Genomic DNA, 51,416 nt, shown 5'->3' on the forward strand with positions numbered 1-51,416 from the left:
ACCTTCGCGGGCACCCCGCCGGCGACGACCATCGGCGGCACGTTCGCGGTGACGACTGCCCCCGCCGCGATCACCGACCCGTGGCCGATGGTCACGCCCGGCATGATCACCACGTGAGCGCCGACCCACACATCGTCCTCGATCACCACCGGCGCGGAGAACTGCCGGCCGTCGAGCCGTGCGCCGGGGTGCACCGGGTGGCCGGCGGTCGCGATCGTCACGTGCGGGCCGAACATCACGCGGTCCCCGATGGTCACCGGGCTGTCGTCCACGATCGTGAGGCCGGTGTTCGCGTAGACGAACTCGCCGATCCGCGTGTGGACGCCATAGGCCACGTGCAGCGGCGGCTCCACCCAGACCTGCGGACCGAGCGCACCGAACGTCTCCTCCAGCACCCGGCGACGCCCCGCGGCGTCCCGCACCGGCAGGTCGTTGTACTCGCGGGCGAGCTCCTTGCCGCGGATGCGCTGCTCGGTCAGCACCTCCAGCCCGGGGCCGGTGTCCGTGTACAGCTCCTGGGCGTCCATCCGCCGACGGACCTCGTGCTCACGCTGATCCGTTGCCGCTCCTTCGCTCGCAAAGCCGCCGCCCGGCGGTACGTACGACCGTACATCTCAAAACCTACCGGTTGGTCGCCTTTGATCGATCGGCGCGCCGTGCGCTCCGGGGACATCCTGTCCGCATGACGACCACGCGCGGCAGCGACCGCCCGGCGGCACGGGTCCGGCCGGCCCGACGGCTGCCGTTGGTTCTCCTGGCCGTCCCGGTGACGCTCCTCGGCGCGATCGTGCTCGGGATGCACGTCCCCACGATCCCGGTCCTCGGTCCGGCCGGCTCCGTGCTCGGGATGCGCGCCGCATGGGTCGCCGTCGCCGCGCTGCTCCTGCTGGCCCTCGGCATCGTGCTGCTGGCCCGGCGGCGGACCTGGGGCCGGGTCGTCGTGGCGTCGATCGCCGCCCTGTCGCTGCTCGGCGCGGGGATCGCCACCCTGCACCTGGTGGCCTTCGGCAGCGACCACGGGATCACCGTCTCCCCGTTCGGCGCCGCCCTGCCGGCGTCGGCGCCCGACCGCGAGGAGCGCTACGACCCCGGCAGCGCCCAGGCGTCCGTCGCGATCTGGGAACCCGCCGACGCCGACGACGCACCCGTCGCGGTCTTCGTGCACGGCGGCGGCTGGATCAGCGGATCACCCACGGACAACAGTGCCGAGAAGCGCTGGCTGGCCGACCAGGGCTGGCTGGTGCTCAGCCTCGGCTACCCGCTGTCCGACGCCGACCACCACCTCTGGGACAGCACCGTCGACCGGCTCGCGTGCGGGCTCGCGTGGACGCAGCAGCACCTCGACCCCTGCGGCGGCACCCTGCCGACCGTCGCCGCCGTCGCCACCGTGTACCCCGTGGCGGACCCCGCGTCGTTCTACGAGAACGGTGACCTGCTGCTCGGACGCACCGCCCGGACCATGGCGGGCGCGTACACCGGCGGCTCGCCGCAGGACCTCCCAGGGCGATACCGGGCGATCACCCCCGCCACCGACCTCACCGCGGACGCGCCGCCCACGCTGGTGATCAGCGCCGGCAGCGACCACCTGGTGCCGGGCGCCCCCGCCCGCGCGCTCGCCCACCGGGTCGACGATGTGGCCGGCGACGGGACCGCGGTGACCGTGCCGTACGCGGAGCACGTCTTCGACGCGAGCCCGGTGGGGCAGCAGCTCTACCTCGGGCTGCTCGAGGAGTGGCTGACCGCGCGCGGTCTGTGGCCGTGATCATGCTGACGGCGGCGTCGACCGCCTGCTGAGGAGGTCCCGCGAGGTGCGCCAGGGTCGACGGTCCCGGGTCCACGGTCGTGCGCGCTCTACCGTCGGTCGGACCACACGTTCACCCGTACGGGTGAATGCGACGACGCGGTGGTCAGCACGCCGGATGGCCACCTGATCGAGGGAGCACCGATGCGCCAGAACGCCACGCCGAAGCCCGTCAGCCGGGTCCGCACGGCAGCGCTGCTGCTCGCGACGACTGCGGCGATCACCGGAGGACTCGCCGTACCGCGCTGGTCGGTGGTGTTCTTCGCCCTCGGCGTCGTCCTCGCTGCGGCGGGCGTCGTCTCCGCATGGCACGGGAGTCGCCGCACGGGTCGTGCGACTGTCCTCGTGCTGACCGCCACGCTCGTCGCCGGATCACTCGGAGCCGTGCACTGGGGAAGCAGCTCGGCAAGATTCGAGGCCGCCGTCTCCCAGGCGAAGTCGGCACCGATCGGGCCGCGAGCCGCCCTGAACATCTCGTCCCAGGAACCCCAGGCCGTCGAGTCGGACGCTCTCACGAGCGACGCGAAGCTCGAGTCGGTCGTCGAGAAGGCTTCGACGGTCGGCGAGGTCACCGACGCGACCGAGGACGCGCGGGTCGCACTCGCCCAGCGCTACGGGTACAGCCCGGTCAGCGGCCTCGAGCTCGACTGGGCGAACGCGGTCGCACAGGACGTCGACGCCGCCGAGACCGTGACCGTCCCGCTGCTCGGCACGGATCTCCCGCTCACCTCCAAGGTCGTTTTCATGGCGACCGACGACGGGATGACGGTCATCGAGATGGCCTCGGCGATGATCGATGTCGATCACGCCGGCATGACGATGTGGCAGGACGGGCTCCAGATCAAGGAGGTCGTCGTGTCGAACTCGGACACCGCAGACGGTGACGGCGCGACGATCCGGTCCGCCGGCTGGAGCTTCAGCAAGTTCAAGAACTGCCTCGACAAGGTGGGGATCATGTGGGCCACGCTGTCCCTGCTCAGCGCGGCATGTGCCGTGGCCTGCGCCGTGACCGCCGGGACGGGCTGCCTGGCCTGCGCCGCGGCGGTCCTGGGCGGCAACGCCGGGACGATCGGCACCTGCGCCGCCTTCGCCCGGACCTGAGCGTCGAAAGGCGCGTCGCCGTCTCAGCACCCCGATCGGCAGGCGGGACGAGCGAGTCATCCCCGCGACGACATCGGCAGCGGTGTCGGGCAAGCGATCGACATCGGCCAGGGCCGGGAGCCGCCGCCACGGCTCCCGACCCCGTCGGCTACGGCCGCGCGAGCCGCTCCCGCGCGCGCCGCGAGCGCACCAGCACCAGCCCGACGGCCAGCAGCCCGATCCCGAGCGCGAGCAGCCCGCCCACCTCGGCACCGGTCCGGGCCAGCGACCCCTCCGCCGCGGTCACCGTGATCGGCAGCTCGGCGAGCACCCGCCCGACGGCGTCCCGCGCCTGCAGGTGGTGGGTGCCGGCGGTCAGGTCCCGCGGGATCGTCACCGTCACCTGCGCGGTGCCATCCACCACCGGGACGGTCGCCAGCCGGCGGTACGCCGAGGCCACGCCGATCTCGACCTCCGCGCCGGGCATGCCGGTCAGGGTCACCGTCACGCGGTCCCCGGGGCGCACGGTCGTGGTGGCCGCCCTCATCGTCGGCCCCGGCTCCGTGGGACCTCCTGGCGCCGTGGAGTCGGTCGGCTGCGGTGACGGGGTCCCGCCGCCGCTCGCCGCGACCTGCACCGAGCCGACCGCCGAGACGTTGCCCGCCCCGTCGGTGGCCCGGAACCGCACGGTCACCGCGTCCTCGCCCGGCACGGTGACCGGACCGGCCGTGACCGACCAGGGGCCGTCACCGATCCGGTGCTCGACCGACGCCACCCCGGAGCCGCCCTCGTCGGTGGCGGTGATCGTCACGACCCGGCCCACGACGGTGGCGGAGACCACCGGTGCCACCATGTCCGGCACCGTCGCCTCCACCAGGCCGGCGAGCGCCGCACCCAGCACGGCGACGCTGTCGTCGATCTCCGTCTGGGTCGCCGTGGCGGACCCGAGCCGGGCCTTGGCGGTCTCGAGCGCCGGCAGCACCGGTGCCCAGCTCGCCGGGGTGTACCGCGTGCTGTCCAGCGCCTCGGCGCGGGTCACCAGAGCGGCGAGGTCGTCCGCGCGGACCGCGATGCTCACCCCGCACCACAGCAGCTCGTCACCCTTGGCGTGGGTGAGCAGCACCGCGGTCGTCCCGGAGGTGCCGCCGGCGAGGTCGACCTCGATCCTGCCCTCCGCCCCGAGCCGTGGCGCGGCGGTGACGGTCGCGACCGTGCCGTCCACGGAGGTCGCCGTGATCACGTCGTCCGCCTCGTAGGGGGTGATCGTCGCCGCCAGCACCGCGGTGCCGCCCTGCGCGACCGGCACGCTCGGAGCCTCGCAGGCCAGCTTGTAGCCGCCGTAGACCTCGAGCTCGAAGAGCGACAGACCGTACTTGGTCGCCGGCAGGCCGATCACCCGCAGATGACGCACCTCCGTGTCGACGAAGTCCACCGTGCTGGTGAGCTCGGCCGAGGTCTTCTGCACCCGCGCGAGCGTCTGCCAGGTGGAGCCGTCGACGGAGCCCTCCACCCGGAAGTCGTTCGAGGTGGCCGACTCCCAGGTCAGCACCACCTGGTTCACGGTGCGCGGCGCCTCCAGGTCCACCTGGAGCCAGCGCTCGGTCACGTAGGGCGCGTTCTCGCGCAGCGAGGCCCACCGCGTCGTCGCGTTGCCGTCGGTGGCGTTGCCCGCCGCGAGCGTCGCGTTGTATGCCGAGTCCGCGGTGGTCGGCCGGCCGAGCGCGAGGTTCTCGCGGCCGGCGGGCACGGTCGGCGCGGTCACCAGGGCGTCGTCGGCGAACACCTCGACCTCCCAGAGCGACACCCCGTACTGGGTGGTGCTGCGCTGGACGGTCTGCACCCGCAGGTAGCGGGCCTGCACGTCCACGGCGAGCAGGTCCTGACCGCCGTCGCTGCCCGCCGCCGGGGTGGCGTACGCCTGGCGCCAGGTGCTCCCGTCGTCCGAGACCTGGATCGTGTACTGCCGGGCGTAGGACGCCTCCCACCAGAGCCGGACGGACCGGACCGGCTGCACCGATCCGAGGTCGACCTGCGCCCACGCGGTGTCGGACAGGTTGCCGCTCCACCGGGTGGCCATGTTGCCGTCGGTGATGCTCCCGGCCGCCCCGGAGGACGTGCCCGAGACCGTGACAGGGGCGCCGAGCGCCAGGTTCACGCTGGCGTCCACCGCGAGCTCGCGCACCTCGTAACCCGCGCCGCCCGCGCTCTCGAGCAGCAGCACCCGGACGAAGCCGGCGGACGTCGGCGCGATCCGCAGGGTGGTGCGCGTGCCGTCGCCGTCCTGGACGTACCTCTGGTCGGTCCACGCGCTGCCGTCCGCCGAGGTCTGCACGAGGAACCGGCGGGCATGGGCCCCGCCCCAGGCGATCGTGACGCCGCTGACGACGGAGGCGTGGTCGAGCTGCCGGGTCAGCCACTGGGTGCCGTCGCCGTCGGAGCGCCACCCGGTGGTCTCGTCGCCGTCCCCGGCCAGCGCCGGGCCGTGACCGGTGGCGGAGCTGCTCGCGGTCAGCGCCGAGGCCGGCCCCTGGCCCGCCACCAGCGGTGCGGTGACCGTCTTGCCGAGCGTCGCACCGGACCCGAGGGCGAAGACCCCGCTCGCCGACCCGTCGGGGCCGGACAGGGCCACCCGGACCACCAGGCCCGGGGTGCCGGGGTTCGCCACGCTGGCCACCGGCACCGCGCCGGACTCGTCGATCATCACCAGCGCGGGCCGGCTCGCCTCCAGGGTGCGGCCGTCGCCCAGGTCGAGCGTGCCGGCCTGGTGGAACACCGCCATCGTGCGCTGCAGGCCCGGGTGCCGCACCGCCTGCACGGCGGTGTCGTTGCGCAGCACCTGCACGGCCGGCGCGGCGGCGTAGGCCGCGACCTCGGCCGGGGTGGCGGCCGGAAGCACGACGTACTCGTAGCCCGCGTCGGTCGGCTGCACTCCGTGGTCGACGTACAGCGTGAAGGTGTCGGCGCTCACCGGGTCCTCGCCGATCCAGCTGCCGGTCTGCGCGGTCCGCTGCACCGTGACCGGCCCGCCGGCCGGGAACACGTAGCCGACCTCGTCGTTGTAGGCCCAGGTCGCGTCGGTCACCGGTCGCGCGGCCGTCCCTGCCGTCACCGGGCTGCCGCCGACCGAGGCGTTGTCCTTGGCCACCGCCTGGTTGATCGTCGTGTGCACGGCGGCGGCAGAGGTGGACGTGATGCCGGCGCCGAGGGCCACCATCTCGTCGTCGAAGGAGAAGTAGCTCTTCTTGCCGCTGGTCGCCGCGCGGTCCAGCGTGTAGACGTTCGCGCCGTAGGTGCCGTCGGAGACACCGCCGGTGAAGCTGCCGCCGTTGCCGGTGGACCCACGGGTCTGCTCCTTGACGTACGGAGCGGTGACGCCGGGGTAGTGGAACCAGTCGAAGGCCGGGCCGAGGTCGAGGTACTCACGGTTGTTCACCTGGATCGCCGTGGCACCCGCGGAGTTCCACACGATCTCGTTGCCCACGGAGGGCCGGAACGTCGAGCGGTACTCGCTGCCCACGGTCCGGCTGGAGTTCAGCCGGGTGATGATCCCGTAGTCCTCACGCAGGTGCGACGACAGCTCGGACCGCCAGAAGTACCGGTCGCCGGTGACGCCGTTGGTGCGGGTCTCGCCCCGGATGTTCGCGATCATCGCCTGGTACGCCGTGGCGTAGAGCGGGTCGGTGCGGGCCATCCGGGTCAGCGGCTCCAGGAACTCCGCGGCCTGGCTGGTGACGCCGTCGACCGTCTTGGGCTGCCGGTAGTTCAGGTACATCAGGCCGACGTCGCCACGGATCATCCACCGGGTGCCGCTGACGATGTAGAACGCGATCGTGTCCAGGTGCTGCCGGCTGAACGCCAGGCTGGTGCCGCGGGCGACGTCGGCCCACAGCGCCACGTTGGTGAACAGCGCCATGCCGTAGCCCTCGCTGTAGAGCTGGGCGCCGTGCGCCCAGAAGCTCGCGTCGGGCTGCACCGCCTCCTGCACGGTCCCGGAGTCGTCCACCGCGACGGTCTGCACCATCGTGTCGAAGCCGGTGCGGATCTTGTCCAGGTCGACCGTGGCGATCGCCTCGAACAGGTAGTTGGTGGTCCGCCACGCGCCGTTGGCGCCCGCCGGGTCGAGCTTGCCGGTGTTGTGCTCCAGCGCGATGTCGAGCGCGGCCGGCTCCAGCACGTCGCCGAGGAACACCGAGATCCGGCCCATCGCCATGGACTCGCCGATCTCCGTCTCCCACCAGTTGGTGTTGCCCGGGTCGGCGACGTCCCAGTAGGTCAGCGCGCGCCCGACGGCGGCGACCAGCGCGGGGTCCTGGTAGCCGTCCGCGGCGGGGTCCCGGTACGCCTGGGCCATCGCGAGCATCCGGTACAGCGCCCCGTAGGCGGACCAGACCGAGCCGTTGGCCGAGCTGGTGCGGTCGGCGTAGTCGACGTCGGCCCAGGACCCGTCCGCGCGCAGCGACGTCGCGTACTCGCGCGCCTGCGAGGTGCGGGCCAGGTAGATCCCGTTGGCCAGGATGATCTCGTCCCCCTGGCCCAGGTAGTACTCCTGCAGCCGGGAGACGATCGTGGCCACGTCCTGCTCCGGGGTGGCCGCCTCGGACCGGGGTGCTGCGGACAGCCCGGCACCGCCCAGCACCAGGGCCAGGGCGACCGCGATCCATGCTCTGAGGTGTCTCACGTCGAGCTCCTTTGCTCTCACTGGTCGTGGAACGCACTGCGCGGCACGCCGACGATCACGGCCGTGCCGCTGCCGGTGACGACCAGCGGCCCGTCCGCGTCCGGGACGAGGACCGCCTCGCCCGGCGCGAGCCGCTCGACGTCCCCGGCCTCCGCGCGCACCTCCCCCTCGGTGCACAGGACGACCCGCGGGCCGTCCTCGAGACCCACGAGCCGGTCGCCGGCGCGTGGGGTCACCACCCGCAGCACGAAGTCCGGCACGGGCGGGACCACGTCCACGACGCCGGGCGCCACGCGGACCTGCCGCAGGAACCCGGTGAGCCGCGGCGTGAAGTCCGTGATCGCGAGCACCTGCTCGGCGTCGACGTGCTTGCCGGTCAGACCCGCGCGCAGCACGTTGTCGGAGGCGGCCATCACCTCGACCGCCATCCCGCGCAGGTAGGCGTGCAGCGTGCCGGCGGCGGTGCACAGGGCCTGGCCCGGCTCCAGCCGCTCGTAGTTGAGCAGCAGCGGCGCCACCAGCGCCGGGTCGCCGGGGAACCGCACCGCGAGGTCACGGACCACCTCGAGCTCCGGCCGGGCACCCGTGCCGTCCTGCGCCGCCTCGGCGACCTGCTCGGTCCACGTCGCCCGCCCGCGCCGGGCCAGCAACCACGCGAGTGCCTCGCGGTGCGGAGAGCCGCCGCCACGCAGCAGCGCCGCCAGGGGGTCGAGGGCACGCACGTCCAGCTCGTCCACGAGCTTGGCGGACTGCTCCGGCTCGCGCAGCCCGCTCAGCAGCTCGAACCGGGTCAGCGCGTAGACGACCTCGGGCTTGTGCGAGCGGTCGCGGTAGGTCCGCGCCGGGTCGGTCCGGGCGATCCCGCGTCGCTCTTCGTCGGCGAAGCCCGCCTGCGCCTGGGCGGTGGTGGGGTGCACCTGGATCGACAGGGCGTGGGCGGCGGCCAGCACCTTGGCGAGGTACGGCAGCCGGGGCCCGAACCGCTCCAGCACCCGCCGACCGAGCACCTCCTCCGGGTGGGCGGCCACCAGGAGGTCCAGCGGCACCCGCCGTCCCGGGCCGTCGGTGACCGAGGGGTCGTCCGGGTGGGCCCCGATCCACACCTCCGCCACCGGGCGTCCGTCCACGGGCAGGCCGAGCAGCTGCTGGATCAGCGTGGTCGATCCCCAGTCGTAGCGCCGCACCGGGTTGGCGAGCCGGTGCACCTCAGCGCCCCCGCCCTGCGGCGGCAGCCACCTCAACCATCGTCGCGCACCAGCTCGGCGACGCCGATCCGGGAGTCCGCCATGCCGTACAGCACGAACTGCCGCCCGCCGATCTCGGCCGTCGCGGTCGGGAACACCACGTTGCCGAGCGTCCCTTGCAGCTCCTCCTCGGTCTCCGGCACCATCAGCGGCTCGGCCGTGCGGGCCAGCACCCGGCGCGGGTCCTGCGCGTCCAGCAGCATCGCGCCGGCGGTGTACCGCGAGCCGTAGGACAGCTCGAAGCCGGAGTTCGTCGCGCCGGTGACGCCGTGGTGCAGCACCAGCCACCCCTCGGGCACCCGGAGCGGGGCCGGACCACCGCCGATCTTCGACTCCTCGTAGGGCATCTGCGGGGCGGCGATCATCTCCGAGCGCTCCACGCAGGTCAGCGCCGACAGGTCGCGCCGCACCGCCTCCGGGTCCACGTAGCCGATCCAGATCGACGGCCGGGCGTCCTCGACCCCCGCCGGCGGCACCGCGCCCTCCCCCGGACGCAGCCAGTCCAGGTCCCACATCGGCCGGTGCAGCAGCGCGAGCGCCGGCCGGCCGTCGGGGCCGGGCACGAGCTCGGGGAAGAACACGATGTCCTTGTTCGGGAACAGGTTGAGGTCGGTGCGCAGCTCGGGCTGGTACGCGAACCGCAGCGGACCCAGCCGTCGCCAGGTCACGGTGTCCTGCGAGACCGCGAGCGCAGGCCGGGGCCCCAGCGGCCCGTACGCGACGTACGTCATCACGTGCAGCCCCAGCGGCTCGACGTAGGTGATCCGCGGGTCCTCGACCCCGGCGTTCTGCGCGCCGTGCTCCCAGTTCTCGTCCGGGGCCAGCACCACGCCGAGCCGTTTGACGCCCACCGGCACGCCGTCCTCGACCACCACCCGTGCCCGGCCGATCCGCGACACGTTGCCGGCCGCGACCAGCCGGGGGTACACGTACAGCTCCCCGTCCGGCCCCCAGGCGAGCCCGGGGTTGAGCACCCCCTCGACCTCGAGCGGGTTGCCGGGCTCCGGCGTCATGAGCATGCCGTGGCGGCGCAGCACGTACGGGACGGTCGCCGCGACGGATGCGGTCTGGTGGGTCACGTGGTTCTTCCCCTGCCTGGGTTCGGGCACGCCGAAGGCGCCGGCCTGCCGTGGAGGTGGTGCGGGTGGAGCGGTCAGCCCTTGATGGCCGAGCCGAGGTTGGCGGACGTGAAGTGCCGCTGGAACAGCAGGAACAGCACGACCGCGGGGATCGCGAGCACGCAGGCCCCGGCGAGCACGGCGCCCATCGGGTTGGCCTGGAAGGTCGAGTTCGCCTGCGAGAAGTTCGCCAGGCTCACCGCCAGCGGCTGCATCGATGCGTCCTTGGTGACCAGGAACGGCCAGAGGAACTCGTTCCACGGGCCGATGAACGTCACGAGCATCGCGGTGAGGATCGCCGGGCGGACCAGCGGCACGGCCACCGACCGCAGGATGCGCAGCTCACCGGCCCCGTCGATCCGGGCGGCGTCGAACACGTCCCGGGGGATCTGCGAGAAGTACTGCCGGAAGATCAGCACGGCCACCGAGTTCACCGCGAACGGCAGGATCATCCCGAGGTAGCTGTCGGCCAGGCCGAAGTACCGCACGACCATCACGTACAGCGGCACCATGAGCAGCTGGAACGGGATCGCCTGCACCAGCAGCACCAGGGCGAACACCAGGCCCTGCCCGCGGAACGACAGCACCGACAGCGCGTAGCCGACCAGCAGGCCGAGCACCAGCGTGCAGCCCACCACGCCGGCGGTCATGATCAGCGAGTTCAGCAGGGACCGCGCCAGGTCGATCGAGTCGTTGACCCCGGCGAAGTTGTCCAGCGTCAGGTTGCCCGGCAGCGGCAGCATGCCGACCAGGCTGGTGTCGCGGTCCTTCTGCAGCGCGCCGATCACCATCGAGTAGAACGGCACGAGCGCCAGGAACGCCCCGACGAGCAGCACGGCGAAGCGGGCGACGATCAGGAGCCTGCGGCGGCCGCGGTCCTTCTGGTCGTGCTCGGTGTGCGCGGTGGTGACGGACATCAGCCCTTCCTCTCCGTCAGGCGGCGGGAGGCCAGCGACAGCAGCATCACGGCGATCACCAGGATCATCCCGATCGCCGCCGCGACGTCCGGCTGCCCCTGCTGGATCCCCTTCTGGTACATGAGCAGCGCCGGCGTCATCGACGCGCCGTTCGGGCCGCCGCCGGTCAGCAGGTACGGCTCGGTGAAGATCTGCCCGGTGGTGATGATCGACAGCAGCACCACCAGCGACGTCACCGGGCGCACGCCGGGCAGCGTCACCGTCCGGAACCTGCGCCACGCGCCGGCACCGTCCATCTCCGCCGCCTCGTGCAGCTCGCGCGGGACGTTCTGCAGCCCGGCCAGGTAGAGCAGCACGTAGAAGCCGAGGTTCTTCCAGGTCACGTAGACCGCGATCAGCGGCATGATCAGCCCCTGGTTCGCCAGCCAGGTCGGGTCGGGGGCCAGATCGCCGAGCACCTGGTTCACCACGCCGTTCCCGCTGAACAGGAAGATCCACGCGGCGAGGGTGGCCACCGACGCCGTGACGTAGGGGACGTAGTACGAGACCCGGAAGAAGCCCTTCCACCGCACCACCGCGTCCAGGCCGGTGGACAGCAGCAGACCGAGCACGACGGTGAGCGGCACGTTGATCACCAGGAACACCAGCAGGTTCCCGAACGCCTGGCGCACGGCCGGGTCGGCGAGCACCTGCCGGAAGTTGTCCAGGCCGACGAACGGGTGCGGCACCTGGACGCCCGGGGCGGTGAAGAAGAAGTCGTGCACCGACATCCACACGCCGAACCCGAACGGGATCAGGAACACCACGACGACGAACGCCGTGTACGGGGCGCTGAGCAGGGCCCCGAGGGGGTGCTCGCCGAGCCAGCGCTGCAGGCGCCGACCTCGGGGCGCGGGCCGCCGCCCGCCCCGGCGCGGGTCACGGTCGTCCGTGGCCCGCCCCGGGGCACGCAGGCCCTCGTCGCGGAGGGTGGTCATCTCGTCAGCCGGCCAGTCCGTCGATCGTGGTCGCGGCCGTGCCGAAGGCGCTCGTCAGATCGCCCGAGCCGGACTGGACCGTCTGGCCCCAGGCATCCCGGAACACCTGCATCTTCTCGGCGAGCCCGCCGACGGTCGGCACGTCCACCGCGAGCGGGACCGCTGCGGCGAACTGCTCGAAGAACGGCTTCTCCGCCAGGAAGTCCGCCGCGAGCTCCGGCACGTCGGTCCGGGTCGGGAACTGGCCGGTGGTCTCGAGCAGCGCGAGGTCGTTCTCGTCGTCGGTGGCGAACTTGAGGAACTCCCAGGCCGTCTGCTGGTTCTGGCACGAGGAGTACAGGCCGACGTTCTTGGAGTCCGCGAAGGTCGAGGTCTCGTCGGCGGCGGTGCCGGCGGCGGTCGGGATCGGCACCGTGCCGTACTCGACCTTCCCGTCGAACTGCCCGGCACCCCACGGCCCGGCGATGCCCATGGCCGCGACCCCGTCCGCGAACGGCCCCGCCCACATGTCGCCGCTGTACGCCTCGGCGGAGGCGTAGCCCTCGGCGTAGAGGGTCTGCCACAGCTCGAGCGTCTCGATGCCGGCGTCGCTGGTGAACGCGGCCTCCCCGTCCTCGATCAGCTGCGTGCCGCCCGAGTTGGCCAGGAAGAACGGGTAGAAGTCGAAGTTGACGTTCGTGTAGTCCGCGGTGGCCGGCGGGTAGATCGCGAAGTCCGCGGCCCCGGAGTCCTTGATCGCCTTCGCGGCGGCCAGCAGGTCGTCGTAGGTCGACAGCTGCGGGTTCTCCGGGTCCAGGCCTGCGGCCTCGAACACGGTCTTGTTGTAGTAGAGCATGAACGGGTTGGTCTTCCAGGGCATCTGGTACAGGTCCCCGTCGGCGCTGCGGAACCCGTCCGCGGCCGCGCCCGAGCGCCCGGTGATGTAGTCCTCGGCGTCCTCGAAGGTCGTCGAGAGGTTCACCAGGCCGCCCTGCTTCTGGAACGCCGGCACCGCGGCCGGGGCGGTGTTGAACACCAGGCAGGGGGTGTTGCCGGCCGTGATCGACGCCGAGATCACGTCCTCCGAGGAGCTGCCCGCCGGGATCGCCTGCGCCGTCACCTGCTCGTCGGGGTGGTCGGCGTTCCACGCCTCGACCACCTGCTCGCCCCAGGCGATCTCCTGCTCGTTCGTCGAGTACCAGATCTCGATCGGGCCGGTGCCCGTGGTCGATCCCGTCCCGGCGGCCTCCCCGCCGCCCGACCCGCAGGCCGTCAGCGGGAGCACCACCACCGCCGCGGCCGCCGTCAGCACCGTCATCCGTGCGCCACGCCTCATCGCGCGATCCTCACTTCCCGGGACGCTGCGTCCCACGAGATCCGGGACGCCTCAGAGCGGCCCGGACGCCGGTCCACCATGACCGGACGGCGCTAGTAAACCGGTTTGTGTCGAGTTGGTCAACCACTCCCTGTTCGCGCTCGATCACGGGGAAGTCGAGCGAGCGAGAGCACTAAAATGGTTTAGTGCCTGCGCTACGATGACCGGGTGGATGCCGCACCCGCCCAGGACACCGCCACCGGACCGGCCGCACCCGCCACCCGCGAGCGCAAGCCACGGGCCGCGGGACGGCGCGCCACCATCGGCGACGTCGCCGAGCGGGCGCAGGTCTCCAAGAGCGCCGTCTCCTTCGTCTTCAACGGTCGTTCCGGCGTCAGCGAGGCGGCGCGCGAGCGCATCCTCCAGGCCGCGCAGGACCTCGACTGGCGGCCCGACTCCCGCGCCCGCGCCCTGTCCCGCAGCCGCGCCCAGGCGCTCGGCCTCGTCATCCGCCGCGAGGCCGAGCTGCTCAGCACCGACCCGTTCTTCCCGCAGTTCGTCGCGGGCGTCGAGAGCGGCCTCACCACCCACGGCTACGCCCTCGTGCTCCAGGTCGTCGACGGCGAGCAGACCGAGCACGACGCGTACCACCAGTTCGCCCGGGAGTCGCGCGTCGACGGCGTCTTCCTGACCGACCTGCGCGCCGACGACGAGCGCCCCGGAGAGCTCGACCGCCTCGGCATGCCCTACGTGCTGGTCGGGCCCGCCGCACCCGTCCCCGGCCACCCCGACCCGATCGGCGTGGACGACGAGGCCGGCGTCCGACGCGCCGTGCGGCACCTGTACTCCCTCGGCCACCGGCGCATCGCCCACGTCGCCGGCACCACCGGCTACATCCACTCCGACCTGCGCCGTCGCGCCTGGCACGACGAGATGACCGAGCTCGGCCTCGTCCCGGACCTCGTCGTCGACGCCGACTTCACCGGCGGCGCCGGTGCCCGGGCCACCCACGAGCTGCTCGACCTGCCGCACCCGCCGACCGCCATCGTCTACGGCAACGACCTGATGGCCATCGCCGGCATCTCCGCCGCCACCGACCGCGGGCTGCACGTCCCTCGCGACCTGTCCGTCGTCGGCTTCGACGACGTGCCCCTCGCGACCTACGTCGTCCCGCCGCTGACCACCGTCCGGCAGGAGGTCATCGAGTGGGGGCGGGCGTGCGCGCGCACCCTCGTCGCCGTGGTCGAGGGGCGCGAGCCCGAGGACGTCCGGCTGCCGCCGGTGGAGTTCGTGGTGCGCGGGAGCACCGCGGCGGCGCCGAGGGGCTGAGCGACCCGCTCAGGCCTGCATGTCCACGAACCGCGAGTAGTGCCCCTGGAACGCCACCGTGATCACGTCCGTGGGCCCGTTGCGGTGCTTCGCGACAATCAGGTCCGCCTCGCCGGCGCGGGGCGACTCGCGCTCGTAGGCGTCCTCGCGGTGCAGCAGGATCACCATGTCGGCGTCCTGCTCGATCGACCCGGACTCACGCAGGTCGCTCATGGCGGGCTTCTTGTCGGTGCGCTGCTCGGGGCCACGGTTCAGCTGGCTGAGCGCGATCACGGGGACCTCGAGCTCCTTGGCGAGCAGCTTGAGCGCACGGGAGAACTCGGAGACCTCCTGCTGGCGGGACTCGACGCGCTTGCCGGAGGACATCAGCTGGAGGTAGTCGATGATGACGAGCTTGAGGTCGTGCTTCTGCTTGAGCCGACGGCACTTCGCGCGGATCTCCATCAGCGACATGTTGGGCGAGTCGTCGATGTAGAGCGGCGCCTCGGTGAGCTTGCCCTGGATCTGCGCGAGCTTCTGCCAGTCGTCGTCGCCCATGGAGCCGTTGCGCATCTTCTGCAGCGGCACGCGGGCCTCGGCGGACAGCAGACGCATGGTGATCTCCGAGCGGCTCATCTCGAGCGAGAACACGACGGACGCCTGGTGGTGCTTGATCGACGCGGCGCGGGCGAAGTCGAGGGCGAGTGTCGACTTGCCGATCGCCGGGCGGGCGGCGATGACGATCATCTGCCCGGGGTGCAGGCCGTTGGTGAGCCGGTCGAGGTCGGCGAAGCCGGTGGGGACGCCGACCATGCCCTCGCCGCGGTGCCCGGCGGACTCGATCTCGTCCAGGGTGCCGGCGACGACCTCGCCGAGCCGGTGGTAGTCCTCGGTGGTGCGCCGCTCGGTGACCGCGTAGACCTCGGCCTGGGCGTTGTTGACGATGTCGTCGACGTCGCCGCCGTCGGTGGCGTAGCCGAGCTGGACGATCCGGGTGCCGGCCTCGACCAGGCGGCGCAGCACGGCGCGCTCGCGCACGATCCGGGCGTAGAACCCGGCGTTGGCGGCGGTGGGCACCATGGAGATCAGGGTGTGCAGGTAGGGCACGCCGCCGATCCGGCCGATGTCGCCGCGCTTGGTGAGCTCGTCGGCGACGGTGACGGCGTCGGCGGGCTCGCCGCGGCCGTACAGGTCGATCACGGCGTCGTAGATCGCCTCGTGCGCGGGCTTGTAGAAGTCGCTGCCACGGATCTGCTCGACGACGTCGGCGATGGCGTCCTTCGAGATCATCATGCCGCCGAGCACGCTCTGCTCGGCGTCGAGGTCCTGCGGGGGGCGCCGGTCGAACGCAGGGGACGACCCCTGGTCCTGGGGCATCCCGTACTCGAGGTCCTCGATCGTCACGCCGTCCGCCCGCTCTCTCGTGCTCCCGCTGCCGCTGCCTCACCCGGTTCTACCGCCGGGGTCTGACACTGTGCTGCGGCCACGCCGCAGGCCGATGGACCCGGGCGCCGTCGCGAGGGTAGGTGCCTCCCGGCGAGCCCAGCAAGCGAGACGTGCACAGGGGGTGTTGACGACCCTGTGGAAGGCTGTGGACAACAAGGGGGCGTCTGTCCACAACTCGTGGACAGTCCTGTGGAGGAAACCGTGCAAGCCTCCCACCAGGGTGCTCTCACCCGCAGGAACACCATGCACCGGATGTGGACGGGAAGAAGTTGGCTCGGATTTCACCCTTTGGACGTCCGTCGTCCACCGTCGACCGTCAGATCCTCGCGCTGGCCGTCCCCGCGCTCGGTGCGCTGATCGCCGAACCGCTGTTCGTGCTCGTCGACTCGGTGATCGTCGGACGCCTGGGGACCACCGAGCTGGCCGGCCTGTCGCTGGCCTCGACCCTGCTGGTCACGGTCGTGGGGCTGTGCGTGTTCCTGGCGTACGCGACCACCGCGGTCGTCGCCCGACGGCTCGGCGCCGGGGACCGTGCCGGGGCGCTCCAGGTGGGCGTGGACGGGCTGTGGCTCGGCGCAGGCCTCGGCGTGCTGCTGGCTGCCGTGGCGCTGCTGGTGGCCCCGTGGGCGGTCGCGGCGCTGGGTGCCGACGGGCAGGTCGCCGAGCACGCCACCGCCTACCTGCGCGCCTCGGCCCCCGGGCTGCCCGGCATGCTGCTCGTGCTCGCCGCCACCGGTGCCCTGCGCGGTCTCCAGGACACCCGCACGCCCCTGGTGGTCGCCGGGGCCGGGGCCGTGATGAACGGTGTGCTCAACCTGCTGCTGGTGCACGGCCTGCACCTGGGGATCACCGGCTCCGGGCTGGGGACGGCGATCACCCAGCTCGCCATGGGCGCCGTGCTCGTCGTCGTGGTCGTCCGGGGCGCCCGCGCCGCAGGTGCCTCGCTGCGCCCCGGGCCGGGCGGGATCCTCGCCGGGGTGCGCACCGGTACCCCGCTGCTGGTCCGCACGCTCTCGCTGCGGATCGCGATCCTGGTGACCGTGTGGGTCGCGACCGCGCTGGGGCCGGTGCCGCTGGCCGCGCACCAGGTGGTCAACGCGCTGTGGGGCTTCGCGGCCTTCGCGCTCGACGCGCTCGCCATCGCCGCGCAGGCGCTGATCGGCCACGCCCTCGGCGCCGGTGACCGGCCGCTGGTCCGCGCGCTGCTGCGCCGCACGCTCACCTGGGGCGTCGGCGCGGGGGCGGTGCTCGGTGTGCTCGGTGCCGCGACCGGCTGGTGGCTGTCCACCGCCTTCACCACCGACCCGGACGTGCGGCACGCGATCACGGTCACGCTGGTCGTCGTCGGGATCACCCTGCCGATGGCCGGCTGGGTGTTCGTGCTCGACGGCGTGCTGATCGGGGCCGGGGACGGACGGTTCCTGGCCGGCGCCGGCATGCTGACCCTGGTCGCCTACCTGCCGTTCGCGCTCGCGGTGCACGCGTGGGCGCCGCAGGACTGGCGCGGGCTGGCGTGGCTGTGGGCCGCGTTCGCCGGGGTGTTCATGCTCGCCCGCGCCCTCACCACAGGCCTGCGCGCCCGCACCGACCGCTGGATGGTCACCGGCGCCTGACCGCGCCCGCCCGCGGGTCCGCCGCGGAGGTCAGCCGCGGCCCGGACGGAGCAGGGTGCCGCCGTCGGCGTAGGAGTGCTTGCGCAGCGTCCGCAGGTCGACCTGGGCCGCCAGCAGGAACATCACCCCGACGCCGATCCCGCCGAACACCAGCAGCTCGCTGAACGATCCGAGAACGATGCTGCCCACCGCGACCGCCCAGCACAGGCAGCCCGCCGCCCACAGGCCGAGCACCAGCGCGCGGCTGCTCGGCAGCGGCGGTCGACGGTTGTCAGCCTGCGCGTCGTGGTACGCGGCGTAGGGCTGACCGTTGCGCCGGCCCCACTCCTCCAGCCGACGGTCACGGTGCGGGTACATCTCGGGGTCCGGGCCAACCGCCTCGATCCAGCCGTCGGTGGCCTCGGCCGGCGTGTCGGGTCCGTCGGCGGGGGTGCGCTCGTCCATGCCCTCGACCGTAGAGGGTCGCCGGCCGCTGCACGGTGCCCGCGCACGCCAGGTCACCCACCCGCCGCAGGGACGACGACGCCCCCGCACCGGCGGACCGGGCGGGGGCGTCGTGGACGCGAGGCGTCAGATCAGGCCGCGACGACCTTGACGGTCAGCTTCGCGGAGACCTCGGCGTGCAGGCGGACCTGCACCTCGTACTCGCCGGTCGCCTTGATCGGCTGGGCGACCTCGATCTTGCGGCGGTCCACCGAGGGGCCACCGGCCGCCTTGACGGCGTCGGCGATCTCGGCGGTGGTGATGGCACCGAACAGACGACCGGACTCGCCGGCCTTCGCGGAGACGGTCACCGGGTTGCCCTGGAGCGAGTCACGCACGGCGCGCGCCTCGTCGAGGGTCTCGATCTCGCGCACCTTGCGGGCACGGCGGATCTGGGTGATCTCCTTCTCGGCACCCTTGGTCCACGGGGTCGCGAGGCTCCGCGGGACCAGGTAGTTACGGGCGTACCCGTCCTTGACCTCGACGACGTCGCCAGGAGCGCCGAGACCGGTGACCTCGTGGGTCAGGATCAGCTTGGCCATGATGGTGCTCCTTCTCAGCGCGCCGACGACGAGTACGGCAGCAGCGCCATCTCGCGGGCGTTCTTCACGGCCCGCGCGATCGCGCGCTGCTCCTGGACGGTCACGCCGGTGACGCGACGCGCGCGGATCTTCCCGCGGTCGGAGATGAACTTCCGCAGCAGGGCGGTGTCCTTGTAGTCGACCGTCTCGATCTTGGCGGCCTTGAGCGGGTTCAGCTTCTTCTTGGGCTTGCGGACAACGGCCTTGGCCATCGTGGTGCTCCTTCGTGCAAGTCATGGAGCCCGGGGCGTTGCCGTACCCCGGGATGGGATGTTCTTCGTGCGCGCGACCGGGCGGGCCGGTCAGGCTGCGGCGTGGATCAGGCGTCGATCAGAACGGGGGCTCGTCGGAGTAGCCGCCGGCACCACCCGCGGGCGTCGCCCACGGGTCGTCCTGCTGGCCGCCACCACCGTTGAAGCCGCCGCCCCCACCGCCGCCGTTGAAGCCACCGCCGCCACCGCCGTTGAAGCCGCCGCCACCCTGACGCTGGGTCCGGGTGACCTTGGCCGACGCGTAGCGGAGCGACGGGCCGACCTCGTCGACCTGCAGCTCGTAGACGGTGCGCTTCTCGCCCTCGCGGGTCTCGTAGGACCGCTGGACGAGACGACCCGACACGATCACGCGGGTGCCCTTGGTCAGCGACTCGGCGACGTTCTCCGCCGCCTCCCGCCAGATCGAGCAGCGGAGGAACAGCGTGTCGCCGTCCTTCCACTCGTTGCTCTGGCGGTCGAACGTGCGCGGCGTGGACGCCACGGTGAAGTTCGCGACCGCTGCCCCGGACGGCGTGAACCGCAGCTCCGGGTCGGCGGTCAGGTTCCCGATCACCGTGATGGTGGTGTCACCAGCCATGCCTGCTCCTCGTTCCAGTCGTGAGTTCGGTGGACCCGCACGGTACGCGCGCGGTGCGACACTCAGGCGTCCGTGCGGAGGACCTTCGTGCGCAGGACGGCCTCGTTGAGGCCCAGCTGACGGTCGAGCTCCTTGGCGGTGTCCGACGTCGAGGAGAAGTCGACGACGGCGTAGATGCCCTCGGACTTCTTCTTGATGTCGTAGGCCAGGCGACGACGGCCCCAGATGTCGACCTTGTCGACGGTGCCACCGTCGGTCTTGACGACCGACAGGTACTTGTCGAGCGACGGAGCGACGGTGCGCTCCTCGATGTCGGGGTCGAGGATGATCATCATCTCGTACTGACGCAGGCTCATACCCACCTCCTCTGGTCTCGGCGGCCACGGTCGTTCCGTGGCAGGAGGGTGTTCATGCGTCGCCGTGCCGGCAGTCCCACCGATCGGCGGCGGGCGTCCAGGCACAGCAGCCCCCGAGTCTACCCGGTCACCCGGTCCCCGGAGGACGGTTCGGTCAGCCCCCGGATCCGGCGCCGGTCCCGGGGTCGGAGCCACCCTGCCCCACCCCCGCACCTTCCCCGGTCCCTGGTGCGGGTGTCTGGACCACGGCCGGTCCGGTCGACACGGTGATCGTCACGGACGACCCCGGCGCGACCATCGTGCCGCCGCCCGGACTGACCGAGATCACCGCATCCTTTGCCACCGACGAGTCCGACTTCGTCACGATCGTCGGCACCAGCCCCGCGTTGACCACGGCCGCCTGGGCGTCGCCCTGGAGCTTGCCCTCCAGGCCGGACGGCACCGCCACCTGCGTCGGCTGCTCGGGCTCGACCGGCGCCTGGGTCACCTCGGGCTGCGGCGTGGACGTCGCGGTCGGGGCCGAGGTCGCGCCGACGTTCGCGCGGGGCGGGAAGTCCACGACCTCGGCGTACTGCGGCAGCGCGAACACGTCCTTCATGTACGAGGCCCAGAGCGCCGCCGGCCAGGTGGCGCCGGTGATCTCCGTGATCGCCCGGCCGCGCGCGTTCTCGCCCCAGGGCGTGATCGTCACCTGGTCGGAACCGTTCTCGCCGACGGCGCTGAACGCGACGGCGGTGGCGACCTGCGGGGTGAAGCCCACGAACCAGGCCGACTTGTTGTCGGTCGAGGTGCCGGTCTTGCCGGCGATCGGACGGCCCAGCGGCTTGATCCACTGCTTGCCGGACCCGTCCTGCACCACCTGCTGCATGGCGTAGGTGGCGTCGGCGATCACCGCCGAGTCGAAGCGCTGCTCGCCCGGGGTCTCGCCGGTGTAGGCCACCGAGCCGTCGTCGTAGGTGGCCTGGGCCACGATGAACGGCTTGTGGTAGACGCCCTGCGCGGCGATCGTCGCGTAGGCGCTGGCCATGTCGAGCGGGTGCACCACGTCGCTGCCGAGCACGTTGGCGGGGTTGGTGCCGACGGGCGTGGTGACGCCGGCCTGGGCGGCCACGGCGGCGGTGGTCTCCGGCCCGACCTCCAGGTTGAGCTGGGCGTACACCGTGTTGACCGACTGGGCGGTGGCCTCGACCAGGTTGATCCGGCCGAAGCTCTCCCCGTCGAAGTTGGTCACGGCCTTGCCCGTCGAGTCCCACCCGTCGAGGGTCTGCGGAGACTTGCCGGAGTAGGTCGTGGTGAGCGGGATGCCCTCCTGCAGCGCGGAGATCAGCGTGAACGGCTTGAAGGTCGACCCGGCCTGGATCTTGTCCTGGGTCACCCGGTTGAACTCCTCGGTGAGGAAGTTGGGGCCGCCGTACAGCGAGACGATGCCGCCGGTGGCGGGGTCGATCGACACCAGGCCGACCTTCATGTTGCCGGCGGGCACCGCGCCGTCGGACAGGTTGCCGGCCCAGAGCTCGCCCACCTGGGCGACCGCGGCGTCCTGCGCGCTCTTGTCGATCGAGGTGACGATCTTCATGCCGCCGTACTTGACCATGTCGTCCGTGATCGTGCCGGTGGCGGTGAGCTCGGCGTTGACCATCTGGAGCAGGTAGCCGTTGGTGCCCTCGTAGGTCTGGCCGCGCTCGTAGGCGATGACCGGCGGGAACACCTGCGCGTCGCGGTCGGCCTGGGTGAGGAAGCCGTCGCGGACCATGCCGTCCAGCACGTACTCCCAGCGCTGCTGGGCCTTCTCCGGGCTGACCGCGGGGTCCCAGTTGTTCGGCGAGGGGATGATCCCGGCCAGCAGCGCGGCCTGCGCGACGGTGAGCTGCGCGGAGGGGATGCCGAAGTACGCCATCGAGGCGGCCTCGATGCCGTAGGAGTCGCGCCCGAAGTAGATCGTGTTGAGGTACCGGCCGAGGATCTGCTCCTTGGTCTCGGTCTGCGCGATCTTGATCGCGAGCAGCGCCTCCTTGGCCTTGCCCAGGTAGGAGGTGGTGGTCGTGCCGACGTAGTAGCGCTCGACGTACTGCTGGGTCAGCGTGGAACCGCCCTGGGTCTCGCCGCCGGTGATGTTGTTGAGGAACGCGCGGCCCATGCCGGTGATCGAGATGCCCTGGTTCTCGAAGAACGTGCGGTCCTCCGCGGAGACGACCGCCTGCCCGACGTACTGCGGCAGCGTCTCGTAGTCGACGATCGTGCGCTTGGGCCCGGGGAAGGTGCCGAGCACGGTGGAGCCGTCGGAGAAGTAGACGGTGGAGGTCTGCGACTTCACCTCGGCGTTGGGATCGGGCACCTGGACCAGCGCGTAGGCGGCGACGACGACGCCGAGGCAGAGGAACACGAAGGAGATGAAGGAGCCGACCACGAACCGCCAGGACGGCAGCCACCGGCGCACGCCGGTGTAGCCGCGGCGCGGGTAGTCGATCAGGCGACGACGCCCGCCCGTGGGCGCTGCTGCGCGGGAGCCACCCCGGGACGCCGGTCGCGTCGACCGTCGGTTGGAACCTGCCACCACATCGCCTTCCTGCGGGCTGCCGGTGGCCGTGGGGGCGTTCGCACGCCGCCTCTCGGCCGTCCGGGACCCGGGGCATGCCGCCGCCCGGGCCCGGTTCAGTATGGAGGAGCCACCCGTGAACCCCGTGCACCACAGCGTGCTTTCACGCGATCACCACGGGCCTTCCCCCGTCCCCGCGACATGACCGCACCAGACTGTTGCCGCGGACGTCCGGTTCGTCCTACCCTCCTCGATGTATCAACTCGATACATCAGATGGATCTCTCGGCGTGGCACGACGGGGGACGCAGCCAGCGGGAGGTGACGGTGCGCGGTCGGTCCGACGTGCTGGAGTCCGCCATCCTCGGCCTGCTGCACGACTCCCCCATGCACGGCTACGAGCTCCGCAAGCGGCTCAACCTGCTGCTCGGCTCGTTCCGCGCGCTGTCCTACGGCTCCCTGTACCCGTGCCTCAAGGCGCTGGTCGCCCGGGGCTGGATCACCGGCTCCGACCCGCTGGAGGCGCCGGCGCACGGCCTGTCCGGCAAGCGCGCCCGGATCGTCTACCAGCTCACCGCGGAGGGCAAGGAGCAGTTCCAGCACGTGCTGGCCTCCTCCGGCCCCGCCGCCTGGGAGGACGAGAACTTCGGCTTCCGCTTCGCGTTCTTCGGGCAGACCGACGCCGACACCCGGCTGCGGATCCTCGAGGGTCGCCGCACCCGGATGGCCGAGCGGCTGGAGATCATCACCGAGTCCGTCAACCGCACCCGCGTCCGGATGGACGAGTACACCCTCGAGCTCCAGCGTCACGGGCTCGAGCAGGTCGAGCGCGAGGTCCGCTGGCTCGACGGACTGATCGACCACGAGCGCAGCAACCGCGGCGCTCGCCCCGGCGGGGACGGCCGTCCGGCCGGCGCCCGCAGCCACGCTGTCGAGGATGACCACATCGTCGCGGCACAACCACCTGAGAAGGAGCGAGGATGACCGCCATCCGCGTAGCCATCGCCGGCGTCGGCAACTGCGCCTCGTCGTTGGTCCAGGGCGTGCACTACTACGCCGACGCCGACCCGAGCAGCAAGGTCCCCGGCCTGATGCACGTGCAGTTCGGCGACTACCACGTGAGCGACCTCGAGTTCGTGCTCGCGTTCGACGTGGACGCGAAGAAGGTCGGCTTCGACCTCTCCGAGGCCATCGTCGCCTCCGAGAACAACACCATCAAGATCGCCGACGTCCCGCCGCTCGGCGTGACCGTCCAGCGCGGCCCGACCCTCGACGGCGTGGGCAAGTACTACGCGCAGACGATCGAGGAGTCCGACGCCGAGCCGGTCGACGTCGTGCAGGCCCTCAAGGACGCCAAGGTCGACGTCCTGGTGTCCTACCTGCCGGTGGGCTCCGAGGAGGCCGACAAGTTCTACGCGCAGGCCGCGATCGACGCGGGCGTCGGCTTCGTCAACGCGCTGCCGGTGTTCATCGCCTCCGACCCGGTGTGGGCCAAGAAGTTCGAGGACGCGGGCGTCCCGATCGTCGGCGACGACATCAAGTCGCAGGTCGGCGCCACCATCACGCACCGCGTGCTGGCCCGCCTGTTCGAGGACCGCGGCGTGATCCTGGACCGCACGTACCAGCTGAACGTCGGCGGCAACATGGACTTCAAGAACATGCTCGAGCGCGAGCGCCTGGAGTCCAAGAAGATCTCCAAGACGCAGGCCGTCACCTCGAACCTCGAGGACGGGCCGCTGGCCGGCAAGAAGGACGACCGCAACGTCCACATCGGCCCCTCGGACTACGTCGCCTGGCTCGACGACCGCAAGTGGGCGTACGTGCGCCTCGAGGGTCGCGCCTTCGGCGAGGTGCCGCTGAACCTCGAGTACAAGCTCGAGGTCTGGGACTCCCCGAACTCGGCCGGCATCATCATCGACGCCGTGCGCGCCGCGAAGATCGCCAAGGACCGCGGCATCGGTGGCCCGATCCTGTCGGCCTCGACGTACTTCATGAAGTCCCCGCCGGTCCAGAACGAGGACCGTCTGGGCCGCGAGCTCGTCGAGAAGTTCATCCGCGGCGAGATCGAGCGCTGATCCGCTGATCGCCTGAGCTGCGACCGAGGCCCCGTCCACCCGTGCGGTGGGCGGGGCCTCGTCGTGCCCGCCACCTGCCCGGACGCCGACGGACCGCACAGGTGCTGTGGGACGATCAGCCGCATGCGCACGTCACCGGGGGCCTCGATCGTGGCCGCAGCACTCGTCCTGGCCGGCCTCGCCGGCTGCTCGGCATCGGTGTCGGTCGGCACCGCGCAGGTCGACGCCGAGGAGGTCGCCCAGCAGGTCAGCGACAGCCTGGGCGAGTCCGTCGGCGTCCCGCCGGAGAAGGTCGAGTGCCCCGAGGACCTCGACGCCGAGATCGACGCCCAGATCCGCTGCGTGCTCACCGACGCGGGCGTGGAGTACGGCGTCACCGTCACGGTGACCGCCGTGGACGGCAAGGACGTCGACTTCTCCGTCCTGGTGGACGACGGCCCGCTCTCCGGCGGCGAGCAGTGACCCTCGGCGCGGAGGCGTACGCCCTCCGGCAGGCGGTCGCGGCGCGGGTGGCCGACACCCCGTACGAGATGGTCGAGACCGAGGACGGGTTCGACCTGCGCATCGAGCTCGCGAACGCGCGCTGGTACGGCCTGCTGGGCACGGCGGGCCGCAAGCGCGTGGTCCAGCACCGGGTGACGCTGGACGAGGCCCGCAAGAAGTTCGTGATGACCGACGACCTCTTCGACGTGCGCTGGGAGGCCGGCGTCTCCCCCGGGGCGGGGATGCCGCGCCTCGTCGCCTCCGGCGAGGCACGACGGACCACCGGACGGGTGATCCGCGAGGTCTCGTTCGAGAAGACGTTCGGCGTCGATGCCGAGACGAAGAAGCCGGAGCTGGTGGTCGACTACGTCTTCGACGCCTCCGAGGGCCAGAAGCTGGTCCGTGAGCCCGCGAAGGCCCTGGGCTGGTCGGAGCGGTGGAACACGCCAGCGAAGGTCGGGGTGCTCTTCGCGGTGCTGGCGGGCGTCGGGGCCGTCGTCGTGATCGGGCTGATGATCTGGGGGACGGTCACCGGCAGCATCAGCTGACCGCTCAGGCCTCCTCGGCCATGACCGCGAGGCTCGCGACGAACTGCTGGAACGCCGGGATCAGCGACGGAGCCTGCCGCGTCGTCGCGGTGAACGCGGTCTTGAGCACGATCTGCCCCTCCGGCGCGTCCAGCGGGCCGGCGGCGACGACCACGTGCACCTGGGTCAGTTCGACGGGCTGGTCGGCGAGCGTGACGCTGAACCGCACCTCCTGACCGACACCCGGAGCGGCCGCCGTGCCGAGCGGCGCACGACGCACCTCCTGCAGGTCGGGGTGGCTGCGTCGCAGGTGGGCGACCGTCTGGTCGGCGAGCTGCGCGACATCCGTGCCCGGCGCCACGTGCTGGGCGGCGACCGTGATGTTCGGGGTGAAGCCCTGGTCGGGGATCGCGTAGAGCGCCGCGAAGTCCACGCCGGCCACCGGAGCGGCGGTGCTCGGGCGCGCCTCCCACCCGGCCGGCAGGCGGAACGTGAAGCGGGGTTCGGTGGCCATGATCTCCTCGGTGTGTCGTCCTGGTCTGTCGTGGGCCGCGGGCTAGAACAACGAGCCCAGCCAGTCTCCGGCATCGGAGAGGGCGTCCCCGACGGCGCCCGGGTCGATGGTGACCTCGAAGCCGACGCTGCCCCCGAAGCCGAAGGCCGCCCCGGCCTTCCCGCCGAGGGTCCAGGTGCCGTCGTCCCCCTGGGTCACGCCGAAGTTCGCCTCGACGCCCCAGCCGGCCCAGCCCTCGGCCGTGGCCTTGGCGCCCACCCCGGCGACCTCCGCCTCGACGCTGCCCTCGACCTTGGCACCGGCGAAGGCGCCCGCACGGCCGCTGACACCCTCGGCACCGATCACCACCGAGGCCTCGGCGTAGCCGCCGACGAAGGCCTCCGCCTCGGCGCCGACGTGACCGTACTTGCCGCCCGCCGATGCGCTGGCAGAGCCGCCGACGACGATCGCGGACGCCGAGGCGTCGAGACGGAGCGTGCCGTCCTTGACGCCCGCAGAGGCCTTGCCCTCCAGCGCGCCGGCGACGAACTCGGCGTCGGCCTTGGCGTACCACGAGCCGTACCGGGCCTCGGCCCCCGCACCGGCGGTGAACCACTTGAGCGCCCCGGACGCGGTGACCAGCCCGATCTTGCGCTCGCCGGTCTCCGGGTCGATCTTGAGCAGCGTGCCCGAGACGTCGCCCTCGACGACGCCGACATCGGTCCCCGAGTGCGTGCTGACCACGGCGCGGTCGCTGATGACGATGCTGCCGAGGGAGGACGCCGCCCGGTCACCGGCGTCCCGCACCGAGGCTCGCGCCTGGTCCAGGATCGCGAGCGCCTCCGCGCGGTCGTCCGCGCCGGGGTCGGAGTACGGGGCGGGCGCGGACGGCCGGGGACCGGTGCCGTTCGCCATCCAGGTGCGCAGGGCGGTGTTGTGCACCGCGACCTGCGCGTTGTACGTGGTGATCGCGGCCGTGGTGGCGCGCTCCCCCTCGGCCCACCGGTCGATCGCGTCGGCGGCGCTCGACTGCGCCGCGGACAGCACGTCGGCGTAGCCCTCGAGCTGCGTGGCCGCGTCACCCAGCGCGTCGACGGTCACCCGCCAGGACCGCGGCTGCTCCGACATCACGTCCCAGAACGCGTCGGCGGCGGAGCCCGCCCAGCTCGGCACGCGGACGGCGGCGAGGTCGTCGGCGGCGTCGTCGAGGTCGTCGGCCAACGTGCGGATCAGGTCGGCCTCGGCCCGGACCGCGGACGGGTCGCCCGGGACCAGCGCGGTGGGATCGGTGCTGCTGCCCAGCGCGGCCATCAGTGCGTCCCCGGCGGCGTCGGCGCGGGACCCGGTGACGGGCTGGGCGTCGGGACGAGGCTGGACCCGAGGCCGGTGAACGTGCTGTTCGCCTGCTCGTCGGCGGCGCGGTACGCCTCCGCCTGGGTGGAGAGCTCGACGGCGAGCACGTCCAGGGTGGTGGTGAGCTGGCCGATCGCGAGGACGGTCTGGGTGCCGAAGGTCGCGGCGGCAGCTTTCAACCCGTCATGGCCGAAGTCCGCGGCACCGAGGGCGAGCTCGGTGGGGTCGTGGTCGTCCACGACACCGGACACGGCGTTGCCCGCCTGGTCCAGCTCGTCCGGGTCGACGTCGATCGAACCGCCTGCCACGTGCACCCCCTGCTCGTCGGTCTGCGACAGGCTAGCAAGACGGCCGTGGCGACCGTGCAGGTCAGAGCCCCGCACCACCCGATCGCGTCACCCGACCGCGTCGACGTCCTCGCGCAGCGCCTGCACCAGCGCGGCCACCTCGTCCGCGAGCGCCCCCGCCTGCTCCGCGGTGGCCGTGCAGGTGAACGTGCGCACCAGCGCCGCGCCGGGCCGGGCGGGGTCGGTGGCGGGCAGGAACGCCTGCGTCTGCACCAGCCGCACCGCGACCTCGCCGAGATCGGTGGTCAGCTCGATCTCCTGCACCAGGCCGGCGTCCGGGTCGTCACCGAGGAGCTCGCGCCGGCGCAGCACGACGTCGCGCTCGGTGGTCTCGAAGTGCCGCAGCGCCTCGGCGCCGAGGGCGGCGACCTGCCCCGGCCCGGCGGAGTCCTGCACGCCGACCGTCAGGTTGGCGGTGAAGCCGGCGTCCGGGGTGTCCCGCGCCGCCAGCACCTCGATCCCCGGGGCCCGCTCGATGATCTCGCGCGGGTAGGTCCGCCAGCCGTCGGGGAGGGCGAAGGTCGCAGGCAGCGTCATGGTCCCGAGTCTAGGCAGCCCGCCGTTAGCCTGATCCGGTGCAGGTGGTGGACGATCTCAAGCGGCTGTGGCCCCTGACGGACTTCCGGCGCCTGCTGACCGTCCGTCTGATCAGCCAGTGCTCCGACGGGCTGTTCCAGGCGGGGCTGGCGACGCTGTTCTTCTTCTCCCCGGAGAACGCCACCACCGCCACCGGGGTCGCCGCGGCGTTCGCGGTGCTGCTGCTGCCGTTCACCCTGGTCGGCCCGTGGGCGGGGGTGCTGCTCGACCGCTGGCGCCGTCGGCAGGTGCTGCTGGTCGGCAACCTGGTGCGCACCGGTCTCACGCTGGTGACCGCGCTGCTCATGCTGACCACCGGGGTCACCCCGGCGATCTACGTGCTGGCGCTGGTGATCCTCTCGGTCAACCGGTTCCTGCTCTCCGCGCTGTCGGCTTCGCTGCCGCGCGTGGTGGACGGCCCGCTGCTGCTCACCGCGAACTCGATCACCCCGACTCTCGGCACGATCTCGAACGGCATCGGCCTGGGGATCGGCCTGCTGCTCGGGCTGGTGCTGCCCGACGGGCGGCCGAAGGACGCGGCGTCGCTGGTGGTCGCGGCGGTGCTCATGACCACGGCGGCCTTCGCGGCGACCCGGATCGACCGGGACCGGCTGGGCCCGGACACCCGAGCGGCCGCCGCCGAGCTGCGCCAGGCGCTCGGCGTGCTGGGTCGCGGGCTCGTGGACGGCGCGCGCTACCTGGTGCGCCGGGGCACGCCGGGCCGGGCGCTCGTCGTGATGGCCGTGCACCGGTTCCTGTACGGGGCGGTGTTCATCGCCAGCATCCTGACCGCGCGCAACCTGCTGTCCGACCCCGCCGACGCCCGCGCGGGGCTGATCACCTTCGGCACGATCGGCGCGGCCCTCGGCGTCGGCTTCGCGCTCGCGATCGTGGTGACTCCCCTGGCGGCGGCGGTGATCGGCCCGCACGGCTGGATCGTGACCTGCCTGCTGATGGCGGCCGCCACGCAGGCGCTGCTGGTGGTGACGGTCGCGCGGCCGGCGGTGCTGGTCGGCTCCTTCGTGCTGGGCCTGGCGGCGCAGGGCGCCAAGATCGCCGTGGACACGATCGTGCAGCGGGACACCGCCGACGAGTTCCGCGGCCGGGCGTTCGCACTGTACGACGTGCTCTACAACGCGGCCTTCGTGGGCGCGGCGGCGCTGGCGGCGGTGGCGCTGCCGGACACCGGGTGGTCGCGCGGGGTGTTCGCCCTGCTCACGGTCGCGTACCTGGCCACGGCGCTGGTGTACCGCGGCCGGGCCACCGAGCCGGCACCGGTGCCCGCCACCGCCTGACGCGGCGCGCGCACCGGGCGCCGCCGGCCGCGTCAGGCCGAGCGGTCCGCCCACCAGGCGAGCAGCGCCGCCCGCGCGGCCTCCTCGCCCTGCGGCCCGTGCTCCATCCGCTCCTCGAGCAGGAACTTGTACGCCGCGCCGACCTCGCGCCCCGGGCCGATGCCCAGGATCTCCATGATCTGCGTGCCGTCCAGGTCCGGCCGGATCGCGGCCAGCTCCTCCTCCTGCTGGAGCCGCTCGATCCGCCGCTCCAGGTCGTCGTAGGCCTCGGACAGGCGGCGCGCCTTGCGCTGGTTCCGGGTGGTGCAGTCCGAGCGGGTCAGCCGGTGCAGCCGCTCCAGCAGCGGGCCGGCGTCGGCCACGTAGCGGCGCACCGCCGAGTCGGTCCACTCCCCGTCGCCGTAGCCGTGGAACCGCAGGTGCAGCTCGGTCAGCCGGGCGACGTCCTTCACGGTGGCCTTGTCGAAGTGCAGCGCCTTGAGCCGGCGGGCGACCAGCTTGGCGCCGACGACCTCGTGGTGGTGGAAGCTGACGCCGCCGCCGCCCTCGAACCGGCGGGTGGCCGGCTTGCCGATGTCGTGGAGCAGCGCCGCGAGCCGCAGCACCAGGTCAGGGCCGGGCACCGCGCCCCCGGGGCCGGTCTCCAGCGCGATCGCCTTGTCCAGCACGGTCAGCGAGTGCTCGTAGACGTCCTTGTGCCGGTGGTGCTCGTCGATCTCCAGGCGCAGCGCCGGCAGCTCGGGCAGCACGTGCTGGGCCAGGCCGGTGTCCACCAGCACGCGCAGGCCCGGCTTCGGCTCCGCCGACATCAGCAGCTTCACCAGCTCGTCGCGCACCCGCTCGGCGGACACGATCGTGATCCGGTCGGCCATCGCCGTGGCGGCCGCGAGCGCCGCGTCGTCCACCGTGAAGCCGATCTGCGCCGCGAACCGGGCCGCCCGCATCATGCGCAGCGGGTCGTCGTCGAAGGACTGCGCGGGGTCGACCGGGGTGCGCAGCACGCCGGCGGCGAGGTCGGACAGCCCGTCGAACGGGTCCACGAACGTGAGGTCCGGCAGCCGGATCGCCATGGAGTTCACGGTGAAGTCCCGGCGGGACAGGTCGCCCTCCAGGGTGTCGCCGAAGGCCACCTCGGGCTTGCGGGAGGTGGGGTCGTAGGCGTCGGTGCGATAGGTCGTGACCTCGACCACCACGTCGGCGCCGGTGCCTCGGCCGTGCCGCTGGGCGCCGATGGTGCCGAAGGCGCGGCCGATGTCCCAGTGCGCGTCGCCCCAGGCCGCCAGGATCGCCTCGGACTCGTCCGGCGTGGCCGAGGTGGTGAAGTCGAGGTCGTGGCTCGGGCGGCCCAGGAACGCGTCGCGCACCGGGCCGCCGACCAGGGCCAGCTCGTGCCCGGCGGCGCGGAACAGCTCACCGAGCTCCAGGGCGGCCGGGGCCATCTCGGTGATCACCGCGAGGGCGCGGCGCTGCAGGGCGGCGAAGTCGTCGGACACGACGCCCAAGCCTGCCAGATGCGCGGGCCGACCGGCGGCGCGAGCGGCGTGATCACGGGCCGGTGACGCAGACCTCCACATCTCGGGCACACGTCCAGGGGCACAAGGACGGCCGGGCGCACGAGGCGAGTCGTTACAGTGGCCGCATGCCCGAGCCCGCGCGCGCCCTGCCACCCGAGGGCGTCCCCGCCCCGCCGGGCGGCCACGCGCTGCGGATCGACCCCCGGTCGAGCCGTGCCCGGGCCGCCACGCTCCCGGTCGTCGAGGAGACGTCCGCGGGCGGTCTCGTGGTGCGCCAGGAGGGCGGCACGCACGTCGCCGCGGTGATCGCGCGCCGCAACCGCGCGGGCCGGCTGGAGTGGTGCCTGCCCAAGGGTCATCTGGAGGGCGAGGAGACGCCGGAGCAGGCGGCCGTGCGCGAGATCGCCGAGGAGACCGGCATCCTCGGGCAGATCGTGCGCCGGCTCGGCGTGATCGACTACTGGTTCACCGGCGACGACCGCCGGGTGCACAAGGTCGTCCACCACTACCTGCTCGGGGCCGTCGGCGGGGAGCTCACCGTCGAGGGCGACCCCGACGGCGAGGCCGAGGACGTCGCGTGGGTCGCCGTCGAGGCGCTGCCCGCCCGTCTGGCGTACCCGAACGAACGACGACTGGCCGAGGCCGCGCACGCGGTGCTCGTCGGCGGGGCATGAGGCTGCGCGGGACGGCGCACGGCCCACGGCGGCTGCGAGGGATCCTCGCGGGCGCGCTCGTGGTGACCGCGCTGACGGCCGGCGGGGCGCTGCCCGCGGTGGGCTCGACCGACCTGACCGCCGCACCCACCGCCCCGCAGGCGCCGTCCACCGACGAGCTGCCGGTCTCCGTGTCCGTGACCTCGATGAGCCCGCAGGTGCTGCTGCCCGGCGACGACCTCACCGTGACCGCCACGCTGACCAACGACGGCGCCACCACGATCGAGCAGCCGCGCGCCTCGGTGCGGATCTACCGGTACCGGATGTCCTCCGCCGAGCAGATCTCCTCCTGGGCGGGCAGCGGCACCGGGTCCCCGATCGGCGACGTGGCCGCCACGGTCCGCCTGGACGCGCCGCTCGAGCCCGGGGCGAGCACCACCGTCGTGATCACCGTCGAGGCGGACTCGATCGGGCTGTCCCGCACCGCCGACGCCTGGGGCCCGCGCGGCGTCACGATCGACGTCGGCGACGGCACCCGCCGGGTCGGCGTCGAGCGCACGTTCCTGGTCTGGGCCTCCGACGACGAGGCGACCTCCGCGCGGATCGGCATCGTGGCGCCGGTGGTCGGGCCCGCCGACGACCCCGCCGCCCGGGCGCTCGCCGAGCAGGCCGCCGAGGCCTCCGGCGACGGTGCGGCCACCGACGACGCGACCACCGGCACGGACCCCGGCGCCACCGACGACACGGCCGACCCGCTGACCGCGATGACCGCGAGCGGCGGACGGCTCAGCCGGCTGCTCCAGGCCACCGCGGCGTACCCCGTGGTGTCGTGGGCGGTCGACCCGGCGCTCGTGGAGCGGGCCGCCACCGGCTCGCGGTCCGCGCAGTCCTGGCTGAGCGCCCTGGTGGACGCCTCGGACGACCACGAGATCCTCCGGCTGCCGTGGGCCGACCCGGATCTGTCGGCCATCGCGCACGCGGGCCGCTCCGACGACCCCTCTGCACCGGATCTGCTCCAGATCGCCGCCGGGGTGACCGGCTCCGACGAGACCAGCGCGCTGTGGGACGACGCGGCGCCGGTGCTCTGGTCCGCCGATCCCGTGCCGGACGACGTCACCGCCGCGCTCGCCGCCTCCTCCGGGGACGGGGCCCCGCTGATCACCGGGTCCGCCGCGGCGGAGACCTCCGGGCCGGCCACCGTCAGCACCTCCGGCGGCGAGCTGACCGCCCTGGTCCCGGACGCGACCCTCAGCGCGCTGCTCGGCGAGCCGTCCTCCGTGCAGGCGGACATGACCCCGGCCACCGCCGCCCAGCGGGTGCTCGCCGAGACCGCCGTGCTCGCGCGCTCCGACGACGCCGCCTCCACCACGGTGCTCGCCACCATGCCCCGCGCGTGGGAGCCCGCCACCGCCCTGGTGCAGGCGCAGCTCGCCGCCCTGAGCGAGGCGCCGTGGGTCGACACCACCACCGTCGCCGAGATGCTCACCGGCGACGCCCCGCGGATCACCCTGCCGGACAGCGAGCGCGACGGCACCGAGCTCACCCCCGCCTGGGTGGACGCCCTGTCGAACTCGTGGAACGGAGCCACCGCCTTCGCGGGCGTGGTCGAGGACCCGGACCGCCTGCTCGCCGGGCTCGCCGGTGACCTCGTCTCGCCGCTGTCGGTGGCCTGGCGTGCGGACCCGGACGGTCGCAGCCTCGCGGTGAACAACGCCATCGCCGAGTCCAACCAGCGGCAGACCGGGCTGTCGGTGCTGCTCAACGGGCAGTTCACCGTGATCTCCTCCTCGGCCCAGATCAGCGTCGCCGTGGTCAACGAGCTCGACCAGGACGCGACCGTGCGCGTCGAGCTGCGCCCGCAGAAGGGCTGCCTGGAGACCGCCCGCTCCTCGCTGGTGCCGGTCGCCGCGAACGACGAGACCAGCGTGGTCCTCACCCTGCGCGCGACCGCCAACTGCGACGTGACCGTCGAGGTCAGCCTGCTCTCGGAGAGCAACCGCGTGCTGGCCACGCCGGTCACGTTCGACGCCCGCGTCGCCCCCACCATCGAGAACGTCGGCCTGGTGGTCGTCAGCGTGCTGCTCGGCCTCGGCCTCGCGTTCGGCATCTGGCGCACCGTCCGGCGCGGCCAGACCGCACGCCGCGGCGCCAAGGTCGCCGACGGCGCCAGCACCGACACCTCCCCGGACGAGCGACAGGACCCCGCGTGACCACCCCGTCCACCCCGGCGCCCGGCGCCGCCCCCACGGTCGCGCTCGGACGCTCCTCGCTGGTGATGGCCTCCGGCACTGCGGCCTCCCGCGTGCTCGGCGTGCTGAACACCGCCACCCTGGGCTGGGCGATCGGCATCGTCGGGTCCAGCGCCGACGCGTTCTCCGTCGCCAACAAGCTGCCGAACACGCTCTACCTGCTGATCGCCGGCGGCGTGCTCAACGCGGTGCTGGTGCCGCAGGTCGTCCGCGCCTACCGCCGGCCCGACGGGCAGGTCTACGTCGACAAGCTGCTCACGGTCGGCATCACGCTGCTGGCCGGGCTGACCCTGGTGCTCACCGCTGCCGCCCCGCTGTTCGTGCGGCTGTACTCCGACTTCCCCGACCCGCGGGTCACCGACCTCGCCACCAGCCTGGCGCTGTGGTGCGTGCCGCAGATCTTCTTCTACGGCCTGTACTCGCTGCTCGGGCAGGTGCTCAACGCGCGGGGCAGCTTCGGCCCCTACATGTGGGCGCCCGTGGTGAACAACATCGTGTTCATCGCCGGGCTCTGGCTGTTCGTGCAGCTCTACGGCCCCTACGACGAGGCCGCGTCGATCAGCGACTGGTCCGCCGGCCGGATCGCGCTCCTCGGCGGGGCGGCGACCCTCGGCATCGTCGTGCAGGCGCTGGTACTGATCATCCCCCTGCACCGCAGCGGCTTCCGCTACCGGCCGCGCTGGGGGATCCGCGGCTCCGGCCTCGGCAGCGCCGGACGCGTCGCCTCGTGGACCTTCGCGGGCCTGCTGGTCGGCCAGGTCGGCGTGTGGGCGGTCAGCGTCGTCGCCTCCTCCGCCGGCGGCGACCTCGCCGGCAACGCCGTGTACGACCGGGCGTTCCTGATCTTCATGCTGCCGCACTCGCTGGTCACCGTGTCGCTGGCCACCGCGCTGTTCACCCGGCTGTCCGGGCGGGCCGCCGCGCACGACACCCCCGGCGTCCGCGCGGACCTCTCGCTCGGCCTGCGCACCGTCGGCGTGTTCACCGTGCTCGCCACCGTCGGCATCTCCGTGCTCGCCACCCCGCTGGGCCGCCTGCTGTTCCCCAGCGCGGGCTCGGACGCGATCGACGCGCTCGGCCTGTCGATCATCGCGCTCATGCTCGGGCTGGTGCCCTTCGGCATCTGGTCGCTCTGCCAGCGGATCTACTACGCCTACGAGGACGCGAAGTCGATGTTCCCGATCCAGGTGGTGATGGCCGTCGTCGTGGTGGCCGGCACGCTGCTCGGGCGCGCTCTCCTCGACCCCGCCTGGTGGGTGGTGGCCGCCTGCGCCTCGATGGCGCTCTCGTACTGGGTCGGCGCCGTGGTCGCCCTGGTCATGGTCTCCCGTCGGCTGCACGGCACGGACGGTCCGCGAGTGATGCGGCTGCACGTGCGCGCCGTCGTCGCGGGTCTGCTCGCGGGGGCTGCGGGCGTCGGCGTCCGGGTGCTCATGGGCACGCCGGAGGGCTTCACCTCGGCGCTGGCGCTGTGCGTGGTCGCCACGGTGGTCATGTGCCTGGTCTACGTCGGCGGGCTGGCGCTGCTGCGGGTCCGCGAGCTCGACGCCATGGTGAAGCCGGTGCTGCGGCGGCTGCGGCGGCGCTGAGGCCGGGCCCCGGTCGAGCGGCCGCGGATCGCGCGGTCCGGCGGCGGATCGCCGCACCGGGGACCGACCGCCGGGCGACGGCCCGTCTAGCATGAACGGCAGGCCGAGCGGCCCCGACGGCCGCGACGCACCCGCAGGACCGGCCACGCGCGACGCGGCGGCCCGACGACCGGACGGAGGAGGACCTGGTGGAGGACCGCCCCGGCGACGACGTGCGCCGTGACGCCCACCCCGCGTGGCGCCCCGGGCAGACGGTGGCCGGCCGCTACCGGCTGGACGAGCACCGACCCGCCGACCTCCCCGGGTCCGAGCGGTGGGACGCCACCGACCAGATCCTCGCGCGCCGCGTCACCCTCACCCTGCTCGCCGGCCCGCGCACCGGCGCCGCCGTGGACGGGGCCCGACGTGCCGCCCTGGTGGTCGACGCGCGGCTCGCCCGGATCCTCGACGTCGGCACCGTGGACGGCACCGGCTACGTCGTCACCGAGCCCGCCGAGGGCCGCACCCTCGCCTCCCTGGTCGCCACCGCACCGCTGAGCCCCGACCAGGCACGCGCCGTCGTCGGCGAGGCCGCCGGCGCCCTGGAGGCCGCCCGACGCCGTGGCGTGCACCACCTGGCGCTGCGCCCCGCCGCGATCCGGATCACCTCCGCCGGGCGCGTCGTGCTCGACGGGCTGGCCGTGGACGGCGAGCTGCTCGGCACCACCGGCGGCGGCGCCCACGCCACCAGCCGCACCGACACCGTCGGCCTGGTCCGCCTGCTCTACACCGCCCTCACCGGACGCTGGCCGGTCGCCCCCGGCGCCGAGACCACCGCCGGCGACCTGCCCTCCTTCGCCGAGTGGACCGCCGCGCCCCGCGCCACCACGCCCACGTCCAGCCCGCTCGCCGACCTCGACACCGGCCTGCCGCTCGCCCCCGAGGCGGACGGCGCCCCCGTGCCCCCCGCGGAGATCGTCCCCGGGCTGCCCGCCGACCTCGACACGCTCTGCACCGTCACCCTCGGCCCGCACGACGACGGTCCGCACTCCCCTGGCGAGCTCGTCCGCGAGCTGGAGCCCTGGCGGGCGGTGCGGGCGGATGCGATCTTCCAGGCGGCCGACGCGGGTCGGTGGACGCCGGTGGGTGGCCCCGACGCGGGTCGGTGGACGCCGGTGGGTGGCCCCGGCACGAGCACGGGGGGCACCGAGGGGAGTTCCGCGGGCGCTGCTGCCGGTGCCGGCGCCGCGGGGGCCGCCGGGGTCACCGCGCTCGGAGCTGCCGCCTCCGGCATCGCGGATGCGGCCTCGGGCGCCGCCGGTGCTGCCGCCGCAGGGATCGGATCGGCGGCGGCGTCAGGTGCCACCGCGTCCACCCCCGCCCGTCCCACGCGACCCACCCGGACGCCGGTCGCCGCGCGCACCGCACCGGTCGGCACCCCGCGCGTGGAGCCCACGACCGACCCGACCACGCCGCCGACGCCCGCCGAAGCCCCGGCCTCGCGCCCCGAGGACCCGGCGCCCACGGACGAGCCGACACCGACGGCCGCCGCGGACCCGGCACCCGCGGGCGACACCACCCGGACGACCGCGCAGATCACTCCGGTCACCGGTCCCACCACCGCCACGCTGCCCGAGGCGGTACCCGGCACCGCGTCCGATGTCGCGACGCCGGAGCCAGCAGTGCCGCCCGTCGCGACCCCGACGACACCGGTGCCGTCGGCGCCCGCAGCACCGGCGGCACCGATCGCCGCGTCGTCGACGGCACCCACCACCCCGGCACCCACGGCCACGCCGACCCCCGACGCCCCCGAGCCCGACGCCGCTCCCGCGACGCCGCCCACGCGGTCCACCGCCGAGCCCGCGCGCGCCGAGCAGGCGCCCCCGACCGACCCTCCGACGGGAAGCGACCCGATGACCGACTCTCCCCGCAGCACCCCGACCCCCGACGACGAGGGCACCACCGACCGGTCCACGACCGCCCCGTCCACCCCCGCGCGGCAGTCGGTGCGATCAGCGTTCGGCAAGGACGACGGACCAGGCAGTCGCCGACCGGGCACCCCGCCGCCGGCGACGCCCGCCCCCGCCTCCTTCCCGCCCGCCGCTGCCACGCCCGCGGCACCGGTCCGCACCTCGACGCGCGCCACGCCGGCAGCCCCCGCGGTGCCCCCGACCGTCCCGCCGGTGGCCGCACCCGCCGCCGCCCAGGCGATCCCGCCGCAGACCGTGCAGCAGCCCGCCGCGCCGCCGACCGTGCCCCCGGCCACCGGGCGACCGACCCCCGCGCCGCAGCCCGCCCCGGCCCAGGCCGCGCCCTGGGAGCTGCCCTTCGACGGCGAGGCCCCGCGCCGCAGCGGCGGTCAGCGCCGGCTGGACCCGACCCGCTGGGTGCTCGGCGTCGTGGCCCTGGCGGTCGTCGTGGTCGTCGTGATCGCGATCGGCAACGTCCTGGCCCCGTGGCGTGACTCGGCGTCGGACACCGCGACCACCCCGGCCGTCGTCGCGACGCAGCCTTCCGCCGAGCAGACCGAGGCGCCCGGTGGCGAGGCACCCGCCGCGACGGTCCCGCCGCAGATCGCCGCCGTGAACTCGGTGGACCCCTCCGACGGCGACGGCGAGCACGAGGAGCTGGTCGGCCGGATCACCGACGGCGACCCGGCCACCGCCTGGTACACGCACACGTACAACCGTCCGGACTTCGCCGGGTTCAAGCCGGGCGTCGGTCTGGTGATCACCCTGGCGCAGCCCGCGACGGTCACCTCGATCACGCTCGACGTCAATGGCACCGGCGGCAACGTCGAGGTGCGGGCGACCGACGCGGCGAACCCGACCACGGGTGACGTGCTGGCCTCCGGCGCGATGAACGGCCAGACCGTGCTCACCCTCGCGCAGCCCACCGAGACGCAGTCGATCGTGCTGTGGTTCACCTCGCTGTCCCAGACCGCCGACGGCGCGAACCGCATCGAGATCAGCGGCCTGACGGTCTCCTGAGGTCCACCCCGCCGGCGGAACAGACGTCGCCTACGATCTGTTCTCCCGACAGCCGATCTGCTCCCGACCCAGAGGAACCATCGTGACCGAGTCCCCCGTCCGCGACATCGTCATCGTCGGATCCGGACCTGCCGGGTACACCGCAGCGATCTACGCCGCGCGCGCCGGGCTCCAGCCCTTCGTGGTGGCCGGTTCCGTGACCGCCGGCGGTGCCCTGATGAACACCACCGAGGTCGAGAACTTCCCCGGCTTCCCCACCGGCATCATGGGCCCGGACCTCATGGAGGCCATGCGCGAGCAGGCCGAGCGCTTCGGCGCCGAGGTGCTGTGGGACGACGCCACCGAGCTCGACCTGGCCGGCCCGATCAAGACCGTCGTCACCGGCGGCGGCGTGACCGTGCGCGCCCGCGCGGTGATCCTCGCGACCGGGTCCGCCTACCGCGAGCTCGGCATCGAGGACGAGAAGCGGCTGTCCGGCCGTGGCGTGTCCTGGTGCGCGACCTGCGACGGGTTCTTCTTCAAGGACCAGGACATCCTGGTCGTCGGCGGTGGCGACTCCGCGGTCGCGGAGGCCACCTTCCTCACCCGATTCGGCAAGACCGTGACGATCGTGCACCGCCGCGACGAGCTGCGGGCGTCCAAGATCATGGCCGACCGCGCCCACAACGACCCGAAGATCCAGTTCGCCTGGAACAGCGAGGTCGTCGGGATCCACGGCGAGAACAAGGTCAGCGGCGTCACCCTGCGCGACACCGTCACCGGCGCCACCCGTGAGGTCGCCGCCGGTGGCCTGTTCGTGGCGATCGGCCACGTGCCGCGCACCGACCTGCTGGTCGGTCAGGTGGACCTGGACGCAGGCGGCTACATCGTCGTCGAGGGCCGCTCCACCCGCACCAGCCTGCCGGGCGTGTTCGCCTGCGGCGACGCCGTGGACCACACCTACCGCCAGGCGATCACCGCGGCCGGCTCCGGCTGCTCCGCCGCGCTGGACGCCCAGCACTTCCTGGCGGCGCTGGCCGACGTCGACCCGGCGTCCCCGTCCGAGATCCCGGCGGCCGTCGAGGCGAGCACGGTGGACGAGGCCGACGTGCTCGCGGCCCAGGGTGCCGACACCGCCGCCGCGTCCCGGTGAGGTCCTGAGACCGACATGCCCACGGCGCCGGCGGCGGTGACGGACGCGACCTTCGACCCGGAGGTCCTCCGCTCGCCGCTGCCGGTCGCCGTCGACTTCTGGGCGCCGTGGTGCGCCCCCTGCCGGTTGGTCGCGCCGGTGCTGGCCGAGCTCGCCGACGTCTACGCCGGGCGGCTGCGGTTCGTGGCGCTCGACACGGACCAGAACCCCGAGGTCCCCGCCCGGTACGGGATCGTCAGCATCCCCACCCTGTACGTCTTCGCGCAGGGAGAGCTGGTGCGCGCGGTGCCGGGTGCGCGGGAGAAGCTCGGGTACGTCGCGGAGATCGACGCCGCGCTCGCCGACGCCGCGGATCTCTGACGCCCCGACGGCCGAGGCCGACCCCGCCGGACCGGGCACGACCCGCCCGGTGCTCGCTGCGTGACCCCTCCCGGGACGCCCGCCGGTGACGTGCGACACTCGGGGGATGACCACTGATCCGCGCACCGGCGAAGCCACGTCGGGCCCCCTCCCGACCCCGGCCGCCGGCACGCGGCTCGACCGCTGGCTCGGTTCCTACGCCGACCGCACGCACGGCATGCGCGCCTCGGAGATCCGCGCGCTCTTCGCCGTCGCCAACCGGCCCGAGGTCGTCTCGCTCGCCGGCGGCATGCCCAACCTCGACGTGCTGCCGCTCGACGTGCTCGGCGAGCTCGCCCAGCGCATCGTCGCGACCCGGGGCACCACCGCGCTGCAGTACGGCTCGGGTCAGGGCGACGAGACGCTGCGCGAGCAGATCCTCGAGGTGATGCGCCTCGAGGGCATCCACGCGCACCCGGACGACGTCGTCGTGACCACGGGCTCGCAGCAGGCGCTCGACCTGGTCACCCGCCTGTTCATCGACCCGGGCGACGTCGTGGTCGCGGAGGCCCCGTCCTACGTGGGCGCGCTCGGCGTGTTCCGCGCGTACCAGGCCGACGTGGTGCACGTGCCGCTGGACGCCGACGGGCTCGTGCCGGAGGCCCTGGAGGCGACGCTCGCCGACCTCCGGCGTCAGGGGCGCCGCGTCAAGCTGCTGTACACGGTCCCGAACTTCCACAACCCCGCCGGCGTGACGCTGTCCGCCGAGCGCCGCCCGCGCATCCTGGAGATCGCCCGGCGGTACGGCGTGCTGGTGCTGGAGGACAACCCCTACGGCCTGCTCGGCTTCGAGGGCGACCCGCTGCCCGCCATGCGCTCGATGGACGACGAGGGCGTGATCTACCTCGGCTCCTTCTCGAAGACCTTCGCCCCCGGCTACCGCGTCGGCTGGGCGGTCGCGCCGCACGCCGTCCGCGAGAAGCTCGTGCTGGCCAGCGAGTCCGCGATCCTCTGCCCGTCCAACGCCTCGCAGCTCGCGATCAGCGGCTACCTGTCCACCTGCGACTGGAAGGGCCAGGTCAAGGCCTTCCGCGAGGTGTACCGCGAGCGTCGCGACGCCATGATCGGCGCCCTCGCCGAGCACCTGCCCGACGCCTCGTGGACCGTGCCCGACGGCGGCTTCTACACCTGGGTCAGGCTGCCCGACGGGCTGGACGCCAAGGCCATGCTGCCGCGCGCCGTGACCGCCCGCGTCGCCTACGTGCCCGGCACCGCGTTCTACGCGGACGGTCAGGGCGCCGACCACATGCGGCTCTCGTTCTGCTTCCCGACCCCCGAGCGCATCCGCGAGGGCGTGCGCCGGCTGGCCGGGGTCGTCTCCGGCGAGAGCGAGCTGGTCTCGCTGTTCGGCACCGGCGGCGGTCGCGGCGGTGACGACGTGCAGTCCCCCGCTCCCGACCTCGCCTGATCCCTCCGCGTGCCCCCGGTACGCGACCACCCGACGACCGCACCTCACGCCCCGGAAGGCCAGCCCCCGTGCCGCACGACACCGTCCCGTCCACCCCGCGCGTCGTCGTCCTGGCGGGAGGGCTCTCCCACGAGCGTGACGTGTCGATCCGGTCCGGCCGGCGGGTGGCGGAGGCCCTGCGCACTGCGGGCGTGGACGTCTCGGTGCACGATGTCGACGCCGACCTCGTCCCCGCGCTGACCCAGACCCGCCCGGACTTGGTGTGGCCGCTGCTGCACGGGGCCTCCGGCGAGGACGGGTCCGTGCGGGACATCGTCGAGCTGCTGGGGCTGCCCTGCCTCGGCACCGGCCCGCGCGCCAGCCGCATCGCCTGGAGCAAGCCGATCGCGAAGACCACGGTCACCCGTGCCGGCATCGCCACCCCCGCGTTCGTCACCCTGCCGCAGAGCCTGTTCCGTGAGCTCGGCGCCGGCCGGGTGATGGACGCGGTGGTCGCCCGCCTCGGGCTGCCGCTGGTCGTGAAGCCGTCCCGGGGCGGATCGGCGCTCGGGGTCACCCTCGTCCGCACCGCGGAAGATCTGCCCGGCGCGATGGTCGCCTGCTTCGCCTACGGGGACACCGCCCTCATCGAGCGTGCGGTGGAGGGCACCGAGGTCGCGGTCGGCGTGGTGGAGATCGACGGCGAGGCGGTCGCGCTGCCCGGGGTCGAGGTGGTCACCGACGGCCCCTACGACTACGACGCCCGCTACAACCCGGGGCGCACCGAGTACTTCGCCCCCGCGCGGCTGTCCGACGACCTCGCGGCCCGCGCCGCCGAGACCGCCATCGCCGCGCATCGTGCCCTGGGCCTGCGGCATCTGTCGCGCACCGACCTCATCATCGACGCCGACGGCGAGCCCTGGTTCCTCGAGGTGAACGTGGCCCCGGGGATGACCGAGACCTCGCTGTTCCCGCAGGCCGCAGAAGCCGGCGGCCACGAGCTGCCCGCCCTCTACCGCCGCCTCGTCGAGAGCGCCCTCCGCGAAGCCTGAGGCTGCACTCCGCGTTCCTGACAGCCGCCGAGTTCGGTGGTTCGGGCCGAGTTCGGTGGTTCGGAGGCCTCTTTTTCGCAGGAACCACCGAACTCGCGAGCGTTGTCCTGCCTGTCTCAGCCGCGCAGGATGCCCGGGTCCTCGGGGGCCAGCGTCGCCAGGATCCGGTTGAGGTCCTGCACGGACGCGAACTCCACGGTCAGCTTGCCGCGCGACTTGCCCAGGTCGACCTTCACGCGGGTCTCGAAGCGGTCGGACAGGCGGCCGGCGAGGTCGTCCAGCGCCTCGTTCCGCAGGCCGGCACGCGGTCGACGGGTCGTGCGACCGGCCCCGCCCTCACCGCCGAGCGCCACGATCTCCTCGACCGCGCGGACCGACAGCCCCTCCGCGACGATCCGCTGCGCCAGCCGCTCGATCGCGGCACCGTCGGCCAGGCCGAGCAGAGCACGCGCGTGGCCGGCCGACAGCACGCCCGCTGCCACCCGGCGCTGCACCAGCGGGGGCAGCCGGAGCAGGCGCAGCGTGTTCGAGATCTGCGGGCGGGACCGGTGGATCCGGGTCGCCAGCTCGTCGTGCGTGCAGCCGAAGTCGTCCAGCAGCTGCTGGTAGGCAGCGGCCTCCTCCAGCGGGTTGAGCTGCGAGCGGTGCAGGTTCTCCAGCAGCGCGTCGCGCAGCAGGTCCTGCTCCTCGGTCTGCCGGACGATCGCGGGGATCGTCGTCAGGCCGGCGGCCTGCGTGGCCCGCCAGCGCCGCTCCCCCATGATCAGCTCGTAGCCGTCCTCGACCTGCCGGACGACCACGGGCTGGAGGACGCCGACCTCCTGGATCGAGCCGATCAGCTCGTCCAGCGCGTCCTCGTCGAAGACCGTGCGCGGCTGACGCGGGTTCGGGCGGATCCGCTCCACCGGCAGCTCGGCGAACGACGCCCCGGGCACCGGCACCAGGCCGTCGGGGTCGGTGACCCGCGCCGGGCGCGCCGGCGGGGCGTCGTCAGCGACGACCTCGGGAGCCTCCGCGGCATCTGTGCTGGTCAGAGGCTTGTCCAGGACCTCGTCCACGGTGACTTCCTGCGAGCGGTCCGGGAAGAACACGTCCACCGGGCGTGCGCCCTCGGAGGCGGGGCGGGTCTCCAGACCGGTGGGGATCAGGGCACCGAGCCCACGTCCGAGCCCACGGCGCTTCTCGCTCACTTGTCCTCCTCGTGCCGGATGGCGGTGGCGCCACGCTCGGCGAGCTCCTTGGCGGCCTCCAGGTACGCGAGCGCGCCGCTGGAGCCCGGATCGTACGTCAGCACGGTCTGCCCGTACGACGGCGCCTCGGAGACGCGCACCGACCGCGGCACCGTCGTGCGCAGCGTCTGCGCGGGGAAGTGCTCCCGGACCTCCTGCGCGACCTGCTGCGCGAGGTTCGTGCGGGAGTCGTACATGGTCAGCAGGATCGTGGAGACGTGCAGACCGGGGTTGAGGTGCGCCTGGATCAGCTCGATCGACTTGAGCAGCTGGCTCAGGCCCTCCAGCGCGTAGTACTCGCACTGGATCGGGATCAGCACCTCGTCCGCGACCACGAACGCGTTCACGGTCAGCAGGCCGAGGCTCGGCGGGCAGTCGACCAGCACGTAGTCGATCCGCGGCTCCCCCGCGGCCTCCCGCTGCTCCAGGTACGTCGTCAGCGCCTGCCGCAGCCGCATCTCCCGGGCCACCAGCGACACGAGCTCGATCTCGGCGCCGGACAGGTCGATCGTCGCGGGCACGCACCAGAGGTTCGGCACGTCCGGGCACGGGTGCACCGAGTCGGCCAGCGGCGCGCCGTCGACCAGCACGTCGTACACGGACGAGACCCCGGCGTGGTGGTCGATCCCCAGCGCGGTCGAGGCGTTGCCCTGCGGGTCGTTGTCGATCACCAGCACGCTGAGGCCCGACTGGGCCAGAGCCGCCGCCAGGTTGACCGTGGTGGTGGTCTTGCCGACGCCACCCTTCTGGTTCGCGACCGTGATCACCCGCGTGCGGTCCGGACGCGGGAAGGCGCGCCCGCGCAGCTCGATCCGCCGGCGGGCGTCCATCCGGAGCTCCGCCATCAGGGGCGTGTCGTCGTCGGCGTTCGGCAGGCTCTCCACCAGGGCGGCACGACGTGCGTCCTCGGTGCTGCTGGTGTGCGGGTTGGTCGTCACCGACGCCGTCCCTTCGTCGAGCCACCGGCGCGCGTGCGGCGAGAGGCTGTTTCACGTGGAACACGGTTCTTGCCGGCCCGCGGGACGTCGCGCTCCTTGCTCACCAGCACGACGGAGGTCGGCTCCAGTCCAGGCAAGGTCGGCGCGGTCCGCAGGGTCGCCACTCCCCCGCCGAGCTGGGCAGCGGTCGCAGCGCCGATCTCGATCTCCTCCTGCGCCCGGCCGCCCTTGAGCGCGACCAGCGTCCCGCCGGGTCGCAGGAGCGGCAGGGTCCAGCCGTAGAGCTTGTCCAGGGCGGCCACGGCCCGAGCGGTCACCGCGTCGGCAGCCAGATCCTGGTCCTCCGCACGTCCGCGCAGCACCTCGACGTTGCCCAGCGCGAGCCGGTCGGCGACCTCGGCGAGCCAGTCGGTCCGGCGCTCCATCGGCTCCAGCAGCACGACATGCGCCTCCGGACGCATCGCCGCGATCACGATGCCGGGCAGTCCGGCGCCGCTGCCGACGTCCACGATCGTCCCGCGCTCGGGCAGGAACGGCACCACCGCCGCGGAGTTCACCAGGTGGCGCTCCCACAGCCGCGACACCTCGCGGGGCCCGACGAGACCGCGTAGCACGCCCTCGCGCGTCAGCAGCCCGTGGAAGCCCTCGACCGCCGGCCACGCGGCACCGAACAGGTCAGCAAGGCGCTGGTCACCGGCGAGCGGATCGACCTCGGCCTCGACGGACGCGCCACCCTGCGGCGGCTGGTCGTCAGGTCGCACGGATGTCCTCGATCAGGTCGTGGTGGCGTGGATCCAGCACCCCGTCCCGCGGTCGGGGCCCGGTCTGCTGGCTGCTCTGCCTACGGTACCGCGTACGCACGACACGACGACGTGCGTGGGCCGGCGTTCGATCGCGTTTCACGTGGAACGGTGCGACTCGCGCCCTGGAGGCCGGGCGGGCACCTGGGGCATCGGCGAGATCGGCGCCCCGTGCAGGCGAGGTCGGGCGCTGGCTCGGCCGGTCACCAGGTGCGCCCGGCCCGTTTCACGTGGAACGGTCGCGCTCGGCACGATTCGGCGGGCGTGCGCCCAGCGGGTCGTCGGCGGGCCCACGACGGAGGCCCCGGTGACACCTGGTCGCGTGAGACGAGGCTGCGCGGCCTGTTTCACGTGGAACCGTGCGACTGAGTGCCCGTACGACGAAGCGACGTCGCCACCCCCGCGCGGCTCCGCGTCGACGGCCGCGGTGTCATAGCCGGCGACCAGCCGGACGGACCACGACCCTGTTTCACGTGGAACGTCACCGCCCGTTCGCCCGACTTGCTGAGACGCCGGCTGCTCACGCCGGTCCCATGGCTCCCACGGATGCGTCCGCTGCCCCGACGCGCGAGGAACGGACGATGCCCCCGGGTACCGGGGCCGTGTGGTCCGACAGTCCGCCGGCACGTCGTGCGAACCGCGAGCCGTGAGTCCGCTCGGTCAAGCCGACTCCACCGCCTCGCGGGCGTCCGAGTCCGAAGCCGTCGAGCGCTCCTCTTCTCCCAGGCCGTGATCGCGCAGCTGGCGCACTCGACATCTGCTGTCTCCGCCGGGGTGCGCATCGTCGCCCGGCGAAGCGACCGCAAAGCACGCGGCGGTCGGAGCACCACGACGCCAGCGCGCTCCGGAACCGCTCCATGCTTCCCGTACGGCGCCGCGGGGCCATCCTCCGTCTGCGCCCCCCCGCGCGCGTAGCCCGTGGATCGTGCGCTCGTGCGATCAGCGGGACCGCACGGGCTCCATCCCGCGCGACGCGCCCAGCCACCCGTGGAGAGCCAGACGCCCCACGCCGCGTTCTCTCAGCGCCGACCAGGCCCGAGCCCCGCGTTCCGACACCGCCTCGACGACGCGCGCGACGCGCCGAAGCCCCACTGCGGCAACGCGCTGGAGCCTCGTGCGCCGCGAACCGCTGAACGCCCACCCGTGTCCCGGTTCCACGTGGAACCGGGACCGGAACTCCCTGGGGTATCAGCCGCGGATCCTGTGCCACGTGAAACGCAGCCGTTGTCGTCTCGGCCCCCACCGACCCATCGTCGATCCCCCACCGACGACCGTCACCTCCGAGCCCGACCGCAGGCACCGGACCTCGCCGCACATCCAGCGTCCGCAGGCACGGCCCACGGCCGGCCACCGGGTCATCTCCACAGCCCGAGCGCCCCACCATGACAGCGGCTCGACCGCTGATCGTCTGCATTGCCACGCTGCCCCCGGATCAGCGGGCGCCCCGAGCCGATCACTCCGTCGCGCCCACCTCGAGGGCCGCGCGCGCAGGCTGGACGGCGGCCCCACCCACACGGGTCCGTCGATCCTCAGGCACCCGTCGAGCCGAGAACGAGCGTCCCGCTTCCCCGCTGCTGAGCCGCCGCGCCGTCACGACCGCGGTGAGGGCCGTCCAGCGGCCCCTGGCGGCTGCGTCCGAGGCGAGCCGCCACTTCATCGACCCGACGGAGTAGGCGTTCCACGTGAAACACGCGGCGCCGCGCGCCATACCCAGGACCGATCCGTTCATCAACGTCCACCGTGTCCGATCCACCGCATGAGCCGATGGGAACGACGCCGACCGGACCTCTCGCGCGCGATCCCACCCGCCGGCGGATCGCACCCGGGCCCAGACACCCGCGCGCTCCGAGCCGACCTCACACCCCGTCGCGCGATCCCGCCCCGCCCACCGGCCACAGCACATCGACTGCGCCGACAGGCGCGAACCCGCACGCCGCGGCCTTCGATGCACGCACCAGCGTGGGCATGTACTCGTCCACGGCGATGCATGTCCCTGCCACGCGGAACCGGTCGGGCCTCGCACGCACCACGCAGCCCGAAACCCGGTCCGCCACTCTGCCGCAGTGCTCCCGCCGGTCTCGGCGCCGGACGGCACCACAGCGCGCCGCCCACACCGCCGACGCAGGGCGTGCGCCGAACCTGCATGTGCGCGACCGCGACCCGCACGCGCTGCCCGGCCCGCCCCGCACGCACTCCCGGCCCCGCCCCGCACTCGCTCCCCGGCCCCGCCCCGCACGCGCTCACCGGCTCCGCCCCGCACGCGCTCCCCGGCCCGCGCCACGCGCGTCCCGCACCGACACCGCGGTCCGCCCCGCTCGCCCACGGCCCCCGAGAGCCAGCCCGCGCGAGACAGCCTGCGGCTCAGCTCTCCGGGTCGTCCCCGAACACGCGAACCTCCTGCGGGCACCGGCACGCCGCGGCGAACCGTGCCGCCCAGAGCAGCGCGTCATCTCGCGTGGGTACCTCGATCACCGAGTACCCGCCCTCGATCCGTGCAGTCTGCGGGTAGGTGCCAGGGGTGACGACACCGTCACGGTCGACGCGCACCGGTGGGACCGACTCGTCGATGCCGCCACCGAACACCCACACCCCGGCGGCCTTCGCCTCGGCGACGACGCGGTGGGAGTCGACGCCGGCGGCCTGGAGGTCGGCGTCGGAGTGGACGTCCATCTCTCCGCTCGGGAACGAGATCAGGTACTTGGACATCGCTGCACACTCCCCTGCCGTGGGATGCTGGCTCGTGTTCGCCATCGTGCCCGATGAGCGGCGCCTGGCGACCCTCGGATCGAGAATGGCTCGAACACGCACCCCGCGTACATTCCGCCACTGCTTCGCCCGGAAACTACCTCGTCCAGGCCGATTCTCAGTGACCTCTGGAACAGCACGAGAGGCCGGCCCCGACGGGGCCGGCCTCTCGTTGGCGTCAGCAGAACGCCGATGTCAGCTCGCTGCGCGGATCACCACGTACCGCGAGGGCTCGACACCCTCGGAGTCGGACGTCAGCCCGGCCGCCGCGACAGCGTCGTGCACGACCTTGCGCTCGAACGGGTTCATCGGCTCGAGCGAGAGGTCGGCACCCGACTCGCGCACCCGGGCGATCGCACCCTCGGCCACGGTGACGAGCTCGGCCTTGCGCTCGGCCCGGAACCCGGCGACGTCGAGCATGAGGCGGCTGCGGTCCCCGGTCTTCGCCTGCACGGCGAGACGGGTCAGCTCCTGGAGCGCGTCCAGCACCTCGCCGTCCTTGCCGACGAGCCGGCGCAGCGCACGCGCGTTGGTCTCGCCGTCCGCGACGATCTCGACGGCAGCCCGCCCGTGGTCGACGTCGATGTCGATGTCGCCGTCGAGGTCGGCGATGTCCAGCAGCTCCTCGAGGTAGTCCGCGGCGATCTCGCCCTCCTCCTCGAGGCGGGTCGGACCGGCGGCCTCGGCGGCCTCATCCGTGGGTGTGGTCATCTCTGGCTCCTTGGTGTCAGACGTCTCACGCGCACCCGGCGCGTCGATGCTCACTCGTCCGCGGCCGAGCCGTCGGCCTTCGTCGAGTCGCTGCTGGGGGTCGCCGGCTTCTTCTTCGCCGTGCCGGACCCGCTGCCGGAGGCCGGGCGCTTCGCGGTGCCGGAGCTACCGGCCTTGCCCGCCGTGCCGCTCGCCTTGCCCGTGCCCGACGCCTTCGCGCCGCCCGAGGCCTTCGTCCCGCCGGAGGTCGTGCCCGACGACGCCTTGCCCGTGCCCGACGCCTTCGCGCCGCCGGAGGTCGCGCCCGCGGGCTTCGCGCCGGACGCCTTCGCCGAACCCGCCGCGGCCGCCGACTCACCAGAGGACGCCGACCCACCAGCGCCCGGGGTGGTCCCCGCCGGACGCGGCTTGCGCGCGCGGTCCTTGCGCACCGGCTGCTGACGCTGCCCGCCGCGGGCCTCCTCGATGCCGGGTGCGTCCAGCGCCTCCTCGATGCCGACGCCACCACCGTGCGCCGCGGCCTTCTTCGCCTTGCGCGCCTTCATCGCGGCCTCGGCCTGCGAGCCCGGTGCCGGCATGCGGCGGATCGTGTAGAACTGCTGGCCCATCGTCCACAGGTTCGTGGTGGTCCAGTAGATGAGGACACCGATCGGGAAGTTCACGCCGGAGAAGGCGAAGATCAGCGGGAAGACGTACATCAGCATCTTCTGCTGCTGCGCCATGGGGCCCTGGAGGGCGGCCGGCGGCATGTTCTTCATCGTCAGCTGACGCTGGGTGGTGAAGGTGGTCACCGACATCGCGATGACGAGCACGATGGTGACGATCCGGATGTGCAGCGCCTGCGAGCCGTCACCGAAGGTCGATGCCGTCATGAAGGTGCCGGACAGCGGGGCGCCGAAGATGGTGGCGCTCTCCGCCTGGGCCGCGAGCTGCTGCGTGAGCGGGCCGAGGTTCGTCCGCGGGTACGTGCCGTTCGACAGCGCCGGCAGCGAGTTCAGCACCCGGAACAGGGCGAAGAAGATCGGCGACTGCGCCAGGATCGGCAGGCAGGACGAGAAGGGGTTCGTCCCGTGCTTCCGATAGAGCTCCATCGTCTCGCGGCTCATGGCCTCGCGGGACGCCGGGTCGGTCTTGCCCTTGTACTTCTTCTGGATCTTCTGCATCTCCGGCGCGAGCAGCTGCATGCCGCGCGACGCCTTGATCTGCTTGAAGAACAGCGGGATCAGGATGATCCGCATCACGATCACGAGGCCGACGATGGACAGGCCCCAGGCGAGGCCGCCGGCGGGGTCGAGCCCGATCCAGTCGAAGAACGAGTGGAACTGGACCATGATCCAGGCGACCACGACCATGATCGGGTACAGCAGGCCGTCGAACCAGTTCATGAAGAGGGTCTCCTGGAGAGATGGTCAGTGCGCGGTGGTGACCGCGCCGTGCGGGTGCCGGTGTCGCTGCCCCGCGGGAGGAACGTCGTCGACGCCTCCGGGGTTCCACGGGTTGCAGCGGAGCACGCGCCACACGGCGAGCCAGGTGCCCCGGAAGGCACCGTGCCGTTCGAGCGCCGTCACCGCGTAGCTGGAGCACGACGGGTAGAACCGGCAGGTCGGAGGGGTCATCGGCGAGATGAACCGCTGGTAGCCGCGGACGGCCAGCACGAGCAGGCGACGCGGGGTGTGGGCGACGGCCCGCAGCACGCGGGTCATGACCGGCTCCCGGCGCCCACGCGCTCGGCCTGGCGGCGGGACGCGGTGCGCAGCGCACCGTCGAGGTCGTGGGCCAGCGTCGCGTAGTCGACGTCGGCCGCGGGCGCCAGAGCCCGCACGACGATGCCCGCGTCCTCGGGGAGGCCGGAGATCCGCTCCGCGGTGAGCGCACGCAGCCGTCGCTTGACGCGGTTGCGCGTGACGGCGTTGCCGACGGCCTTGGACACGACGAAACCGACCACCGGACCGGGTCCGGGGTCGGTTCGCGTCACGAGGTGCACCACGAGAGTGCTGCGGCCACCACGCGCGCCGGTCCGCACGGCCTGCTCGAACTGAGCGGGCCGTCGCATCCGGTGCGCGGCGGGCAGCACCGCGAGGGTGGCGTCAGGCCGACAGCTCGGCGCGACCCTTGCGCCGACGAGCGGCGAGGATCGCGCGGCCCGCACGGGTCCGCATACGCAGGCGGAAGCCGTGGGTCTTCGCCCGTCGCCGGTTGTTCGGCTGGAAGGTGCGCTTGCTCACGATGGTCTCCAAGTACTTCAGTGCCCGGGCGCGGTGTACGCCCGAAGGTCAGGTCAAGGTGCCCGTGCTCGACTGCTCCGGTACCCACGTCGCCAGACGAGGCCGACGTCGGGGCACGCCAGCAGGAGCCATCAGGAAGGCTGTTCAACGCTACGTCCTCGACGCCCGTGGGTCAAACCGCGTCCGCGCGTCGCCTCGACGAGCCCGCGAGGGCGCGGTATGGGCGGCCCTCCGTGGAATCACGGCGACCCACTCCCGCCGGGGGAGGCCGCGCACTAGCATCGACCCCCGACACGTCCCCGGGCGACTTCTCCCCACCCCGTGGACACAGGCCCGACAGCCTGTGGACAGAGGCGCTCCGGACCAGCGACGTGACACCCACGAACGCCGTGATC

At 73.1% G+C, this 51,416-nt stretch carries 45 protein-coding genes (1 of these 45 running past the window's edge); 17 read left to right on the forward strand and 28 right to left on the reverse strand.

Annotation, left to right across the window (positions count from 1 at the left end; translation table 11 throughout):
* On the reverse strand, positions 1–527 hold the 5' portion of the coding sequence (locus ACZ5HG_RS18900; RefSeq protein WP_464179256.1) for a sugar O-acetyltransferase. 76 nt of this gene lie to the left of the window's left edge; only the first 527 of its 603 coding nucleotides appear in the window; it begins with the start codon at positions 525–527; its stop codon lies off the left edge, out of view.
* 155 nt (positions 528–682) lie between these two features.
* Here ACZ5HG_RS18900 and ACZ5HG_RS18905 point away from each other — a divergent pair, with 155 nt between their 5' ends.
* Entirely contained in the window at positions 683–1,762 is a 1,080-nt protein-coding gene (locus ACZ5HG_RS18905; RefSeq protein WP_464179259.1) for an alpha/beta hydrolase, read from the forward strand.
* Between the two features lie 183 nt (positions 1,763–1,945).
* Positions 1,946–2,902: a hypothetical protein gene (locus ACZ5HG_RS18910; protein WP_464179261.1), complete on the forward strand. Its 957-nt coding sequence runs from the start codon at positions 1,946–1,948 to the stop codon at positions 2,900–2,902.
* Between the two features lie 148 nt (positions 2,903–3,050).
* Here the strand turns inward: ACZ5HG_RS18910 and ACZ5HG_RS18915 are convergent, their stop codons facing one another.
* The 6 genes from ACZ5HG_RS18915 to ACZ5HG_RS18940 form a co-directional block, all read right to left on the reverse strand.
* Positions 3,051–7,559 carry a galactose-binding domain-containing protein gene (locus ACZ5HG_RS18915; protein WP_464179263.1) on the reverse strand — a complete coding sequence of 1,503 codons (4,509 nt, stop codon included), beginning with the start codon at positions 7,557–7,559 and terminating at the stop codon, positions 3,051–3,053.
* Positions 7,560–7,576: 17 nt separating this feature from the next.
* The gene (manA, locus tag ACZ5HG_RS18920; RefSeq protein ID WP_464179265.1) at positions 7,577–8,764 is read right to left on the reverse strand and encodes a mannose-6-phosphate isomerase, class I; all 1,188 of its coding nucleotides are present in this window, start codon (positions 8,762–8,764) and stop codon (positions 7,577–7,579) included.
* A gap of 32 nt (positions 8,765–8,796) precedes the next feature.
* Positions 8,797–9,882 carry a glycoside hydrolase family 130 protein gene (locus ACZ5HG_RS18925; protein WP_464179267.1) on the reverse strand — a complete coding sequence of 362 codons (1,086 nt, stop codon included), beginning with the start codon at positions 9,880–9,882 and terminating at the stop codon, positions 8,797–8,799.
* Positions 9,883–9,956: 74 nt separating this feature from the next.
* On the reverse strand, positions 9,957–10,838 hold the full coding sequence (locus tag ACZ5HG_RS18930) for a carbohydrate ABC transporter permease (RefSeq protein ID WP_464179272.1): 882 nt from the start codon (positions 10,836–10,838) through the stop codon (positions 9,957–9,959).
* Complete coding sequence (locus ACZ5HG_RS18935; RefSeq protein ID WP_464179275.1) at positions 10,838–11,815, reverse strand: carbohydrate ABC transporter permease; 978 nt, start codon at positions 11,813–11,815, stop codon at positions 10,838–10,840. Before ACZ5HG_RS18935 ends, ACZ5HG_RS18930 begins: the two co-directional genes overlap by 1 nt.
* A 4-nt stretch (positions 11,816–11,819) precedes the next feature.
* Complete coding sequence (locus tag ACZ5HG_RS18940) at positions 11,820–13,112, reverse strand: ABC transporter substrate-binding protein (RefSeq protein ID WP_464179277.1); 1,293 nt, start codon at positions 13,110–13,112, stop codon at positions 11,820–11,822.
* A 225-nt stretch (positions 13,113–13,337) separates the two neighbouring features.
* On the opposite strand from ACZ5HG_RS18940, the gene ACZ5HG_RS18945 reads away from it, so the two are divergent.
* The gene (locus ACZ5HG_RS18945) at positions 13,338–14,438 is read left to right on the forward strand and encodes a LacI family DNA-binding transcriptional regulator (RefSeq protein ID WP_464179279.1); all 1,101 of its coding nucleotides are present in this window, start codon (positions 13,338–13,340) and stop codon (positions 14,436–14,438) included.
* 9 nt (positions 14,439–14,447) lie between these two features.
* Here the strand turns inward: ACZ5HG_RS18945 and dnaB are convergent, their stop codons facing one another.
* Positions 14,448–15,794: a replicative DNA helicase gene (gene dnaB / locus ACZ5HG_RS18950; RefSeq protein WP_464182219.1), complete on the reverse strand. Its 1,347-nt coding sequence runs from the start codon at positions 15,792–15,794 to the stop codon at positions 14,448–14,450.
* 323 nt (positions 15,795–16,117) lie between these two features.
* Here dnaB and ACZ5HG_RS18955 point away from each other — a divergent pair, with 323 nt between their 5' ends.
* Positions 16,118–17,476 carry an MATE family efflux transporter gene (locus ACZ5HG_RS18955; RefSeq protein WP_464179281.1) on the forward strand — a complete coding sequence of 453 codons (1,359 nt, stop codon included), beginning with the start codon at positions 16,118–16,120 and terminating at the stop codon, positions 17,474–17,476.
* Positions 17,477–17,506: 30 nt separating this feature from the next.
* Here the strand turns inward: ACZ5HG_RS18955 and ACZ5HG_RS18960 are convergent, their stop codons facing one another.
* The 6 genes from ACZ5HG_RS18960 to ACZ5HG_RS18985 form a co-directional block, all read right to left on the reverse strand.
* A complete protein-coding gene (locus ACZ5HG_RS18960) occupies positions 17,507–17,920 on the reverse strand; it encodes a hypothetical protein (RefSeq protein WP_464179283.1) in 414 nt (137 codons plus the stop codon).
* Positions 17,921–18,051: 131 nt separating this feature from the next.
* On the reverse strand, positions 18,052–18,501 hold the full coding sequence (gene rplI, locus ACZ5HG_RS18965) for a 50S ribosomal protein L9 (RefSeq protein ID WP_464179285.1): 450 nt from the start codon (positions 18,499–18,501) through the stop codon (positions 18,052–18,054).
* A 14-nt stretch (positions 18,502–18,515) separates the two neighbouring features.
* Positions 18,516–18,752 carry a 30S ribosomal protein S18 gene (rpsR, locus tag ACZ5HG_RS18970; protein ID WP_464179287.1) on the reverse strand — a complete coding sequence of 79 codons (237 nt, stop codon included), beginning with the start codon at positions 18,750–18,752 and terminating at the stop codon, positions 18,516–18,518.
* 118 nt (positions 18,753–18,870) lie between these two features.
* Complete coding sequence (locus ACZ5HG_RS18975) at positions 18,871–19,389, reverse strand: single-stranded DNA-binding protein (RefSeq protein WP_464179289.1); 519 nt, start codon at positions 19,387–19,389, stop codon at positions 18,871–18,873.
* Positions 19,390–19,451: 62 nt separating this feature from the next.
* Entirely contained in the window at positions 19,452–19,745 is a 294-nt protein-coding gene (gene rpsF / locus ACZ5HG_RS18980) for a 30S ribosomal protein S6 (protein ID WP_464179291.1), read from the reverse strand.
* 154 nt (positions 19,746–19,899) lie between these two features.
* Positions 19,900–22,299, reverse strand: a complete 2,400-nt coding sequence (locus ACZ5HG_RS18985) for a transglycosylase domain-containing protein (protein WP_464179293.1) — start codon at positions 22,297–22,299, stop codon at positions 19,900–19,902.
* 308 nt (positions 22,300–22,607) lie between these two features.
* Between ACZ5HG_RS18985 and ACZ5HG_RS18990 the strand changes: the two genes are divergently transcribed.
* The 4 genes from ACZ5HG_RS18990 (at position 22,608) to ACZ5HG_RS19005 (ending at position 25,386) form a co-directional block, all read left to right on the forward strand.
* Positions 22,608–23,264 (forward strand): PadR family transcriptional regulator, encoded by a 657-nt coding sequence (locus ACZ5HG_RS18990; RefSeq protein ID WP_464182221.1) that lies wholly within the window; start codon positions 22,608–22,610, stop codon positions 23,262–23,264.
* Positions 23,261–24,355, forward strand: a complete 1,095-nt coding sequence (locus tag ACZ5HG_RS18995) for an inositol-3-phosphate synthase (RefSeq protein ID WP_464179295.1) — start codon at positions 23,261–23,263, stop codon at positions 24,353–24,355. Before ACZ5HG_RS18990 ends, ACZ5HG_RS18995 begins: the two co-directional genes overlap by 4 nt.
* A 123-nt stretch (positions 24,356–24,478) precedes the next feature.
* Positions 24,479–24,817, forward strand: a complete 339-nt coding sequence (locus ACZ5HG_RS19000; protein WP_464179297.1) for a DUF4333 domain-containing protein — start codon at positions 24,479–24,481, stop codon at positions 24,815–24,817.
* A 47-nt stretch (positions 24,818–24,864) separates the two neighbouring features.
* A complete protein-coding gene (locus ACZ5HG_RS19005) occupies positions 24,865–25,386 on the forward strand; it encodes a hypothetical protein (protein WP_464179299.1) in 522 nt (173 codons plus the stop codon).
* Between the two features lie 4 nt (positions 25,387–25,390).
* Here the strand turns inward: ACZ5HG_RS19005 and ACZ5HG_RS19010 are convergent, their stop codons facing one another.
* The 4 genes from ACZ5HG_RS19010 to ACZ5HG_RS19025 form a co-directional block, all read right to left on the reverse strand.
* Positions 25,391–25,879 (reverse strand): hypothetical protein, encoded by a 489-nt coding sequence (locus ACZ5HG_RS19010; RefSeq protein WP_464179301.1) that lies wholly within the window; start codon positions 25,877–25,879, stop codon positions 25,391–25,393.
* Positions 25,880–25,921: 42 nt separating this feature from the next.
* Positions 25,922–27,169 (reverse strand): putative T7SS-secreted protein, encoded by a 1,248-nt coding sequence (locus tag ACZ5HG_RS19015; protein ID WP_464179303.1) that lies wholly within the window; start codon positions 27,167–27,169, stop codon positions 25,922–25,924.
* Complete coding sequence (locus ACZ5HG_RS19020) at positions 27,169–27,519, reverse strand: hypothetical protein (protein ID WP_464179305.1); 351 nt, start codon at positions 27,517–27,519, stop codon at positions 27,169–27,171. The genes ACZ5HG_RS19015 and ACZ5HG_RS19020 overlap by 1 nt, the downstream gene beginning before the upstream one ends.
* 87 nt (positions 27,520–27,606) lie before the next feature.
* Entirely contained in the window at positions 27,607–28,095 is a 489-nt protein-coding gene (locus ACZ5HG_RS19025; protein WP_464179307.1) for a hypothetical protein, read from the reverse strand.
* A gap of 38 nt (positions 28,096–28,133) precedes the next feature.
* On the opposite strand from ACZ5HG_RS19025, the gene ACZ5HG_RS19030 reads away from it, so the two are divergent.
* On the forward strand, positions 28,134–29,429 hold the full coding sequence (locus ACZ5HG_RS19030) for an MFS transporter (protein ID WP_464179309.1): 1,296 nt from the start codon (positions 28,134–28,136) through the stop codon (positions 29,427–29,429).
* Positions 29,430–29,461: 32 nt separating this feature from the next.
* Here the strand turns inward: ACZ5HG_RS19030 and ACZ5HG_RS19035 are convergent, their stop codons facing one another.
* A complete protein-coding gene (locus tag ACZ5HG_RS19035) occupies positions 29,462–31,003 on the reverse strand; it encodes a CCA tRNA nucleotidyltransferase (protein WP_464179311.1) in 1,542 nt (513 codons plus the stop codon).
* Between the two features lie 65 nt (positions 31,004–31,068).
* Here ACZ5HG_RS19035 and ACZ5HG_RS19040 point away from each other — a divergent pair, with 65 nt between their 5' ends.
* The 8 genes from ACZ5HG_RS19040 to ACZ5HG_RS19075 all read left to right on the forward strand — a co-directional run bounded on the left by ACZ5HG_RS19040 (position 31,069) and on the right by ACZ5HG_RS19075 (position 42,373).
* Positions 31,069–31,617, forward strand: coding sequence for an NUDIX hydrolase (locus ACZ5HG_RS19040; RefSeq protein WP_464179314.1), 549 nt, complete (start codon positions 31,069–31,071; stop codon positions 31,615–31,617).
* On the forward strand, positions 31,614–33,806 hold the full coding sequence (locus ACZ5HG_RS19045; protein ID WP_464179316.1) for a DUF6049 family protein: 2,193 nt from the start codon (positions 31,614–31,616) through the stop codon (positions 33,804–33,806). The genes ACZ5HG_RS19040 and ACZ5HG_RS19045 overlap by 4 nt, the downstream gene beginning before the upstream one ends.
* The gene (gene murJ / locus ACZ5HG_RS19050) at positions 33,803–35,434 is read left to right on the forward strand and encodes a murein biosynthesis integral membrane protein MurJ (RefSeq protein ID WP_464179318.1); all 1,632 of its coding nucleotides are present in this window, start codon (positions 33,803–33,805) and stop codon (positions 35,432–35,434) included. The genes ACZ5HG_RS19045 and murJ overlap by 4 nt, the downstream gene beginning before the upstream one ends.
* 188 nt (positions 35,435–35,622) lie before the next feature.
* Complete coding sequence (locus tag ACZ5HG_RS19055; RefSeq protein ID WP_464179320.1) at positions 35,623–38,403, forward strand: protein kinase family protein; 2,781 nt, start codon at positions 35,623–35,625, stop codon at positions 38,401–38,403.
* 79 nt (positions 38,404–38,482) lie between these two features.
* On the forward strand, positions 38,483–39,535 hold the full coding sequence (gene trxB, locus ACZ5HG_RS19060; RefSeq protein WP_464182222.1) for a thioredoxin-disulfide reductase: 1,053 nt from the start codon (positions 38,483–38,485) through the stop codon (positions 39,533–39,535).
* A gap of 15 nt (positions 39,536–39,550) precedes the next feature.
* Entirely contained in the window at positions 39,551–39,895 is a 345-nt protein-coding gene (locus ACZ5HG_RS19065) for a thioredoxin family protein (RefSeq protein ID WP_464179322.1), read from the forward strand.
* Positions 39,896–40,001: 106 nt separating this feature from the next.
* Positions 40,002–41,342 (forward strand): aminotransferase-like domain-containing protein, encoded by a 1,341-nt coding sequence (locus tag ACZ5HG_RS19070; protein WP_464179324.1) that lies wholly within the window; start codon positions 40,002–40,004, stop codon positions 41,340–41,342.
* A 68-nt stretch (positions 41,343–41,410) separates the two neighbouring features.
* Entirely contained in the window at positions 41,411–42,373 is a 963-nt protein-coding gene (locus ACZ5HG_RS19075) for a D-alanine--D-alanine ligase family protein (protein ID WP_464179326.1), read from the forward strand.
* A 116-nt stretch (positions 42,374–42,489) separates the two neighbouring features.
* Here ACZ5HG_RS19075 and ACZ5HG_RS19080 read toward each other — a convergent pair whose 3' ends face one another.
* The 9 genes from ACZ5HG_RS19080 to rpmH all read right to left on the reverse strand — a co-directional run bounded on the left by ACZ5HG_RS19080 (position 42,490) and on the right by rpmH (position 51,021).
* A complete protein-coding gene (locus tag ACZ5HG_RS19080; protein ID WP_464179328.1) occupies positions 42,490–43,563 on the reverse strand; it encodes a ParB/RepB/Spo0J family partition protein in 1,074 nt (357 codons plus the stop codon).
* A complete protein-coding gene (locus ACZ5HG_RS19085) occupies positions 43,560–44,540 on the reverse strand; it encodes a ParA family protein (protein ID WP_464179331.1) in 981 nt (326 codons plus the stop codon). Before ACZ5HG_RS19085 ends, ACZ5HG_RS19080 begins: the two co-directional genes overlap by 4 nt.
* Positions 44,537–45,301 (reverse strand): 16S rRNA (guanine(527)-N(7))-methyltransferase RsmG, encoded by a 765-nt coding sequence (gene rsmG, locus ACZ5HG_RS19090; protein ID WP_464179333.1) that lies wholly within the window; start codon positions 45,299–45,301, stop codon positions 44,537–44,539. Before rsmG ends, ACZ5HG_RS19085 begins: the two co-directional genes overlap by 4 nt.
* 2,400 nt (positions 45,302–47,701) lie before the next feature.
* Positions 47,702–48,046 carry a YciI family protein gene (locus ACZ5HG_RS19095; protein ID WP_464179335.1) on the reverse strand — a complete coding sequence of 115 codons (345 nt, stop codon included), beginning with the start codon at positions 48,044–48,046 and terminating at the stop codon, positions 47,702–47,704.
* 234 nt (positions 48,047–48,280) lie between these two features.
* Complete coding sequence (locus tag ACZ5HG_RS19100) at positions 48,281–48,796, reverse strand: Jag family protein (protein ID WP_464179337.1); 516 nt, start codon at positions 48,794–48,796, stop codon at positions 48,281–48,283.
* Between the two features lie 50 nt (positions 48,797–48,846).
* Complete coding sequence (gene yidC, locus ACZ5HG_RS19105; RefSeq protein WP_464179340.1) at positions 48,847–50,181, reverse strand: membrane protein insertase YidC; 1,335 nt, start codon at positions 50,179–50,181, stop codon at positions 48,847–48,849.
* A gap of 24 nt (positions 50,182–50,205) precedes the next feature.
* A complete protein-coding gene (yidD, locus tag ACZ5HG_RS19110) occupies positions 50,206–50,499 on the reverse strand; it encodes a membrane protein insertion efficiency factor YidD (RefSeq protein ID WP_464179343.1) in 294 nt (97 codons plus the stop codon).
* Positions 50,496–50,849: a ribonuclease P protein component gene (gene rnpA / locus ACZ5HG_RS19115; protein WP_464182224.1), complete on the reverse strand. Its 354-nt coding sequence runs from the start codon at positions 50,847–50,849 to the stop codon at positions 50,496–50,498. The genes yidD and rnpA overlap by 4 nt, the downstream gene beginning before the upstream one ends.
* 34 nt (positions 50,850–50,883) lie before the next feature.
* On the reverse strand, positions 50,884–51,021 hold the full coding sequence (gene rpmH, locus ACZ5HG_RS19120; RefSeq protein WP_010849920.1) for a 50S ribosomal protein L34: 138 nt from the start codon (positions 51,019–51,021) through the stop codon (positions 50,884–50,886).
* Positions 51,022–51,416 lie beyond the last annotated feature (395 nt).

Source organism: Cellulomonas sp. GTC20042 (genome assembly GCF_055389595.1).

Bases quoted from the DNA above. Each gene is read 5' to 3' on its own strand.
- ACZ5HG_RS18905 (WP_464179259.1), top strand. From the start codon at position 683: ATGACGACCACGCGCGGCAGCGACCGCCCGGCGGCACGGGTCCGGCCG.
- ACZ5HG_RS18910 (WP_464179261.1), top strand. From the start codon at position 1,946: ATGCGCCAGAACGCCACGCCGAAGCCCGTCAGCCGGGTCCGCACGGCA.
- ACZ5HG_RS18930 (WP_464179272.1), bottom strand. From the start codon at position 10,838: ATGTCCGTCACCACCGCGCACACCGAGCACGACCAGAAGGACCGCGGC.
- ACZ5HG_RS18935 (WP_464179275.1), bottom strand. From the start codon at position 11,815: ATGACCACCCTCCGCGACGAGGGCCTGCGTGCCCCGGGGCGGGCCACG.
- ACZ5HG_RS18940 (WP_464179277.1), bottom strand. From the start codon at position 13,112: ATGACGGTGCTGACGGCGGCCGCGGCGGTGGTGGTGCTCCCGCTGACG.
- dnaB (WP_464182219.1), bottom strand. From the start codon at position 15,794: ATGCCCCAGGACCAGGGGTCGTCCCCTGCGTTCGACCGGCGCCCCCCG.
- ACZ5HG_RS18960 (WP_464179283.1), bottom strand. From the start codon at position 17,920: ATGGACGAGCGCACCCCCGCCGACGGACCCGACACGCCGGCCGAGGCC.
- rplI (WP_464179285.1), bottom strand. From the start codon at position 18,501: ATGGCCAAGCTGATCCTGACCCACGAGGTCACCGGTCTCGGCGCTCCT.
- rpsR (WP_464179287.1), bottom strand. From the start codon at position 18,752: ATGGCCAAGGCCGTTGTCCGCAAGCCCAAGAAGAAGCTGAACCCGCTC.
- ACZ5HG_RS18975 (WP_464179289.1), bottom strand. From the start codon at position 19,389: ATGGCTGGTGACACCACCATCACGGTGATCGGGAACCTGACCGCCGAC.
- rpsF (WP_464179291.1), bottom strand. From the start codon at position 19,745: ATGAGCCTGCGTCAGTACGAGATGATGATCATCCTCGACCCCGACATC.
- ACZ5HG_RS18995 (WP_464179295.1), top strand. From the start codon at position 23,261: ATGACCGCCATCCGCGTAGCCATCGCCGGCGTCGGCAACTGCGCCTCG.
- ACZ5HG_RS19000 (WP_464179297.1), top strand. From the start codon at position 24,479: ATGCGCACGTCACCGGGGGCCTCGATCGTGGCCGCAGCACTCGTCCTG.
- ACZ5HG_RS19010 (WP_464179301.1), bottom strand. From the start codon at position 25,879: ATGGCCACCGAACCCCGCTTCACGTTCCGCCTGCCGGCCGGGTGGGAG.
- ACZ5HG_RS19015 (WP_464179303.1), bottom strand. From the start codon at position 27,169: ATGGCCGCGCTGGGCAGCAGCACCGATCCCACCGCGCTGGTCCCGGGC.
- ACZ5HG_RS19025 (WP_464179307.1), bottom strand. From the start codon at position 28,095: ATGACGCTGCCTGCGACCTTCGCCCTCCCCGACGGCTGGCGGACCTAC.
- ACZ5HG_RS19035 (WP_464179311.1), bottom strand. From the start codon at position 31,003: ATGTGGAGGTCTGCGTCACCGGCCCGTGATCACGCCGCTCGCGCCGCC.
- ACZ5HG_RS19040 (WP_464179314.1), top strand. From the start codon at position 31,069: ATGCCCGAGCCCGCGCGCGCCCTGCCACCCGAGGGCGTCCCCGCCCCG.
- ACZ5HG_RS19045 (WP_464179316.1), top strand. From the start codon at position 31,614: ATGAGGCTGCGCGGGACGGCGCACGGCCCACGGCGGCTGCGAGGGATC.
- ACZ5HG_RS19065 (WP_464179322.1), top strand. From the start codon at position 39,551: ATGCCCACGGCGCCGGCGGCGGTGACGGACGCGACCTTCGACCCGGAG.
- ACZ5HG_RS19070 (WP_464179324.1), top strand. From the start codon at position 40,002: ATGACCACTGATCCGCGCACCGGCGAAGCCACGTCGGGCCCCCTCCCG.
- ACZ5HG_RS19095 (WP_464179335.1), bottom strand. From the start codon at position 48,046: ATGTCCAAGTACCTGATCTCGTTCCCGAGCGGAGAGATGGACGTCCAC.
- ACZ5HG_RS19100 (WP_464179337.1), bottom strand. From the start codon at position 48,796: ATGACCACACCCACGGATGAGGCCGCCGAGGCCGCCGGTCCGACCCGC.
- yidC (WP_464179340.1), bottom strand. From the start codon at position 50,181: ATGAACTGGTTCGACGGCCTGCTGTACCCGATCATGGTCGTGGTCGCC.
- yidD (WP_464179343.1), bottom strand. From the start codon at position 50,499: ATGACCCGCGTGCTGCGGGCCGTCGCCCACACCCCGCGTCGCCTGCTC.
- rnpA (WP_464182224.1), bottom strand. From the start codon at position 50,849: ATGCGACGGCCCGCTCAGTTCGAGCAGGCCGTGCGGACCGGCGCGCGT.